The 56,001-nt window shown below is 65.3% G+C and carries 52 protein-coding genes and 1 riboswitch (2 of these 53 cut by a window edge); of the genes, 30 read left to right on the plus strand and 22 right to left on the minus strand.

The annotated features are described in order from the left end of the window. The 7 genes from BMI85_RS10660 to BMI85_RS10690 form a co-directional block, all read left to right on the plus strand. A protein-coding gene (locus tag BMI85_RS10660; protein WP_078601284.1) for a circularly permuted type 2 ATP-grasp protein crosses the window boundary here: on the plus strand, positions 1-229 show its end. 2,207 nt of this gene lie to the left of the window's left edge; the window shows 229 of its 2,436 coding nt (coding positions 2,208-2,436); the start codon falls outside the window, past its left edge; the stop codon is at positions 227-229. 4 nt (positions 230-233) lie between these two features. Next, entirely contained in the window at positions 234-1,112 is an 879-nt protein-coding gene (locus BMI85_RS10665; protein ID WP_078601285.1) for a transglutaminase family protein, read from the plus strand. 222 nt (positions 1,113-1,334) lie between these two features. Then, a complete protein-coding gene (locus BMI85_RS10670) occupies positions 1,335-2,933 on the plus strand; it encodes an ABC transporter substrate-binding protein (RefSeq protein WP_078540627.1) in 1,599 nt (532 codons plus the stop codon). A gap of 160 nt (positions 2,934-3,093) precedes the next feature. Further along, on the plus strand, positions 3,094-4,101 hold the full coding sequence (locus BMI85_RS10675) for an ABC transporter permease subunit (RefSeq protein ID WP_078520874.1): 1,008 nt from the start codon (positions 3,094-3,096) through the stop codon (positions 4,099-4,101). A gap of 5 nt (positions 4,102-4,106) precedes the next feature. After that, complete coding sequence (locus tag BMI85_RS10680) at positions 4,107-5,006, plus strand: ABC transporter permease subunit (RefSeq protein WP_078601286.1); 900 nt, start codon at positions 4,107-4,109, stop codon at positions 5,004-5,006. Positions 5,007-5,010: 4 nt separating this feature from the next. Then, positions 5,011-5,844, plus strand: a complete 834-nt coding sequence (locus BMI85_RS10685) for an ABC transporter ATP-binding protein (RefSeq protein WP_078520872.1) — start codon at positions 5,011-5,013, stop codon at positions 5,842-5,844. Continuing rightward, the gene (locus BMI85_RS10690) at positions 5,841-6,683 is read left to right on the plus strand and encodes a dipeptide ABC transporter ATP-binding protein (protein WP_078520871.1); all 843 of its coding nucleotides are present in this window, start codon (positions 5,841-5,843) and stop codon (positions 6,681-6,683) included. Before BMI85_RS10685 ends, BMI85_RS10690 begins: the two co-directional genes overlap by 4 nt. 366 nt (positions 6,684-7,049) lie before the next feature. Here the strand turns inward: BMI85_RS10690 and BMI85_RS10695 are convergent, their stop codons facing one another. The 5 genes from BMI85_RS10695 to BMI85_RS10715 form a co-directional block, all read right to left on the minus strand. After that, a complete protein-coding gene (locus BMI85_RS10695) occupies positions 7,050-7,817 on the minus strand; it encodes a crotonase/enoyl-CoA hydratase family protein (protein WP_078540629.1) in 768 nt (255 codons plus the stop codon). Next, on the minus strand, positions 7,814-9,514 hold the full coding sequence (locus BMI85_RS10700; RefSeq protein ID WP_078601287.1) for an AMP-binding protein: 1,701 nt from the start codon (positions 9,512-9,514) through the stop codon (positions 7,814-7,816). Before BMI85_RS10700 ends, BMI85_RS10695 begins: the two co-directional genes overlap by 4 nt. 74 nt (positions 9,515-9,588) lie before the next feature. Further along, positions 9,589-10,866 (minus strand): organoarsenical effux MFS transporter ArsJ, encoded by a 1,278-nt coding sequence (gene arsJ / locus BMI85_RS10705; RefSeq protein WP_078601288.1) that lies wholly within the window; start codon positions 10,864-10,866, stop codon positions 9,589-9,591. Beyond that, positions 10,863-11,861 (minus strand): ArsJ-associated glyceraldehyde-3-phosphate dehydrogenase, encoded by a 999-nt coding sequence (locus BMI85_RS10710; RefSeq protein WP_078601289.1) that lies wholly within the window; start codon positions 11,859-11,861, stop codon positions 10,863-10,865. The genes arsJ and BMI85_RS10710 overlap by 4 nt, the downstream gene beginning before the upstream one ends. 10 nt (positions 11,862-11,871) lie before the next feature. Next, positions 11,872-12,711 (minus strand): helix-turn-helix domain-containing protein, encoded by an 840-nt coding sequence (locus BMI85_RS10715; RefSeq protein ID WP_078601290.1) that lies wholly within the window; start codon positions 12,709-12,711, stop codon positions 11,872-11,874. 474 nt (positions 12,712-13,185) lie between these two features. Here BMI85_RS10715 and BMI85_RS10720 point away from each other — a divergent pair, with 474 nt between their 5' ends. From BMI85_RS10720 to BMI85_RS10740, 5 genes are all read left to right on the plus strand, one after another. Further along, positions 13,186-15,126: a dynamin family protein gene (locus tag BMI85_RS10720; protein ID WP_078601291.1), complete on the plus strand. Its 1,941-nt coding sequence runs from the start codon at positions 13,186-13,188 to the stop codon at positions 15,124-15,126. Next, positions 15,123-16,199, plus strand: coding sequence for a dynamin family protein (locus BMI85_RS10725; protein WP_078550079.1), 1,077 nt, complete (start codon positions 15,123-15,125; stop codon positions 16,197-16,199). Before BMI85_RS10720 ends, BMI85_RS10725 begins: the two co-directional genes overlap by 4 nt. Next, the gene (locus BMI85_RS10730; protein ID WP_078601292.1) at positions 16,196-18,337 is read left to right on the plus strand and encodes a dynamin family protein; all 2,142 of its coding nucleotides are present in this window, start codon (positions 16,196-16,198) and stop codon (positions 18,335-18,337) included. The genes BMI85_RS10725 and BMI85_RS10730 overlap by 4 nt, the downstream gene beginning before the upstream one ends. A 13-nt stretch (positions 18,338-18,350) precedes the next feature. Then, positions 18,351-19,775, plus strand: coding sequence for a GTPase (locus BMI85_RS10735; RefSeq protein WP_078601293.1), 1,425 nt, complete (start codon positions 18,351-18,353; stop codon positions 19,773-19,775). A gap of 220 nt (positions 19,776-19,995) precedes the next feature. Continuing rightward, positions 19,996-21,516 (plus strand): bifunctional UDP-sugar hydrolase/5'-nucleotidase, encoded by a 1,521-nt coding sequence (locus BMI85_RS10740; protein ID WP_078601294.1) that lies wholly within the window; start codon positions 19,996-19,998, stop codon positions 21,514-21,516. Positions 21,517-21,714: 198 nt separating this feature from the next. On the opposite strand, the gene BMI85_RS10745 is transcribed toward BMI85_RS10740, so the two are convergent. Next, on the minus strand, positions 21,715-22,182 hold the full coding sequence (locus BMI85_RS10745) for an Lrp/AsnC family transcriptional regulator (protein WP_075774978.1): 468 nt from the start codon (positions 22,180-22,182) through the stop codon (positions 21,715-21,717). Between the two features lie 114 nt (positions 22,183-22,296). On the opposite strand from BMI85_RS10745, the gene putA reads away from it, so the two are divergent. Then, entirely contained in the window at positions 22,297-25,716 is a 3,420-nt protein-coding gene (gene putA / locus BMI85_RS10750) for a bifunctional proline dehydrogenase/L-glutamate gamma-semialdehyde dehydrogenase PutA (protein ID WP_078601295.1), read from the plus strand. Between the two features lie 6 nt (positions 25,717-25,722). Here putA and modC read toward each other — a convergent pair whose 3' ends face one another. From modC to BMI85_RS10785, 7 genes are all read right to left on the minus strand, one after another. Continuing rightward, positions 25,723-26,799 (minus strand): molybdenum ABC transporter ATP-binding protein, encoded by a 1,077-nt coding sequence (gene modC, locus BMI85_RS10755; RefSeq protein WP_143595071.1) that lies wholly within the window; start codon positions 26,797-26,799, stop codon positions 25,723-25,725. Next, positions 26,799-27,494, minus strand: a complete 696-nt coding sequence (gene modB, locus BMI85_RS10760) for a molybdate ABC transporter permease subunit (protein WP_078601296.1) — start codon at positions 27,492-27,494, stop codon at positions 26,799-26,801. Before modB ends, modC begins: the two co-directional genes overlap by 1 nt. Further along, entirely contained in the window at positions 27,491-28,240 is a 750-nt protein-coding gene (gene modA, locus BMI85_RS10765; RefSeq protein ID WP_078601297.1) for a molybdate ABC transporter substrate-binding protein, read from the minus strand. The genes modB and modA overlap by 4 nt, the downstream gene beginning before the upstream one ends. A 140-nt stretch (positions 28,241-28,380) precedes the next feature. Further along, complete coding sequence (locus BMI85_RS10770; RefSeq protein WP_078601298.1) at positions 28,381-29,481, minus strand: c-type cytochrome; 1,101 nt, start codon at positions 29,479-29,481, stop codon at positions 28,381-28,383. Then, complete coding sequence (locus BMI85_RS10775) at positions 29,478-30,758, minus strand: c-type cytochrome (protein WP_168174778.1); 1,281 nt, start codon at positions 30,756-30,758, stop codon at positions 29,478-29,480. Before BMI85_RS10775 ends, BMI85_RS10770 begins: the two co-directional genes overlap by 4 nt. A 16-nt stretch (positions 30,759-30,774) precedes the next feature. Beyond that, a complete protein-coding gene (locus BMI85_RS10780) occupies positions 30,775-31,428 on the minus strand; it encodes a cbb3-type cytochrome c oxidase subunit II (protein WP_078601300.1) in 654 nt (217 codons plus the stop codon). Next, entirely contained in the window at positions 31,425-32,999 is a 1,575-nt protein-coding gene (locus tag BMI85_RS10785; RefSeq protein ID WP_244176647.1) for a cbb3-type cytochrome c oxidase subunit I, read from the minus strand. The genes BMI85_RS10780 and BMI85_RS10785 overlap by 4 nt, the downstream gene beginning before the upstream one ends. Before the next feature lie 630 nt (positions 33,000-33,629). Here BMI85_RS10785 and BMI85_RS10790 point away from each other — a divergent pair. Continuing rightward, complete coding sequence (locus tag BMI85_RS10790) at positions 33,630-33,959, plus strand: DUF202 domain-containing protein (RefSeq protein WP_246832542.1); 330 nt, start codon at positions 33,630-33,632, stop codon at positions 33,957-33,959. 60 nt (positions 33,960-34,019) lie between these two features. Then, a complete protein-coding gene (locus BMI85_RS10795; protein ID WP_078601301.1) occupies positions 34,020-34,865 on the plus strand; it encodes a fumarylacetoacetate hydrolase family protein in 846 nt (281 codons plus the stop codon). A 61-nt stretch (positions 34,866-34,926) separates the two neighbouring features. Here BMI85_RS10795 and kdsA read toward each other — a convergent pair whose 3' ends face one another. Genes kdsA through BMI85_RS10810 form a run of 3 tightly spaced genes read right to left on the minus strand, consistent with a single transcriptional unit; the run spans position 34,927 to position 38,249 of the window. Beyond that, the gene (gene kdsA, locus BMI85_RS10800) at positions 34,927-35,760 is read right to left on the minus strand and encodes a 3-deoxy-8-phosphooctulonate synthase (RefSeq protein ID WP_078601302.1); all 834 of its coding nucleotides are present in this window, start codon (positions 35,758-35,760) and stop codon (positions 34,927-34,929) included. Positions 35,761-35,797: 37 nt separating this feature from the next. Beyond that, a complete protein-coding gene (locus BMI85_RS10805) occupies positions 35,798-37,612 on the minus strand; it encodes a capsule biosynthesis protein (protein WP_078601303.1) in 1,815 nt (604 codons plus the stop codon). Continuing rightward, a complete protein-coding gene (locus tag BMI85_RS10810; RefSeq protein ID WP_078540654.1) occupies positions 37,596-38,249 on the minus strand; it encodes an ATP-binding cassette domain-containing protein in 654 nt (217 codons plus the stop codon). Before BMI85_RS10810 ends, BMI85_RS10805 begins: the two co-directional genes overlap by 17 nt. Positions 38,250-38,404: 155 nt before the next feature. Here BMI85_RS10810 and BMI85_RS10815 point away from each other — a divergent pair, with 155 nt between their 5' ends. After that, positions 38,405-38,986 (plus strand): uracil-DNA glycosylase family protein, encoded by a 582-nt coding sequence (locus BMI85_RS10815; RefSeq protein WP_078601304.1) that lies wholly within the window; start codon positions 38,405-38,407, stop codon positions 38,984-38,986. Further along, positions 38,983-39,783 carry an SseB family protein gene (locus BMI85_RS10820; protein WP_078540658.1) on the plus strand — a complete coding sequence of 267 codons (801 nt, stop codon included), beginning with the start codon at positions 38,983-38,985 and terminating at the stop codon, positions 39,781-39,783. Before BMI85_RS10815 ends, BMI85_RS10820 begins: the two co-directional genes overlap by 4 nt. Positions 39,784-39,804: 21 nt before the next feature. Here the strand turns inward: BMI85_RS10820 and BMI85_RS10825 are convergent, their stop codons facing one another. Next, positions 39,805-40,713 (minus strand): formate/nitrite transporter family protein, encoded by a 909-nt coding sequence (locus BMI85_RS10825; RefSeq protein ID WP_078601305.1) that lies wholly within the window; start codon positions 40,711-40,713, stop codon positions 39,805-39,807. A gap of 51 nt (positions 40,714-40,764) precedes the next feature. After that, positions 40,765-41,739 carry a Gfo/Idh/MocA family oxidoreductase gene (locus BMI85_RS10830; RefSeq protein ID WP_078601306.1) on the minus strand — a complete coding sequence of 325 codons (975 nt, stop codon included), beginning with the start codon at positions 41,737-41,739 and terminating at the stop codon, positions 40,765-40,767. Positions 41,740-41,857: 118 nt separating this feature from the next. Here BMI85_RS10830 and BMI85_RS10835 point away from each other — a divergent pair, with 118 nt between their 5' ends. Next, positions 41,858-42,091, plus strand: a complete 234-nt coding sequence (locus tag BMI85_RS10835; protein WP_078601307.1) for a hypothetical protein — start codon at positions 41,858-41,860, stop codon at positions 42,089-42,091. Between the two features lie 79 nt (positions 42,092-42,170). On the opposite strand, the gene rpoH is transcribed toward BMI85_RS10835, so the two are convergent. The 3 genes from rpoH to BMI85_RS10850 all read right to left on the minus strand — a co-directional run bounded on the left by rpoH (position 42,171) and on the right by BMI85_RS10850 (position 45,740). Continuing rightward, a complete protein-coding gene (gene rpoH / locus BMI85_RS10840) occupies positions 42,171-43,070 on the minus strand; it encodes an RNA polymerase sigma factor RpoH (RefSeq protein ID WP_078601308.1) in 900 nt (299 codons plus the stop codon). A 178-nt stretch (positions 43,071-43,248) separates the two neighbouring features. Beyond that, complete coding sequence (cls, locus tag BMI85_RS10845) at positions 43,249-44,691, minus strand: cardiolipin synthase (protein ID WP_078601309.1); 1,443 nt, start codon at positions 44,689-44,691, stop codon at positions 43,249-43,251. Beyond that, complete coding sequence (locus BMI85_RS10850) at positions 44,688-45,740, minus strand: RluA family pseudouridine synthase (RefSeq protein ID WP_078601310.1); 1,053 nt, start codon at positions 45,738-45,740, stop codon at positions 44,688-44,690. Before BMI85_RS10850 ends, cls begins: the two co-directional genes overlap by 4 nt. Between BMI85_RS10850 and BMI85_RS10855 the strand changes: the two genes are divergently transcribed. The 6 genes from BMI85_RS10855 to queF all read left to right on the plus strand — a co-directional run bounded on the left by BMI85_RS10855 (position 45,739) and on the right by queF (position 51,093). Then, positions 45,739-46,074 (plus strand): DUF6476 family protein, encoded by a 336-nt coding sequence (locus BMI85_RS10855; RefSeq protein ID WP_078550118.1) that lies wholly within the window; start codon positions 45,739-45,741, stop codon positions 46,072-46,074. The two genes, BMI85_RS10850 and BMI85_RS10855, sit on opposite strands and share 2 nt — an antisense overlap. Then, on the plus strand, positions 46,064-46,561 hold the full coding sequence (ybeY, locus tag BMI85_RS10860; RefSeq protein WP_078601311.1) for an rRNA maturation RNase YbeY: 498 nt from the start codon (positions 46,064-46,066) through the stop codon (positions 46,559-46,561). The genes BMI85_RS10855 and ybeY overlap by 11 nt, the downstream gene beginning before the upstream one ends. Before the next feature lie 162 nt (positions 46,562-46,723). Continuing rightward, the gene (locus BMI85_RS10865) at positions 46,724-47,491 is read left to right on the plus strand and encodes a hemolysin family protein (RefSeq protein ID WP_232621786.1); all 768 of its coding nucleotides are present in this window, start codon (positions 46,724-46,726) and stop codon (positions 47,489-47,491) included. Between the two features lie 18 nt (positions 47,492-47,509). After that, entirely contained in the window at positions 47,510-49,075 is a 1,566-nt protein-coding gene (lnt, locus tag BMI85_RS10870) for an apolipoprotein N-acyltransferase (protein ID WP_078601312.1), read from the plus strand. Positions 49,076-49,085: 10 nt separating this feature from the next. Next, a riboswitch (SAM-SAH riboswitch) is annotated at positions 49,086-49,135 on the plus strand. Positions 49,136-49,142: 7 nt separating this feature from the next. After that, the gene (gene metK, locus BMI85_RS10875) at positions 49,143-50,309 is read left to right on the plus strand and encodes a methionine adenosyltransferase (protein ID WP_078601313.1); all 1,167 of its coding nucleotides are present in this window, start codon (positions 49,143-49,145) and stop codon (positions 50,307-50,309) included. Between the two features lie 322 nt (positions 50,310-50,631). Next, positions 50,632-51,093, plus strand: a complete 462-nt coding sequence (queF, locus tag BMI85_RS10880) for a preQ(1) synthase (protein ID WP_078601314.1) — start codon at positions 50,632-50,634, stop codon at positions 51,091-51,093. Between the two features lie 100 nt (positions 51,094-51,193). Here the strand turns inward: queF and BMI85_RS10885 are convergent, their stop codons facing one another. After that, positions 51,194-51,625 carry a DoxX family protein gene (locus tag BMI85_RS10885; RefSeq protein WP_078540679.1) on the minus strand — a complete coding sequence of 144 codons (432 nt, stop codon included), beginning with the start codon at positions 51,623-51,625 and terminating at the stop codon, positions 51,194-51,196. Positions 51,626-51,820: 195 nt separating this feature from the next. Here BMI85_RS10885 and BMI85_RS10890 point away from each other — a divergent pair, with 195 nt between their 5' ends. The 6 genes in view from BMI85_RS10890 to BMI85_RS10915 are tightly spaced (at most 59 nt apart) and all read left to right on the plus strand, a layout consistent with a single transcriptional unit that may run on beyond the window. Continuing rightward, entirely contained in the window at positions 51,821-52,267 is a 447-nt protein-coding gene (locus tag BMI85_RS10890) for a DMT family transporter (RefSeq protein WP_078540681.1), read from the plus strand. A gap of 33 nt (positions 52,268-52,300) precedes the next feature. Next, positions 52,301-53,047: a tRNA (guanine(46)-N(7))-methyltransferase TrmB gene (locus BMI85_RS10895; protein WP_078601315.1), complete on the plus strand. Its 747-nt coding sequence runs from the start codon at positions 52,301-52,303 to the stop codon at positions 53,045-53,047. Between the two features lie 59 nt (positions 53,048-53,106). Continuing rightward, on the plus strand, positions 53,107-54,456 hold the full coding sequence (gene aroA, locus BMI85_RS10900) for a 3-phosphoshikimate 1-carboxyvinyltransferase (RefSeq protein WP_078601316.1): 1,350 nt from the start codon (positions 53,107-53,109) through the stop codon (positions 54,454-54,456). Next, positions 54,453-54,962, plus strand: a complete 510-nt coding sequence (locus tag BMI85_RS10905; RefSeq protein WP_078601317.1) for a hypothetical protein — start codon at positions 54,453-54,455, stop codon at positions 54,960-54,962. The genes aroA and BMI85_RS10905 overlap by 4 nt, the downstream gene beginning before the upstream one ends. Then, a complete protein-coding gene (locus BMI85_RS10910; RefSeq protein WP_078601318.1) occupies positions 54,959-55,567 on the plus strand; it encodes a d(CMP) kinase in 609 nt (202 codons plus the stop codon). Before BMI85_RS10905 ends, BMI85_RS10910 begins: the two co-directional genes overlap by 4 nt. A 9-nt stretch (positions 55,568-55,576) precedes the next feature. Beyond that, a protein-coding gene (locus tag BMI85_RS10915) for a hypothetical protein (protein ID WP_078601319.1) crosses the window boundary here: on the plus strand, positions 55,577-56,001 show its 5' portion. It continues 142 nt past the right edge of the window; only the first 425 of its 567 coding nucleotides appear in the window; it begins with the start codon at positions 55,577-55,579; its stop codon lies off the right edge, out of view.

The following is a 56,001-nucleotide window of genomic DNA, read 5'->3' on the forward strand; positions in this document are numbered from 1 at the left end:
CAACCCGCGCGCAATTCTGTTTCATCTCAATCGGTTGAAGGGGCTTCTTGATGAGCTTCCCGAGGCCGAGGTGGCCGGGCGTCCGGGCGATCTGCTGCGCGCGCTGATGCCTCTGCGCACGCAGCTCTCGGTGATCGAACCCGAGGAGGTCACGCCCCAGATGTTGCAGCAGATCCGGTCGGACCTGTTCCGGCTCTCCGATCTCGTGTCGCAGAAATATCTGAGGTAAGCGAATGCGTTACGAGGTGAAGTTAAAGCTGAGCTACCGGTATAACGCGCCCTCCGATCATGCGCGGACGCTGCTGCGGGTGCTGCCTTCGGACATTGCGGGGATGCAAACGGTCACGTCGCGACTGCTCAGCTTCGATCCGCCGCCCGATGAGCGCCATGACTCGCGCGATTTCTTCGGCAATACGATGACCTCGGCGGTCTGGCACGCGCCGATCGCCGAGATCGGCGTGACCCTCACCGCCAAGATTGACCGGGGGCTCGCGGAGCCGGGGCTGGACCTGTCCTCGCCGCGTGGGGAGTTGGCGCAGGAGATCGCCCAATTCCGCAGCCTCGCGCCCAATGCGCCGCATCATTTTCTCGCGGCCTCGCGCCGTGCGGCGCCGACGAAAGAGATGACGGAGTTCGCTCAGGCGCAGTTGCAGCCGGGCCAGACCGCGCGCGGCGCGATCGAGGCGGTGGGGCGCGCGTTGCACCGCGAGATGCGTTTCGATGCGGGCGCGACCGATGTGAACACGCCCGCAGCCGAGGCCTTCGCGAACCGCCACGGCGTCTGTCAGGATTTCAGCCATATCATGATCTCCTGCCTGCGCGGGGTGGGGATCCCTGCGGGCTATGTCTCGGGCTTCCTGCGCACCTATCCGCCGCCCGGCCAGCCACGGCTGGAAGGCGCGGATGCGATGCATGCCTGGGTGCGGGCCTGGGCGGGCGCCGAGACCGGCTGGGTCGAATTCGACCCGACCAATAATCAATATGCGGGCGAGGATTACATCACCGTCGGCTACGGGCGCGACTATGACGACGTGCCGCCTTTGCGCGGGGCGATGCGCGGCGCAGGCGGTCAGCAAAGCGCGCAGGCGGTGGATGTAATCCCGCTCGATTGAGGCGACGCAACCCCGGCGCGCGACTGTGCGGCGCGCCGCAGGATTCGCACGAAAGCTTCACTGGCTCGTGACCCGCGACGTCGCGGCATTCATTGACCACGTGATCAAAGCACGATTTACTCCTCACCAGTTTGTGTTTGAACCGTCCCACGATGTCGCGCCCGCGCGACCGGAGGGGGCGGCAGCACTCACGAAAAGACCAACCAACAGGAAGGACAGACCATGACCATTCGCTCGATGCTTTTGGCGGGGGCTGCCGCGGTGATGATGACCGCAGGCGGAGCCGGCGCCAAGACGCTCGTTTATTGCTCGGAAGCGTCGCCGGAAGGCTTTGATCCCGCGCCCTATACCTCGGGCACGACGTTCGACGCCTCGTCGCACCCGGTCTACGACCAGCTCGTCGAATTCAAGCCGGGCACGACCGAGATCGAACCGGGCCTCGCAGAAAGCTGGGACGTCTCCGACGACGGCCTGACCTACACGTTCAACCTGCGCAAGGGCGTGAAATTCCACTCGGTCGAGGGCTTTACCCCGAGCCGTGATTTCAACGCCGATGACGTGATTTTCTCGTTCGACCGTCAGGGCAACAAGGACAACCCCTATTACGCTTACGCGCCGGGCGTTTCCTATGAATACTATGCTGGCATGGATATGCCGACGATCATCAAATCGATCGAGAAAGTCGACGATTACACGGTGAAGTTCACCCTGTCCGAGCCGAACGCGCCGTTCCTTGCCGACCTCGCGATGGACTTCGCGTCGATCATGTCGAAGGAATATGCCGACAAGCTCGCCGGTGAAGACCGCAAGGCTGACATCAACAACGTGCCGGTCGGCACCGGTCCGTTCTCCTTCGTGGCTTACCAGAAGGACGCCGTGATCCGCTACAAAGCGAACCCGGACTACTTCAAGGGCAAGACCCCGGTCGACGATCTGATCTTCGCGATCACCCCCGATCCGGCGGTGCGCATGCAGAAGCTGCAGGCGGGCGAATGCCAGATCATGCCGTACCCGTCGCCGGCCGACATTCAGGCGCTCAAGGACGACTCGAACATCAAGGTCGACGAGCAGCCCGGTCTGAACGTGGCTTACCTCGCCTACAACACCACGCAGGCGCCGTTCGACAAGCCGGAAGTCCGCAAGGCGCTGAACATGGCGATCAACAAGGACGCGATCATCGACGCGGTCTTCCAGGGTGCTGGCCAGGTTGCCAAGAACCCGATCCCGCCGACCATGTGGTCCTATAACAAGGACATCAAGGACGACGCCTACGATCCTGAGCAGGCTAAGAAAATGCTCGACGAGGCTGGCGTCAAAGATCTCGAGATGAACATCTGGGCGATGCCCGTGCAGCGGCCCTACATGCCGAACGCACGCCGCACCGCGGAACTGATGCAATCGGATCTCGCCAAGGTCGGCGTCACCGCGAACATCGTCTCCTACGAGTGGGGCGAGTACCTGAAGAAGTCGAAAGATCCGACCCGTGACGGTGCGGTGATCCTCGGCTGGACCGGCGACAACGGCGACCCGGACAACTTCCTCGCGGTTCTGCTGGGCTGCTCGGCGGCTGAAAGCGGTGCGAACCGTGCCTTCTGGTGCGATCAGAAATTCGACGATCTGATCACCAAGGCGCGTCAATCGAGCGATCAGGCCGAGCGCACCAAGCTCTATGAACAGGCTCAGGAAGTCTTCAAGGAGCAGGCGCCGTGGGACACCATCGCCCACTCGACCGTGTTCATGCCGATGTCGACCAAAGTCAGCGGCTACGTGATGAGCCCGCTGGGCGGTCACGACTTCTACGGGGTGGACATCTCGGAGTGATCCTGAGAATACCCGCGTGATTGGGGCGTCCGGGAGACCGGGCGCCTCGCAATACTTTTAGGGGCCAAACATCGGAGACCGATGACCGCTGGCGCAACTGGGTGCGGCGGGCAAGGGCTCCCCACAGGTTCCGAAGAGAACCGCAAACAGGACCGGTGACATGTTACGTTTCATAATCGGCAAGATCCTCTGGCTGATCCCCACGCTGATCGGCATCACGATCGTGGCCTTCGGGTTCGTTCGGGTGCTGCCCGGGGACCCGGTGCTGCTGATGGCAGGCGAGCGCGGGCTGAGCCCCGAACGCCATGCCGAGCTGGCGCATCAGCTCGGCTTCGACCGCCCGCTCTGGCAGCAATATCTCGATTTCATCTGGCAACTCGCCCATGGCAATCTCGGCGACAGCCTCGTGACCCACAAGCCGGTGCTGGGTGAGTTCTTCGCGCTCTTCCCGGCCACGCTGGAGCTGGGCGTCTGCGCGATGTTCCTCGCCGTCGTGATCGGCGTGCCGATCGGCGTGCTGGCCGCGATCAAGCGCGGCTCGTGGTTCGATCAGGCGACGATGGGCACCGCGCTGGTGGGCTATTCGATGCCGATCTTCTGGTGGGGCCTGCTGCTGATCATCCTCTTCTCGGGCATCCTGCAATGGACGCCGGTCTCGGGGCGCATCTCGCTGATGTATTACTTCCCGAACGGGACGGGCTTCATGATCTGGGACGCGCTGATGTCGGGGCAATCCGGCGCGCTGACCTCGGCGCTGAGCCACCTGATCCTGCCTGCGGTCGTGCTCGCCACGATTCCGCTCGCGGTGATCGCACGCCAGACCCGTTCGGCGATGCTCGAAGTGCTGGGCGAGGATTACGTGCGCACCGCGCGCGCCAAGGGGATGCCGCCGCGCCGCGTCGTGGGCGTCCACGCGCTGCGCAATGCGATGATCCCGGTGATCACCACGATCGGTCTGCAGGTCGGTATGCTGATGGCGGGCGCGATCCTGACCGAGACGATCTTCTCCTGGCCGGGCATCGGCAAATGGATGGTCGATTCGATCTCGCGGCGCGACTACCCCTCCGTGCAGGGCGGGCTGTTGATGATCGCGCTGATCGTGATGTTCGTGAACCTGATCGTGGACCTGCTCTACGGTCTGATTAACCCGCGTATCCGGCATAGGTGAGTGACATGTCCGAAGTGACCGAAACCGATATTCCGGCCGGCACGCGCCGCGCGCAATTCGCCGAGTTCTGGTTCTATTTCAAAGAAAACCGTGGGGCCGTGATCGGTCTGGTGGTGTTCGCCCTGATCGCGCTGGCCGCGATCGCGGCACCGCTGATCTCGCCCTTCGATCCCGACACGCAGTTCCGCGACGCGCTTCTGGCGACGCCGCTGACGCATGATGCCAACGGCACCTTCCTGATGGGCACCGATGCGGTCGGGCGCGATATCCTCTCGCGCCTGCTGTTCGGCGCGCGCTTCTCGCTGTTCATCGGCGGGATGGTCGTGCTGCTCGCGCTCTCCGTGGGGGTGATCCTCGGCCTGCTCGCCGGCTGGTTCGGCGGCTGGGTCGATACCGTGATCATGCGGGTGATGGATATCATCCTCGCCTTCCCGTCGCTGCTCTTGGCACTCGTCTTCGTGGCAGTGCTCGGCCCGGGGCTGATCAACGCGATGATCGCCATCGCCATCGTCTATCAGCCGCATTTCGCGCGCCTGACCCGCGCGGCCGTGCTGTCGGAGAAAAACCGCGATTACGTCATGGCCGCACAGGTCGCGGGCGCGGGCCATATGCGCCTCATGTTCCGCACGGTGCTGCCGAACTGCCTCGCGCCGCTGATCGTGCAGGGCACGCTGAGCTTCTCGAACGCGATCCTCGACGTGGCGGCGCTTGGCTTCCTCGGCATGGGCGCGCAGCCGCCGACCCCGGAATGGGGCACGATGCTGTCGGAAGCGCGCGAGTTCATCCTGCGCGCCTGGTGGGTCGTGACCTTCCCGGGTCTCGCGATCCTCGTGACCGTGCTGGCGATCAACCTGATGGGCGACGGCCTTCGCGACGCGCTCGATCCGAAACTGAAGCGGAGCTAAGCCAATGTCCTTGCTGAAAATCCGCAATCTCACCGTCGAATTCGACACCGCTCAGGGCGCGTTCCGCGCCGTGGACGGGATCGATGTCGAGGTCTCGGGCCGCGAAGTGCTCGCCATCGTGGGCGAATCCGGCTCGGGCAAATCGGTCTCGATGCTCGCGGTGATGGGGCTCTTGCCGCCCACCGCGACGATCACCGCCGACGAGATCACCTATGACGGGCGCGACATGCTGAAAATGTCGGGCCGCGAACGTCGCCAGATCATCGGGAAAGAAATCTCGATGATCTTCCAGGAGCCGATCTCCTCGCTCAACCCCTCCTTCACCTGCGGTTATCAGGTCGAGGAAGTGCTGACGCGTCACCTCGGACTGAAGGGCAAGCATGCCCGCAAACGCGCGCTGGAGCTGTTCGAGCAGGTGGGCATCCCCGATCCCGAACGGCGGCTGAACAGCTATCCGCACCAGCTTTCCGGCGGGCAGTGTCAGCGCGTGATGATCGCGATGGCCATCGCCTGCAAGCCGCGCCTGCTGATCGCCGACGAGCCGACCACCGCGCTCGACGTGACGATCCAGAAGCAGATCCTCGATCTGCTGATGAGCCTGCAGGAGGAATACGGCATGGGGCTGATCATGATCACCCATGACATGGGCGTCGTGGCCGAGACCGCCGACCGCGTCTCGGTCCAGTTCAAGGGCCGCAAACTGGAGGAGGCGGACGTGCTCTCACTCTTCGAGAACCCGCAGCATCCCTATACGCGCGCGCTTCTGGCCGCGCTGCCGGAAAACGCGACCGGGGACCGTCTGCTGACCGTCGCCGATGGCTGGGAGGGCGTGCAATGAGTGTGATCCTCGAAGGGCGCGACATCACGCGCGACTACATCGTCTCGGGCGGGTTCCTGCGCGGGGCGAAGACGATCCGGGCGCTGCATGGCATCTCGTTCTCGCTCGAGCAGGGCAAGACGCTGGCCATCGTCGGCGAATCCGGATGTGGCAAGTCCACGCTGGCGCGCATCCTGACGCTGATCGACCCGGCCAATTCGGGCGATCTGTATATTCAGGGCGAGAAGATCGACATCAAGGAAACCAAGGTGACCTCCGCATTGCGGGCCAAGGTTCAGATCGTCTTCCAGAACCCCTATTCGTCGCTCAACCCGCGCCAGAAGGTGGGCGAGGTTCTGACCGAGCCGCTGATCATCAACACCGACATCCCCGCCAAGGAGCGCCGCAAGCGCGCCGAGGAGATGCTGGAGAAGGTCGGGTTGGAGCGGCAGCACTACAACCGCTACCCGCACATGTTTTCGGGAGGTCAGCGCCAGCGGATCGCGATTGCGCGCGCGCTGATGCTGAACCCGCAGATCCTCGTGCTGGACGAGCCGGTCTCGGCGCTCGATCTGTCGGTGCAGGCGCAGGTGCTGAACCTGCTCAAGGATCTGCAGGACGAGTTCGACCTGTCCTATATCTTCGTGAGCCATGACCTCTCGGTCGTGCGCTATTTCGCGGATGAGGTGATGGTGATGAATGCGGGCGAGGTGGTGGAATATGCCTCGCGCGATCAGATCTTCGCCAATCCGCAGCACGAATACACCAAGACGCTGCTGGCCGCGACGCCGATCGCCGATGTCGAGAAGATCCGCGAGCGGGTCGAGCGCCGCAAGGCGTTCTTGGCTGCGGAGAGCTGAGGGCAGGGCGGTGCCTTAGGGCCGCTTGGAGTTAAGACATGGGCCCGGGGCGATGCGCCTCGGGCCTTTTCGTTTTGTGCGGGGTTTGCAGCCCATACCTTGGCCCGGGCGACCAGCCCGGGCCGCGCCCGAGCCTCCCCCGGGAGGGCGCGTTGGCGTTGTCATCGCGGACCCCACCGTCGTCCGGGCTTGAGAGATAAAGCGCCAAGCCACAAGCGCATCAACGCGCCCACCCGAGGCTCGGGCGCGGCCCTTTCCGCGAAACACAGTCGCCCCCTGCGCCGCGACGCGCGGCGCGTTCGCCGCTGAAGCCTTCCACTGGAAGCCTTCCGAGGCGCGGCTCACCCCAAGGCTCGGGCGCGGCCCTTATCTCCCGGACCACTCCGGCGCGCGTTTCTCGAGGAAGGCGCGGGCACCTTCGGCTGCGTCCTCGCTCGCCATCACGGCTTTCAAGGTCCGCGCGTTCTCCTCCCAAAGCGGGTCGACCGCGCGGCGCTCGATCTCGCGCGAAAGGCGCAGGGTCTCGCGCAGGGCCAAGGGTGCGTTCTTCGCGACCTCCTCGGCCAGCGCCAGCGCCGCGTCAAACGCTTGCCCGGCCTCGGCGCGCCGGGCGATCAGGCCCAGATCCCACGCTTCCGCCGTGTCGAACAGCCGCCCCGTCAGGAGCAATTCGCGCGCCCGGGCCGGGGGGATGAGGCTCGCCAACCGCAGCGCGCCGCCCGCGCCCGCCACCAGACCGCGCAGCACCTCTGGCAGGCCGAAGCGGCAGCCCTCTTCGGCGACGATCATGTCGCAGCCCAAGGCCAGTTCGAACCCGCCTGCGAGTGCGGCGCCATGGCAGGCGGCGATGATCGGCTTGCTGCGATGGGACTCGGTCAGGCCGCCGAAACCGCCTTCAGCGAATAGTAACTCCTCGACCTTACCCTCGGTGAAAGCGGCGAGGTCCATCCCTGCGCAGAACACCGCGCCTTCGCCGCGCAGGATGCCGATCTGCAGCGCGTCATCCGCTTCCAGACGGGCCACCGCCTCGGCCAGGGCGTGGCCGGCCTCGGCATTGATCGCGTTGCGCCGCTCGGGGCGGTTGAGGGTGATGATCGCGATATTGCCGCGGGTCTCGAACAGGACGGGGCTCATAGGGCGGGCTCCTTGGGTAGACGGGCGCGTAGCGCGTTGCGGATGATCTTGCCGGTGGTTGTCACGGGCATCTCGTCGATCACGTAGATCGCGCGGGGATATTCGTATTTCGCAAGCCGCGCGCGGACATGGGCGGCAAGGTCGTCGCGCAAGGCTTCGGTGTCGGCATGGCCGGGACACAGCGTGACGAAGGCCGCGACGATCTCGCCACGTAGCGGATCGGGCTGGCCCACGACGCCCGCCATCTGCACCGCCGGATGCGAGATCAGGCAATCCTCGATCTCGGCGGGGCCCACGCGGTAGCCGCCGGTCGAGATGATATCGTCGTCGCGCCCCTTGAAGCGCAGCCTGCCGTCTTGGCCGCTGACGCCCCGGTCGCCGGTCAGCAGCCAGCGCCCGTCGAGGCCGGTGACGAATTTCGCCTCTGTCGCGTCGGGCTGGTTGAAATAGCCAAGAAACATCACCGGATCGGGCGCGCGCACCGCAATCGCGCCTTCGGCACCATCGGGCAGAACCTGACCTGTCTGGCTGTCGACGATCGCGACCTCATGGCCCGGCACCGGCCAGCCCATCGCGCCGGGTTCGGGCGCATCGAGGCTCGCGGCGGAGGACACCACCATGTTGCACTCCGTCTGGCCGTAGAACTCGTTGATCGTGACGCCAAGCGCCTTGCGCCCCCAGTCGAGGAGTTGCACGCCCAGAGGCTCGCCCCCCGAGGCGACCGAGCGCATGTCGAGGCTCCACGATAGGCTCTCGGGATCGGCCTTCATCATCTTCAGCGCGGTGGGCGGCAGGAAGGCGTTGCGCACGCTCAGCCGCCGGATCAGATCGGCCGCGGCTTTGGCAGAGAACTTGCGGAAACGGCAGGCCACGACCGGCACCCCGTGATGCAGCGCCGGAAGCAGCACGTCCAAGAGCCCGCCGATCCACGCCCAATCGGCGGGCGTCCAGATCCGGTCGTCCTCCTGCGGCAGGAAATCATGGCTCATCTCGACGCCGGGCAGGTGGCCCAGCAGCACCCGGTGGGCATGGAGCGCACCTTTCGGATTGCCCGTGGTGCCCGAGGTATAGATCAGCACGCCGGGGGTCTCGGCGCTGGTATCGACGGGGGTGAAGTCGGGCGAGGCCTCGGAGAGGGCCGCGTTAAAATCGGCCACGCCTTCCACGCCTTCCACGCCGGTCCCGCCGTCATCGGTGACGAAGACGGTCTGCAGATCGGGCAATTCGGAGCGGATCGCCGCGATCACCTCGTAGCTCGCCGGGTCCGTCACCAGCACCCGCGCGCCGCTGTCGCGCAGCCGGTGCAGCAGGGCCTCTGGGCCGAACAGGGTGAACAGCGGCAGCGAGACGCAGCCCGCCTTGAAAGCCGCGATATGGGCGATGGCGGTCTCGCGGCGTTGCGGCAACAGGATCGCCACCCGGTCGCCGGTCTCGCGCCCGTCGCCGCCCACGCCCAGCCCGGCCAGCACATTGGCGAAACGGTTCGACGCCTCGCGCAAGGCGCCGAAACTGGTCTCGCGCACCGCGCCGTAGCCATCCTCTTCGACCTCGATCAGCGCGACGCGGTCGGGCTCGCGCGCGGCCCATTTGTCGCAGGTGTCGACGCCGATATTGTAGCGTTCGGGTATGTCCCATCGAAACGCAGCCCGCGTGGCCGCGTAATCCTTGCCGCGTGACAGCACCGGCTTTCCTCCCATTTTTCGAGCGGCGCGGGGGCCGCTCTCCTCCGCGCGCTACCAAAGCGCGCAGAGCCGGGAATGTCCATCTCTGCTCACGGGCTCGTGAGGGGCGCCTCGGGCGCAAGCCGCCCCGCCGCCAACGCGCTCAAGGCGACCATCACCGTCGCGGTGATCATCACGGCGGGCAGCCCGCCCATCTGGTAGCTCAGTCCCGACAGCAGCGTGCCGATCAGCCGCCCGCCCGCATTGGCCATGTAGTAGAAGCCCACATCCATCGTCACCCGCTCGGCCTGCGTGAAGGCGAGGATAAGATAGGAGTGGAGCGAGGAATTCACCGCGAAGATTGCGCCGAAGGCCAGCAGGCCCACGACCAGCACGGTGCTGAGCCACAGCGACGGCGTCGGGTCGATCAGCACGGCGGCGCTGAGGAGCGCAGGTACGGCGAGCAGCGCCAGCGCCCAGTGCCGCGCGGCCCCGATCAGCGCGCCCTCGGGGCGGGATTGGGCCTTCAGGATGCGCGGGGCGGCGGCCTGCACCGCGCCGTAAAGGATGATCCAGAGCGCCATGAAGGTGCCCACGAGGAAGAAGGCCGCGCGGTCGCCTGCATGTGTGCCGTCCGAAAGGACCGCGTAGAAATAGATCGGGATACCGACGACGAACCAGACGTCGCGCGCGCCGAACAGGAAGACCCGCGCCGCGGAGAGCCAGTTCACATTGGCCGATTTCGAGAAGACTTCCGAGAATTTCGCGCCTTTGCGCCCGCGCGGCAGGCCCGGCGGCATCGCCACGACGATCGCGGCGAGGATCAGAGCGAGCACCACCGCCATCGCGACCACCGCGTAATCGAAGCCGAGCGCGGCCAGCAGCGCCGCGCCGAGCAGGAAGCCCACGCCCTTCACTGCGTTCTTCGACCCGGTCAGCACCGCGACCCATTTGAACAGCCCGCCCTTGCCGGTGGGGGCCAGCAGCTTCACCGCCGATTTCGAGGACATCTTGGCAAGGTCTTTCGCAACCCCGCTGAGGCCCTGCACCACCATCACATAGGCGACCGAGGCCCCGATCGCCCAGGACGGGTTCAGCTGCGCCAGCGCGATCAGCGCCACGACCTGCAGCGACAGCCCCGCATAAAGCGTCGAGACCAGCCCGAACCGCGCCGCGATCCAGCCCGCCGAGAGGTTTGTCACCATTCCCGCGACTTCGTAGAGGATGAACAGGTAGGCCAGCTGCACCGGCGAGAAGCCCAGCGTGTGGAAATGCAGCAGCACCAGCATCCTGAGCGCGCCATCGGTGAGCATGAAGGCCCAATAGGCCGCCGTCACCGCGATATAGGCGGAGAAGCCTTCGGGGCGGCTGGCGGGGTTGTCGGTCACAGCGACGCCCCCACCATCAGCGCGACATCGGCCAGTCGGTAGGCATAGCCCATCTCGTTGTCATACCACGCATAGACCTTCACCTGCGTGCCGTTCACCACCATCGTCGAAGGCGCGTCGATGATCGAAGAGCGGATATCGTTGGTGTAATCCGAGGACACGAGCGGGCGCGTCTCGTAGCCGAGAATACCGGTCAGATCGCCCTCCGCGGCGGCCTTGAACAGCGCGTTGACCTCTTCGGCGGTCGTTTCGCGCTCCACCTCGAAGACGCAATCGGTGAGCGATGCGTTGAGCAGCGGCACGCGCACGGCATGGCCGTTCAGCCGCCCCTTCAGTTCGGGATAGATCAGCGTGATCGCGGTGGCCGAGCCGGTCGTGGTCGGGATCAGCGAATTGAGCGCCGAACGCGCCCGGCGCAGGTCTTTTGCGGGGCGGTCCACGATGGTCTGGGTGTTGGTCACGTCATGGATCGTGGTGATCGCGCCGTGTTTGATCCGCAGATTTTCGTGGATGACCTTTACCACCGGGGCGAGGCAGTTCGTGGTGCAGCTCGCCGCTGTCACGATGCTATGCGCAGCCGGATCGTAGGCGTCATTGTTCACGCCATAGACGATATTCGCGGTCGGGCCGTCTTTCACAGGGGCCGAGACAACGACCTTCTTCACGCCAGCGGCGAAATAGGGGGCGAGCGCGGCTTCGGATTTGAAGACGCCAGTGCAGTCGATCACCACGTCGACCCCGTCGAGCGGCAGGTCTTCGATGTTGCGCGTGCCGATGAAGGGCAGGCGGGTGCCGTCGATGGTGACGCTGCTCTCGTCGCTCGAGAACTCCGCGTCCCAGCGGCCATGAACGGAGTCGAATTCCAGCAGATGCGCCTGCATCGCCGCATCGCCCACCGCGTCGTTGATCCATGCGATCTTCGCGCCGCACTCCAGAAGCGGCTTCAGGGCGAGTTTCCCGATGCGGCCGAGGCCATTGAGGGCGTAGGTGGTCATGGTCAGTCCTTCAGTTGCGGCCGATGTCATCGACAGCGGATTGCAGCGCGATGCGGTCGAGCGTTGTGAGCGGCAGGGCGGCGAAGGCCTCTACCCGGCGGAGGAGCGCTCCATAGGCCTGCTGGAAGGCGAGCGCGCGCTCGGCCTCGGTGCCGGTGGCCTTCACCGGGTCCGCCATCCCCCAATGGCCGCTGATCGGCTGGCCGGGCCAGGGCGGGCATTCCTCGTTCGCGGCGAGATCGCAGACGGTGAAGACGAAATCGAGCGGGGGCGCGTCCTCGCCCTGAAACTCCGCAATGGTCTTGGCCCGCAGGGGGGTGACATCATGGCCCTTGTCGCGCAGCACCTGCATCGCGAAAGGGTTCAGCTCGGAATAGGGCTTGGTTCCGGCGGAATAGGCGTTGAAGCGGTCACCGGCCCGCGCCCGCAGGATCGTCTCGGCAAGGATGGAGCGCGCCGAGTTGCCGGTGCAGATGAAAAGCACGTTGAATTTCCGGCCCGCTGCAGATCGCGTCATCGCAGGGTCTCCGCTTGGATCGGGCTGTGCGAGAGGGGAGCAGATATCGGGGCGGCCCTGACAGCAGTCGATCAGCAGCGCGTCGAAGAGGCTGCGCACGGTCTCCATCTCGATCCCGTAGCGCAGCGAGGTGCCCGCCCGCGTCTGCCCGATCAGCCCGACCTCGCTGAGTGCGGCCAGATAGGCCGAGAGCGTCGAGGGTTTCAGCCCCAGCGCCGCGCCGATCTCGCCGGCGGGCAGCCGGTCGGGATACCGGCGCATCAAGAGCCGGAAGATCGCAAGGCGTTGCGCATGGCCCAGCACGGTGAGCCTCTGAGGTGTCATCTGATCCATATTTCGAGGTTTTACGAAATAAGAGAGTCGGATCAAGTGAAGCTTTGATGACAGGGCGCATTACACGCATGAGTTGTAAACAATCCCATCGAAACGCCCGTTATATAAACGCGGCCGGAAACACTCACAAATTCGTGAAGAGTCAAGGAAATAGGGCCGAAACGAGACTTCCTCAGCGTCATGCAACTGCAGAATCCTCAGCAAAGCAAAGAGAACAAACGCAATTTCGCGTCGCGCGCGAAAGGGCAAACGGCACTGAGAACGGCAATTATGGTCGGTCTGCCATAATTTCTGCCGCATTTCGGACATGACTGGGCAAGAGAACTTTAAGCACGAACCGACCCAGCCGGTGCGTCGCCAAGAAGGGGGCGCGCGCCGTCCCTGTAACATTGGTGGTCGCGGTCGGCATGGGCGTGCCGGACCGTGTGTCACCCAAAAATCCGCATCGCCCCTGCGGAAAAGGAGAGCTCCCTCGTGTATGAAGCGAATTCCATCTTTGATTGGCATCGCCGTGGTTTCGAGGCGCTCAATTCTTACTGGGAGACGCTCGACCAGCTTGAACAGGCCGTAAAGGACGTCTCGGACGCCGATCTTGGTTTTGTCGAGGATCAGCTCGACACCGTTCTCGAGATGATCGACGCGTTCGAGCCGACCGTCAGCGTCATCGGCCAGGTCAAAGCGGGAAAAAGCACCCTTCTCAATGCGTTGATCGGCAAGCCGGGAATGCTGCCCTCGGATGTGAACCCGTGGACCTCGGTTATCACGGCGCTGCATCTGAACGCGCGCCACCGCCCGATGGACACGCGCGCGCTGTTTCGCTTCTTCGACCGCCACGAATGGGATCGGCTTGTGGCGACCGGCGGGCGTCTGGGCGAGATGGCCAACCGCGCGGGCTTCGAGACCGAGGCTGAGAGCGTGCGCAAACAGGTCACCGCGATGCGCGATGCGACCGAGGCGCGGCTTGGGGAACAGTTCGAGGACCTTCTGGGCACCAGCCGCGCGTTTCCGACGCTCGATAAGGCGGTGCTGGATCAATATATCTGCTACGGCGATCCCGACGATCTGGCCGAGGGGGCCAGCGAGGGCACCTACGCCGATCTGACGAAATCCGCCGATCTCTATCTCGATCTGCCGCATCTGCCGCGCGGCCTGTGCCTGCGCGACACGCCCGGCGTGAATGACACGTTCATGATGCGCGAGCAGATCACGCTGAACGCCATCGGGGACAGCCGCGCCTGTATCGTCGTGCTCTCGGCCCATCAGGCGCTGACCACGATGGATCTGGCTCTTCTGCGCATCATCTGCGCCATCGATGCGCGCGAAGCGGTGATCTTCGTCAACCGCATCGACGAGCTGGAAGACCCGCGCGGGGCGCAGGCTGCGATCCGCAACTCGATCCGCAAGACGCTGGGCCGGATGGGGCTCGGCGAGGAGATCGAGATCCTGTTCGGCTCGGGCTACTGGGCCAATTGCGCGATGGGCGATGTGAGCGAGATGGCGCCCGCCAGCCTTGCTGCGCTGGAGAAGATGACCGGCACCACGCCCAGCAGCGAGACCGAGCTGCGTCAGCGCGCGATGGAAGCCTCGGGAATCGGTGCGCTGATGCAGGCCGTCGTCACCCGCATCGTCGAGGGGCCGGGGCAGGCCGTGCTGGGCGATGTGCAGGACGAACTGGAGCGCATCATCGAGCGCGCCGAGACCGTCGATAGCGTCGCCCGCGTGGCCGATCCGTCCACCATTCTCAGCGAGTCGAAACTGATGCTGCGCCTCGCCGAGATCGAGGAAGAGGCCGTCTCTGCCTTCAATAACGAGGCGGCGGGGCTGCGCGCAGAGCTGCGCGAGCGGCTCGACCGCGCGCAGGAGCAATTCGTGGCCTCGGCGCTGGAGGCGCTGCAATCGCATATCGACACCTACGGCGAGATCGGCGCGTGGACCCATGACCCGACCGCGCTGCGCATGGCAATGAAGACGGCTTTTGCGTCGAATTGCGCGCGGCTGCGGCGCAAAGGTGAATCGGCGCTCGATATGGTCAGCGACGGGATCGACACTTTCCTCGCCGCCGAGTTCGGCGTGATCCGCGAGGCCGATGTCAGCCGCTTCCCTGAACAGCCGCAACATCGCGCGCCGACCGTGCTGGCGCGGATGATCACGCTGGATATGCAGGGTGCGTGGTGGCGCCGTTATTGGCGCTTCAATCGCAAGGGGGCGGCGCAGGCGCGCTACCGCGAGGTGATCATCGCGGAAACCACGCCGCTGATCGAAGATCTGATGACCGAGTATTTCGACCCCGCCATCGCGCGCAGCCGCGAGATCGTGGAGCGCTTCGCCTTCGATCAGGGGCAGTTCTGCAAAGCGGTGCGCGAGCGCTGCCTGTCGGGCGCGTCCGGTCACGATAAGGAAAGGCTCTCGGCATGAACTCGCTGCGCAAACGTGAACGCCCCGACTTGCCGGACCTGTCGAAAGCGCAGGCTCCGCAGGCCACTCCGAAGCCGCGCAAGCTGCGGGTGCTGGTCGCGGGCGAGTTTTCGGCCGGGAAGACCAGTCTCATCAACGGGTTGCTGGGCGAGAAAGTGCTGCCCTCGCATGTCACCGCGACCGCGCTGCCGCCGATCTGGCTGGTGCGCGGCGGGGACCGGGCGCAACTCTGGATCGACAAGGAAGATGTCGCGCGCCCGCTCTCCGATCTGGCGCAGCTCAATCTGGAGAAGGCGCGCTATTGCGTGATCGCCCATAACGCGCCGATCCTCGACCGGATCGACATCATCGACACGCCCGGTTCGTCGGACCCGAACATGCCGATGGAAAGCTGGCAGCGGATGCTGCGCTATGCCGATCTGGTGATCTGGTGCACCAACGCGACGCAAGCGTGGCGGCAAAGCGAGAAGGCGGTCTGGGACGAGATGCCCGAGGCGCTGCTGGAACAGCCGATGCTGGTCGTGACCCATGGCGACCGTCTGCCCGACGAACGCACCCGCGCGCGGCTGATGCGCCGGGTCGAGCGCGAGGCGGGGGAGGTCTTCCCGACGATCCGTCTGGCCGCGCTGACCGAGCCTTCGGACGTGGCGCAGATCGCGCGCGAGATCGAGCGGCTGGTCGGGCAGATCGATCAGCCGACAGGGGCGGCCAACGAGATCGTCGCGAAATTCGTGGGCGAGCGCGACGTGATCGCTTTCCCGAAACCACGCACGCCGGTGAAGCCGCGCCGTCTGCGCTCAGCGCGTCTGATCAAGGCGGAAGCGGCGGAGCTGCCGGAGGTGACGGATGCCGAGCCGCTGATCCTCGACTCGCCGCTGCCCGACTATCCGCCTGCCGAGTCCGCCCCGATGCCGGGCCCGGCCCGCGCGCTGTGGGAGGAGCTCACGGCGGGCTACGCGTTCACAGATGCCGCGGATGTTCTCGCCCATGTCGAACATCTGCTTGATCGGCTGGATGCCGAAACCCCGACCGAATTCGAGCCAGCCTACGCGAGCAAGAGGACCAAGCCATGAAGATTGCCCCGCAACTGCGTAAGGAACTCGACTTTCTCAACGGCGCGCTCGACCGGATCGAGGCCTCCGTCGAGCGCAGCGCCCGTCCGCGCATCCGCGATCTGCGCTTGCGGCTGCATGACTGGGCGGCGCGCGTGGCGGTGATCGGGCAGGTGAAGGCGGGCAAATCGACCTTCCTCAACGCCTTCCTGCATCAGCACGACTTCCTGCCCTCGGATGTGAATCCGTGGACTTCGGTCGTGACGAATATGCGCATCAACCTGCCCGAAGACCCAGTGACGGGTGCGCGGTTCGAGTTCTTCTCGGAGGCCGATTGGGACGAGATCATCAATGGCGGCACGCGCATCCGCAAGCTGACCGAAGAGCTGCTGCCGGGGTTCGACACCGACATTCTGCGCGAGCAGTCCGAGCAGATGCGCCGCCGCGCCCAGCGACGTCTCGGCAAGCATTACCAGATGCTGCTGGGCCAGCATCACGATTACGACTTCCTCGCCCCCGATCTGCTGCAACGCTATGTCTGCGCCGGCCCCGGCGCGGATGACGGGTTGGAGCGCGAGGCGCTTGGCCGTTATGCGGCGCTCACGAAAAGCGCCAATATTTACATGCGCTTGCCCGAGTTTCAGGTCCCCACGATCATCACCGACACGCCCGGCGTGAACGACCCGTTCCTCGTGCGCGACGAGTTCACGTGTCGCTCGCTCGACCGCTCGGACGTGTTCATCATGGTGCTGTCGGCGCATCAGCCGCTGACCGATGTCGACCTTGCCCTGATCCGCATTCTCGCCAAGCAGGACGACAAGGATGTGCTGATCTTCCTCAACCGGATCGACGAGCTGGACGATTACGCGGTCGAAGTGCCCCGCGTGATCGCCGATGTGTCGCGCCGTCTGCGCGCGGCGATCCCCGATATCGACTTCAAGATCGTCGCGGGCAGCGCCTATCTCGCCGATCTGACGCAGCGCTCCGACGAGGAAGCCGCCTGGGCGCGCGCCGAGATGGATTCGATGGAGCTGGCGCAATACCTGTATTCGCGCTTTGGTCGTGTGCCCGAGGACCCGATCGACCGGCTGCTGCTCGCCTCGGGCGTCGAAGAGGTCAAGCATGTGCTCTCTGCCGTGATCGATGGCGGCGTCGGGCGTCAGCAGCTCGCCCAGCTGCGCGGCGATCTGCGCGCGGAGCTGTCGGGGATGCAATTCGTCGCCCGCCGCGAACGCGACACGCTTCAGATGCAGATCGAGAGCATCCGCTCGGACGTGGCGGAGGCCGCGATCGAGGAAATGAGCAGCGAGATCGTGGCGACGGAAGCGCTGCGCGGCGCGCTCGAAAACCATGTCGAGAGCGCCGAGCATCAGATCGAAGCGGTGCTCAACCGTGGCTGGTCGGCGCTGGAGACACGGCTCAACAAGAGCATCGAGGATTTCGTCCTGAGCCAGCGCGACCGGTTCGAGGATGTCCTGCGCACCAACCGAATCCGCGACGGCCGTCCGCCGCGCAGCTTCGAGACCGATACGACCGCGCTGCAGATCGCGCTCGAACGCGAGGTGACGAAAAGCTACGCCCGGTCGCGTGCGGCGATCGACGTGCTGCTCGACAATGCGATCCATGCCTGCCGCACCACGGTGGCGGACCGGTTCGACGATCCCAGCGAAGAGATCGACCTGTCGGATATGCCGCATGACACGTTCACCTCGACGCTGACGCTGACCCGGCGCGCGCTGCGCATCAACTTCGCGCTGGAGCGGGGCTGGGCCTTCTGGCGCGGTCCGACCGTCAATATCGACAAGACCCTCGACGGGTTGCGGATCGTGGCGGCCGAAGAACTGCGCCCGGCGGTCGAGAAGATCCTGCAGGCCTATGGCGAGGCGCTGGTGGAACGCGCCAGCGCAGGCGGGTCGCGGCTGCGGGTGATGGTGCGGATGATGGAGATGATCGTGCGCGAGCGGACCTTGCAGCTCAAGCAGGAGCGGGCCGAGTTGGAACGGCTGGCCCGTGATCCGCAGATGCAAAGCCGACTGGCGTCCCGGATCCAGAGCAAACTGGAAGTGCTCGAACGGCGTCTGATCAATCTCGGGGCGATCGAGAGCGCCGTCAGCAGCACCATGATGCCGCGGCGCAAACCCGCGACGCGCGCAGCGTGAGGGCGAAAGGGCAATGATTTTCAAGCAAGAGCTCAACCGCGAGGACGCGCCGCCCGATCCACATCGCGCGCCCCTTCGGGTGGCGATTTGCGGCGAGATCAATTCCGGCAAGTCCACCGTGCTCAATGCGATTTTGCGCGCGCGGAGCATTGGCGACAATCTGGGCCGGACCGAGCGTCCGACGGTCGTCGCGCGCTACCGGGCGACGCCGGGCGTGGTGATGCGCGACGCGACGGGGCGCGAGCTCGACGCGGCGGAGGTCGAGGCGGGGCTCGCATCGGCCTCCGAGATTTACGTCTATTCCGCGCAGTCGCATCTGCAGGGGTTCGAGTTCGTCGAAGTGCCGCTGAGCCGGGCCGAAGACCTCAACGAAGAGCAGATCGGGCTGATCGCAACCTGCGACGTGATGATCTGGGTGACGATCGCCTCGCAGGCATGGCGGCTGACCGAAAAGACGCTGATCGAGTGTCTGGGACCGGCGCGCCCGTCCGATTGCCTGCTGGCGATTTCGCGCGGCGACAAGCTGCGCAACGATACCGACCGGGCGAAGTTGAAGGCGCGGGTGCAACGCGAGTCGGCGGCCTATTTCTCGCGGGTCGCTTTCCTGTACGGGTCGCGCGATCTTTTGCGCGAGGCCGAGACCTCGGATGAAGCCTTCCAGCGTAGCGGTGGTGCGGCGCTGATCGCAGCGCTCGGGGCGATGACGGGGCGCGCGGTGGCCGGGCTCGATACGCTCGATCCCGAGACCGAGGCGGATCTGGCGATCGGCACCCATGACGCGCCCTCGCCGCTGCTCTCCGAGCATGGGGGCGCGGTGCTGCCGTTCCGCTCGCGCAGTGTCCGCAAACGGGGTTCGGAGCCAGCAAATTCCGGCGCGCCCGTCGCGCCACCCGGGGCCGAGCCCGAGTTTCGGCCTGACCCGCATCCTGTCGACCGCACGCCCGAAGTGTCGCCGCGACGGGTCACGCGTTCGTCCAAGCCGGGCCGTGACGCCGAACGTGAGCCCGTTCGTGAGCCGGGGCCGAATGTCACCGGGCCCGTCATGCCCGAAACCGAAGCCGAGATAGAAACCAAGCAGGACAGCCCGCTGCTGCTGGCCACCACGCGGCTCAGGCTGGGTATCGAGCTGCCCGAAGGCTTGCAGCTTGCCGGGCGGATCGGCCCCAGAGACCGGATCCTGCGGCCCGTCAAAGGGTCGTCGGACGAGATCGTTGCCTGCGCCAAGGCGCTGGAGAACATGATGGCCGGGTTCGCCGGAAACTACACCACCGTGTTCGGAGGCCAGCTCGACACGATCACGGAGGCGGGTGACGATGTGCGCATCATGTTCGCAAGCGCGCCCGAGACCGGCCTGACCTTCGCGCAATTCACTGTCGACCTGATCGACGAGCCATCGGCGCACGCTTTGTTCGCACGTTTGGCGAGCACATCGATCTGATCGGGGCGGCAGGTCGCCTCCGCGTTCTTCCACCGCCACTCTTCCACCGCCCGCGAAGTGACGCGAAAACAGGCGCTGCCTTTCATTAGAACGCAAGGTCATCCGACTATCGGTTTGCGCCGTGGCGGAGTGCGGCTAATCTTTCTTTCACGCCCCAGCGCGCCGGGAACTGCGGCCGCTCGGGGTCTATGAAAAAAGATTATTCCGCAGGGAGACCGAAATGTCCGATTTCAAGCGCCGTCTGGCTGCCCTCATGCTGGGCGCCGCCTCGACCGGGCTTCTGGCCGCCGGGCCTATTCAGGCCGAGACGGTGAAGCTCACGATCCTCGGGGTCGGCGATATTTACAATTTCGACGGCGATGGCGAGCGTGGCGGTTTCGCGCGGCTCAACGCGGTCGCCAAGAAGGAGCGGGCGGACAATCCGAATACGCTCTATGTCTTCGATGGCGACATGCTCTCGCCCTCGCTTCTGTCGGGGATCGACGAAGGCCAGAACACGATCGACCTGACCAATATCGTGCCTTTCGACATCGCGGTGCCGGGCAACCATGAGTTCGATTTCGGGCCGGAGAATTTCGAGAAGAAGATGGAAGGCTCGAAATACCCCTGGGCCGCGATCAACATCACGCAAGCTGACGGCTCGCCCATTCAGGGGCTTGGCGGCGTAATGATGAAAGAGATCGCAGGGCTCAAGGTCGCGCTGGTGCCGGTGGCCCAAGACACCACGCCCGAGGTCGCCAATTCGGGCGATCTGAAATTCCAGCCCACCGTCGACACGGCAATCGCGGCCGCCAAGAAGGCCCGTGAGGACGGTGCGGATCTGGTGATCGGCGTCGTGCAGACCGACCAGTCGAACGACCGCAAGCTGATCGCGAGCCAGGATTTCGACGTCATCATGTCGGGCGACGACCACCTCAACGCGATGTTCTATGACGGGATCACCGCTTACGTGGAGACCTCGATCGACGCGCGCTATCTGCAGCCGCTCGATCTGACCGTCGACATCTCCGAGAAGGACGGCAAGCGCAAGATCAGCTGGACCCCGAATTTCCGCTGGATCGACACCGCGAATGTCACGCCGGACCCGGAATCGATGGATCTGGTCAACGGGTTCAAGAAGCAGCTCGACGACAATCTCGGCCAGCAGATCGGCACGTCGGAAACCGAGCTGGACTCGCGGCGCAATGTCGTGCGCTCGCAGGAGAGCACGATGGGCGATCTGATCGCCGATGCGCTGCGCGATGCGACGAAGGCCGATGTCACGCTGATCAATGGCGGCGGCATCCGGGGCGATACGACCTATGACGCGGGCCACAAGATCACCCGCAAGGACGTGCTGACCGAGCTGCCCTTCGGCAACAAGACGGTCGTGACCGAGATCCCCGGCTCACAGATCCTGAGCGCGCTGGAGAACGGCTTCAGCCAGGTCGAGAACGGCGCGGGCCGCTTTCCGCAGATCTCGGGCATGAGCGTGGTCTATGATCCGAGCGCGCCGGCCGGGTCGCGCGTGGTCTCGGTCGAGGTGGGCGGTCAGCCTCTCGACAAGGACAAGGTCTATAAGGTCGCGACCAACGATTACATGCTGGGCGGCGGCGATGGGTATGGCGCGCTTGGCGGCGGCAAGGTCATCGTGAACGCGGGCAACGGCAACCTGATGGCCAATGACGTGATGACCTATGTCGAGAACAAGGGCACGGTTGCGCCCAAGCTCGACGGGCGGATTAAGAAACAGGGCGAGTGAGTTCGGCCTGATCGGATCGAGAGGCGGCGGGGAAATCTGCCGCCTTTTCCTATTGCGCTGAGGGCCGCGCCCGAGCCTCGGGCGGGCGCTTGGAGGGCTAAGCGCGCGGGTCGAGGTTATCCGGATTTGGCTGCGATTAAGTGCAGACCACATGGCGAGGAACGCCCGCCCGGCGATCGGGCGCTGCCCTGCGTTGCTTTACTCCAAGGGCGGCGCACTCGCCTCCACAACGGTCTCCATCGCGACATAGCTTGAGGAGGAATGGACATGGGGCAGGGTGGACAGCTCCTCCGACATGATCCGCCGGTAATCGGCCATGTCGCGGGCGCGGATCTTCACCAGATAATCGAAGCCCCCGGCGATCATGTAGCACTCTTCGACCTCGGGGATCGCGCGCACCGCGGCGTTGAACGCCTTCAGCGCCGTCTCGCGCGTATCGCTCAATTTCAGCTCGATATAGGTGACATGGGTCAGGCCCAGCTTGATCGGCGAGATCATCGCCCGGTAGCCCTTGATGAGCCCGGTTTCCTCCATCTGGCGGATGCGCGCGGCTACCGGCGTCTTCGACAAGCCGACCCTGCGCGCTATCTCAGCCACGGGGAGGCGTGCATCGGCGATAAGCTCGTTGAGGATTCGCCTGTCGATAGCATCGATCTCTTCACTCATGGGCTGCGGAGTCTCCAAAAATAAGTCTTAGAGACCATCGCTTAGCAAATCTTTGAGCCAATCGCCTAGGGGAAATCGCATAATATCGGACAATCAGATTTAAGGGAGGATCGCATGGGCGACACGTTCGATCAGTTCACAACGCAGGCGAAATTCGCCGATGAAGCCGCACTTCTGGAGCGCCTGAAGGGCCAGGCCGAACTGAGCGAGAGTGATCGCACGCAGATCTCTGCCCGCGCGGCGAAGCTGGTGCGCCGTATCCGGACCGAAGCCAAACCGACGCTGATGGAGCATTTCCTCGCGGAATATGGCCTGTCCACGCAGGAAGGCGTGGCGCTGATGTGTCTGGCCGAAGCGATGCTGCGCGTGCCAGATGCCGAGACGATCGACGCGCTGATCGAAGACAAGATCGCACCGTCCGACTGGGGCAAGCATATGGGCACGGCGTCGTCCTCGATGGTCAACGCCTCGACCTGGGCGCTGATGCTGACGGGCCGCGTGCTGGAAGACGAAAAGCCCGGCATGGCAGGCGTGTTGCGCGGTGCCGTGCGCCGTCTGGGTGAGCCTGTAATCCGGGCCGCCGTCAGCCGCGCGATGAAGGAGATGGGCCGCCAGTTCGTTCTCGGCGAGACGATCAAGGACGCGCTGAGCCGCGCCAAGAAGCTCGAAGATCGCGGCTATACCTACAGCTACGACATGCTGGGCGAGGCCGCCCGCACCGCGCGCGACGCCAAGCGCTACGCGAAGGATTACGCCGACGCCATCGCCGCCATTGCGAAGGTCTGCAAGGACCGCCCCGTGGCCGAAAATCCCGGCATCTCGGTGAAGCTCTCGGCGCTGCATCCGCGCTACGAGGTCGCCAAGGAAGAGCGCGCCATGGCCGAAATCGTGCCGGTGCTCAAGGATCTGGCGAAGGCCGCGAAGGCCGGGAACATGGGCCTCAATATCGACGCCGAAGAGCAGGACCGTCTGGTGATCTCGCTCAAGATCATCAAGGAGGTTCTGTCGGATCCCGAGCTTGCCGGCTGGGACGGGTTCGGCGTCGTCGTGCAGGCTTACGGCAAGCGCGCGAGCCTCGTGATCGACTGGCTGGGCGCGCTGGCCGAAAAGCTCGACCGCAAGATCATGGTGCGTCTGGTGAAGGGCGCCTATTGGGACACCGAGATGAAGCTCGCGCAGGTCGAAGGCCTGCCGGACTTCCCGCTGTTCACCACGAAGGCTGCGACCGATGTCAGCTACCTTGCCAATGCGCGCAAGCTGTTCAGCTACACCGACCGCATCTATCCGCAATTCGCCACCCATAACGCTCATTCGGTCGCGGCGATCCTCGAGATGGCCGAGGGCCGTCCCTACGAGTTCCAGCGCCTGCATGGCATGGGCGAGCGTCTGCACGAGATCGTCCACCGCGAGGAAGGCACCCGCTGCCGTATCTACGCCCCCGTCGGCGCGCATCGCGATCTGCTGGCCTATCTGGTGCGTCGCCTGCTGGAGAATGGCGCGAACTCTTCCTTCGTGCACCAGATCGTCGATGAGGACGTGGCCCCCGAGACCATCGCGGAAGACCCGTTCGTGCAGCTTGCGAATGCCGAACGCTCGGCGATGCTCAAGCTTCCCTCGGAGGTGTTCGCCGAGTCCCGCGAGAATTCCATGGGCTTCGATCTGACCGACGAGGGCACGCTGGCGCGCATCGACGCCGCCCGCAATGTGGCGATCCCGGATGCGGGCCCGCTGGTGGCGGGCGAGGCGACGGGCGCGGCCGTGGCCGTCATCAACCCCTCGACCGGCGAAGAAGTGGCCCGCGTCACCGAGGCCGACGAGGCCTGTGTCGCGGCCGCCATCGACGCCGCACGTCCTTGGACTGCGCCGGTTTCCGAACGCGCCGCCGTCCTGCGTCGCGTGGCGGAGCTTTACGAGGAGAACTTCGGACCCTTCTTCGCGGTGCTCGCGAAAGAGGCGGGCAAGAGCCAGCTCGATTCCGTGGGCGAATTGCGCGAGGCGGTCGACTTCCTGCATTACTATTCGGCGCAGGCCGAAGAGAGCGACCCGACCGCACGCGGGATCTTCGCGGCGATCAGCCCGTGGAACTTCCCGCTGGCGATCTTCACCGGGCAGATTTCGGCGGCGCTCGCGGCCGGCAATGGCGTGATCGCGAAACCGGCCGAGCAGACGCCGCTCGTTGCCGCCATCGCTGTGCGCCTGATGCATGAGGCGGGTGTGCCGCGCGACGTGCTGCAACTGCTGCCCGGTCAGGGCGAGACGGTGGGCGCGGCGCTGTCGTCCAATCCGAAGATCGCGGGCATCGCCTTCACCGGCTCGACCGAGACGGCGAAGATGATCCGCCGGTCGATGGCCGACAATCTCGATCCGACCGCGCCGCTGATCGCGGAAACCGGTGGTCTGAACGCGATGATCGTGGACTCGACCGCTCTGCCCGAACAGGCCACGCGCGACATCATCGCTTCGGCCTTCCAGTCGGCGGGTCAACGCTGCTCGGCGCTGCGCTGCCTCTATGTGCAGGAAGACGTGGCCGAGGGGCTGATCTCGATGATCAAAGGCGCGATGGACGAGCTGTCGCTGGGCGATCCGTGGTATCTGTCGACCGATGTCGGCCCGGTGATCGACGGCGAGGCGCAGGAAGACATCGCCGCCTATATCGCGACTGCCGAGAAAGAGGGCCGCGTGCTGCACAAGCTCGACGTGCCGTCCAAAGGGCATTTCATCGCGCCGACGCTGGTGAAAGTCTCCGGCATCGAGGCGCTGGAGCGTGAGGTCTTCGGCCCGGTTCTGCATATCGCGACCTATCGCGCCGAGGATATCGAGAAGGTCTTCGCCGCGATCAACGCCACCGGCTACGGGCTGACCGCGGGTCTGCACAGCCGGATCGACAACCGCGTGCAGGAGGTCTCCGACGCGCTGCATGTCGGCAATCTCTACGTCAACCGCAACCAGATCGGCGCGGTCGTGGGCTCGCAGCCCTTCGGCGGCGAGGGACTGTCGGGGACGGGTCCGAAAGCGGGCGGCCCGCTGTATCTCACGCGCTTCGCGATGGCGCCCGAGGCGTCGTCGAAGAACGGCGAATGGGGCCACAAGGCCGATCTCGATGCGCTGCGCAAGAAGCTGGCGAAAGCGGCGGCGAAGGCCGAGGCGAGCGAGCCGCTCGAGGCGCTGGCACTGCCGGGGCCGACGGGCGAGGCGAACACGCTGCGCCGCTATCCGCGCGGGCCGATCCTGTGCCTCGGGCCGGGCGAGGCTGCGCAGGTCGCGCAGATCAAGGCGGTCGAGAAGCTGGGCGGCGTGGCCGTCGGGGCCGATGGCAAGATCGCCCCGGAAGTTCTTGAGACCCTTGAGGATATCGCGGGTGCCATCTGGTGGGGCCACGACACGCGCGCCCTTGTGAAAGCGCTGGCGAAACGCGAAGGGCCGATCCTGACGCTGACCACCGGCGCGGTGCAGAAGGCCGATGTCCTCCACGAGCGGCATCTGTGCGTCGACACCACGGCGGCGGGCGGCAACGCGGCGCTGCTGGCGGGGTAAACCCCGCTAGCCCACATCCTCGGAGGCCACCGACATCGCCTTGATGATCGCGTGGCACGCCATCCCCTCGGTCAGGCGAAGTGCCTCGACCGAGCGGGTGGTGAGCCGGGCCAGCAGATGCTCGTCGCCCATCTTCAGGCGCACGTAGACGCTCGGCGGATCGGCGGGGCGCAGCTCCGCGACCGTGACGGGCAGGATGTTGAGCGCCGAGAGGCCTTCGGGGCGACCCACCGCCAGCGTCACGTCGCCCGCATGGATGCGCAGCCGCAGCGATTGGCCGGGCTGGCCTGCCGGATAGGGCAGCAGAACCGGCCCGCCCGCGGTCTCGATCCGGGCCAGCCCATCGGCCTCCTGCGCCTGAACCCGGCCCGAGATCACCGCGCCTGCTTCGCGCTGCCCGAGCGCGGGGGCAAGTGTCGGGTCAGACAGGATTTCGCGCGCCGGGCCGAAGCCGCGCAGGCGTCCGGTCTCGATCAGCACGATCGAAGTCGCAAGCCGGGCGACCTCGGCGGGGGCGTGGCTGACATAGAGAATTGGAAGTTTAACTTCGTCCCGTAACCGCTCGATATACGGCAGAATTTCCGCCTTACGCGCGGCATCCAGCGCGGCGAGCGGTTCGTCCATCAGCAGCATGCGCGGGTTCGACAGGATCGCGCGTCCCACGGCGACACGGCTCTTCTCGCCGCCCGAAAGTGCGGCCGGACGGCGGTCCAGCAGCGCGCCGAGGCCGAGCATCTCGATGATGCGGTCGAACTCCGGCGCGGTCTTGGACGTGTTGAAACGCTGCCCGTAGAGCAGGTTCGATTTGACGCTCAGATGCGGGAAAAGCCGGGTGTCCTGAAAGACATAGCCGATGCGGCGCTTGTGGGGCGGCAGGCAGATCCCGGCCTCGGTGTCGAGCAGCACCTCGCCATTCACCACGATCCGCCCCCGGTCGGGACGCAGCAGCCCTGCGACCGCGTTCACCACCGTCGTCTTGCCCGCGCCGGACGGGCCGAACAGCGCGGTCACGCCTTCGGGCGCGGTGAAATCGACGTCCAGATCGAGCGCGGGCAGGCGATGGCTGAGCGAGATTTCCAGCATCAGTTCTGCCCCGCGATGCGCGCCGAGATCCGTCGCGCCAGCCATTCCGAGACCAACAGCGCGCCAAGCGCGAGCGTGACCGAGATCACCACCAGCCGCGCGGCATCCGCCTCGCCGCCCGGCACCTGCAATTGCGAATAAATCGCGAGCGGCAGGGTCTGGGTCTGGCCGGGGATATTCGACACGAAGGTGATCGTCGCGCCGAATTCGCCCATCGCCTTGGCGAAGGCGGTAATGCTGCCCGCGAGGATGCCGGGCAGGATCAGGGGCAGGGTGATCGTTGCGAAACTCGCGATGCGCGAAGCCCCGAGGGTTGAGGCCGCCTGTTCCAGCTTTGGGTCGACCGCCTCGATCGCGAGCCGGATCGCGCGCACCATCAGCGGAAAGGCCATGATCCCGGCAGCCAGCGCCGCCCCGCGCCACGAGAAGGCCACCGTGATCCCGATCTTCGCCAGCGCCGCCCCGATTATCCCGTTCGGCGCGAAGCCGATCAGCAGCAGGTAGCCGGTGACGACGGGCGGCAGGATTAGCGGCAGATGCACCAGCCCGTTGACGAGGCTGCGCCCGGGAAAGCGCCAGCGGGCCAGCGCATAGGCCACGAACAGCCCCGGCGGCAGCGACAACAGCGTCGCCCAGCCTGCCACTTTCAGCGACAGGACAACCGCTTGCCAGTCGGAGGGCGACAGCCAGCTCATTTCAGCGTCTCGAAGCCTTGCTCGTGGAAGATTTTCGCGGCTTCATCGGATTTCAGCTCGGCGTAGAAGCTTTTGGCCGCGTCGCTCTCGGTGAGGCGGGCCGCGGGGTAGCGGATCGGCGGGTGGCTGTCCGCAGGGAAGGTCGCCACGACATGCACGCGCGGCTCGGCCACGGCATCGGTCGCGTAGGTGATGCCATAGGGTGCTGCGCCAAGCGCCACCATCGCGAGCGTCGCGCGTACGTTATCGGCCTGCGCGACCTCGGGTTCCACCTTGGTCCAGAGGCCGTAATGCTCCAGCGCCGCCTTGCCGTATTGCCCCGCAGGCACCGCGTTCACCAGCGACATCGCGAGCTTGCCACCCTGCAGGAGCGCTTTGAGGTCCAGATCCGGCGAGATCGTCACCGGCGCGGCCTTCGGGTCATGGGCGATCAGCACGAGGTGGTTGGCCAGCAGATCCTCCTGCGTCTCGATGCGGCCTGTCTTCGCGACCGTCTCCATCCAGCCGGGATTGGCGGAGATGTAGATGTCGGCGGGCGCCCCGGCGGCGATCTGACGGGCCAGCGCGCCCGAGCCCGCGTAGGAGATATGCGCCACATCGCCGGTCTGGGCTTCCCAGCCTTTCGCCACCTGATCGAGCGCGGTCTTCATCGAGGCGGCGGCGAAGATCGTGACGTCTTCGGCGCTGGCGGGCAGCGCGACGCTCGCCGGGATCAGCGCAAGGGCGAGGATGCGGGGCAGGGACATGGGGCCTCCTTCGATATGTTCCGCCATACATATTGCAGCGCGGGCCGCCAAAGGCAAGCGCACGGAGAGCCGATTGGGGCGCAAAAAAATGGGCCGGCGCATCGCTGCGCCGGCCCGTTCGGGTCGTCTAAGGGAAAGGCTTAGCCGCCCGAGTTTTCGTTTTGCGCGGGCACGGAGGCCTGATCGCCCGAAGGGTAGCCCGGCCCCATCAGCTCCCCATCGACTTTCTTGCCGTAGAAGCCCTGGTGCTTGTGGTGCCATTTGTCGAAGGCGTCCTTCACCGTCACGTCGCCGATCTGGCGCGGGTCGTTCGGGCGCGGATGGCTGTCGACGAAGGCGGCCACGTCCCAGGCTTCCTGCACGCTGAGCTTGTTCGGCTCCGACAGCGGCATGTTGTGCTTGATGAAGGCAGCGGCTGCGTCGACCTTGTGCATGCCCGCGCCCCAGTTGAAGCTATGCGGTCCCCAGAGCGGCGGGAAGACGACCTTGCCGTTGATGTCCTTCTGGCCCTGACCGTCGGCGCCGTGGCAGACCGCGCAGTTTTGAGCGAAGACCTCTTCGCCGCGCTGGCGCGAGGGCTCTTGCGCGGGCTTGTCGATCTTGCCGAAGCCTGCGCCTTCCGGTTTCTCGCCCGTGGGCAGCCCCTTGGACATCCAGAAGAAATAGGCCTGCAGGTCGCGATAGACATCCGAGCCATAGGGCGGCGGGCCACCCGAGGGCGAGCCTTGCGCGTTCATCGAATAGGTGAAGCAGCCCTTGATGCGGTCCTCCATGGTATTCACCATTTTGTTCTTGCCGCGATATTTCGGATAGACCGGGTAGGCGGCCCACATCGGCGCGGAATAGGCCTGACGGCCCGCATCGAGGTGGCAGTTCGAACAGGACAGGTCGTTACCCACGAAGTCATGCGCGTTGGTGCCCGTGTCGTTGAAAATCGCCATGCCGCGGCGCACCGATTTGCCGAAATCGTCATCGGGGATGGTGCTTTCCGCAGGCGGCTGGAACAGCGCGGCCTGCTTGCCGTCGCCGCCGCTTTGCGCCGCGGCGGTCTCGGCTTCGCTCTGGTCGCGGGTGGCGCCTGTCAGCCAGCTGGGGGCGAGGCCGAAATCGACGAGGAGCGAGCCCAGCACGACCAGCACGAGGCCGCCGCCCACCGCGAGGATCGCCCGCAGCACGGTTTGCCCGCGGGAGGATTTGGTCTCCCCGCGCGGAGGGATATCGGACGGGTGCTTGTTACTCATTGATCCACTCCTTCACGGACCGGGATGTTGCTCTCCATCGCGGCCAGTTCGGTTTTGTCCATCGCCGGCATCGGGGCGAGCGAGGCGAGGTAATCGGCCACGGCGCGGCGATCGGAGTCGTTCAGGGCCTTGCCGATCCCTGCCATCAGGCCGAGCGGCGAGTTATGGCGCGCGCCGCCTGCCCACATCGCGAGCTGATGCGCGACGTAGCTGGGCTGTTGCGCGGCGATCCCGGGGAAGTTCGGCGCGACGCCGACGCCCGAGGGCCCGTGACAGGTGAAGCAGGCCGGAACGCCGATCGACCAGTCGCCCTGTTTGGCGAGCTGCGCGCCGCGCTTGAGATCGCCCTGCAGCGACGGTTTCGCGCCCGAGGGGCTGCTCATGCTCGCGTAGTAATTGGCCAGCTCGCCGATCTCGCGATCGGTCAGACCCTTGGCGACATAGGCCATGGAGTCGTTGAACCGGGTGCCTCTCTGGAAGTCATGCAGCTGCTTGGCCAGATAGGGCGCCGGAAGACCCGCCAGACGCGGCACGGTCTCGATGCCTTCACCCTTGTCGCCGTGGCAGCTTGCGCAGGCCCAGACGGTATCGGTGCCTTTGCCCACAAGCTGCGCGACACGCTCGGAATCGGCGCCCTGATCGGCCGCTTCGGAGTTCGGCTGCGCGGGCAGGTCGTTGATCAGCCCGGCAAGCCCGGCTCCGCCATCGAACGGGTCCTTGTCGCCTGCGACCTTGCGGATATCGGCCACCTCGGGGGCGCTGATGGTCTTGGCGTCGTCATTGAGCCCGGTCGCGACATAGGACGCGATTTCGGAAATCTCGGTGTCGCTGAGAACCGAGCCGAAGGCGGGCATCTGGCCCTCATAGCCATCGCCATTGACGTTGAGCTTGCCGCCGATGCCGCGCATCACGATATGGGTCACGGCTTTCGCGCCGCCCAGCTTCACGACATCCGAGCCGTGCAGCGGAGGGAAGGCGCCGGCTACGCCTTCGCCCGCATCGCCGTGGCAGGTGGCGCAATTGTCGGCAAACAGCGTCTTGCCCGCGTCGAGATCGGGGGCCGCGGCCTGAGCGAGTTTGGTGCTATCCTCCTTGGCCACCTCTTCTTGCGTCTTGTCGGCAACCTGAACGGCGGTGCTGGTCTGGACCAGCATGATCACCCCCCAGATCGCGAGCGCGATCGCGATCGAATAGACGGGCCACGGGATGCGGCGGGTTTCCTCGAACGGCTCGAAGGTTTCGTCGGGACGCCGGGGATCGGGTTTCTTATCGGTCATTCTTGTCTCCCTGGTCTCAGTTCGAGGCCGTGGTGGCATCGGTCGCGTCGCGTTGCTTTTCGGCGATCAGCGCGTAGCCGTTGTCGCGCAGACCGTCCTTCGGCGGGGCGTATTGGCGCTTCATGCCCTGCAGATAGGTCACGAGGTCGAGCGCATCCTGCTTGGCCACGATCACACCGGATTTGGGCGCGTATTTCGCGGGCAGCTTGACCACCACATCGTCGGGCTCGGCCTTGTCCTTATGCTCGAAGAGGTAGGGATAGGCGGGCATGATCGACCAGCTCGCGATGGTGCGGGGCTGGTAGAGGTGGGTCAGCTGCCAGGCCTGCGAGGGCAGGCGGTCGCCGATATCCATCAGGTCCGGCCCGGTGCGCATCGTGCCCAGCTGATGGGGGTCGTCATAGGCATAGTCGCCCGCGACCGAGGCGCGGCCCCAGCCACGTTCGGCATCGGGGGCCTGCGCCAGCGAGCGCGGCTGCTGCGAGTGGCAGTAGAGGCAGCCCATCGAGACATAGACGGCACGTCCGCGCGCCTCGGCCTCGGTGTAGGGTTTGAGCCCCTGCGACGGGCCTTGCGCGCTGATCTGCATGCCCGGCGCGATCACCAGGAACAGGGTCGCGAGCGCAAGGATCGCCAGCGCCGTGATTGCGAGAGGAAGATAGCGGTTCATTCTGCAGCCACCATGTTTTCGGTTTCGGTCTCACGGGTCTTCTTGGCGAAGCCGATCGCGATGAGGTTGATCGCCAGCAGCACGTGGCCCAGCGTCATCAGCCCGCCGCCGAGCGAACGGCCTTCGAGATAGGGCTTGAGCAGGATCACGCTGTCGGCGAAGGGCTTGGTCGCATCGAGCTGGGCGAGGCCCTGCAGGATGCCGCCGATGGTCAGCGAGAAGAAGTAGACGGCAAAGCCGATCACGTTCAGCCAGAAGTGCCATGCGATCATGCGCGGGAAGGGCCAGTATTTGCCCGTTGCGCGCGGCACGATCTGGTAGATCGCGCCCATCAGCACCAGCGACACGAAGGCATAGGCGCCTAGGTGTGCGTGCGCCACCGTGTAATGGGTGAAGTGGGTGATCGTGTTGACCGAGCGCAGCGCCTCGATCGAGCCCTGGAACGAGGCCAGCGTGTACATCACCGCCCCGAAGGAGATGAAGCGCAGCGGCATCGACTCCTTGAGCGCCCAGAGGTTGCTCGCCACCGTGACGTGCTGGTTGATCGCCACCGCGATGACGGGGACGAACATCATCACCGAATGCACGACCGAGAGCGTCACCAGCCAGGTGGGGACGGGGCCGCCGATCAGGTGGTGGATGCCGACCTGGCTGTAGAACAGCGCCAGCGCCCAGAAGCCCACCAGCGACAGCGCGTAGGAATAGACCGGTTTACCGATGATTTTCGGGATGAAGTAATAGGCCGTGCCCACGCCCAGCGGCGTCAGCCACAGGCCCAGCACGTTGTGGGCATACCACCAGTTCATCGTGGCCTGCTCGACGCCGTGATGGACGCCGGGGATGTTGGCGACGATGAACAGCACCGGGAACCACAGCACGCCTGCGAGGAAGTACCAGCCCGAGACATAGATGTGATGGACGTTGCGGTTCTTCGCGGTCGCGATCAGCGGGGCCACGAAGCACGCCGCGCCGGCGGCGAGGATGATGTCGATCTGCCACGGGATCTCGAGCCATTCGAGACCGTCGGTCCAGCCGTTCGCGATGGCCAGAACGCCAGCCGCCAGACCAATGTTCCACAGCACGATCCCGACCTTCAGAAGGCCCGTCATGCGCAGGTTGGTGCGGAAGATGCGCGGGATGATCCAGCACACGGCGGCAAGCCCGCCCTGGCTCGCCCAGCCATAGGCGACCGAGTTCAGGTGCACCGTGCGCATCCGCCCGAAGGTCATCTGCGCGGTGCCTGACATCAGGTCGGGCAGGTGGAGTTCCAGCGAGGCGGCCAGCCCGTGCAGCGAGCCGTAGATCAGCCAGAACACCGCCGCCGCGATGAGCCACATCACGACGCTGGAAGAGTTCGCATCGATGCCGCTGCGGGCGGTGTCGAAATGGTGGGGCTTGTCGGGATAGTCGATATCCGCGCCCTCGCCGGGCTCGAAAATGGTCCGCGCGTCATCGGCGTCTGGCGTGTGGACCTGCTTGTTCGCGATCGCCCAGATCAGGATCGTCAACGCCAGAAGCGAGATGACGAAGCTGAGCGCGAGCAGCAGGCCGAGCGTTTCGGTGATTTGCATAGGCTGGCTCCGGTGTCAGACTTGACCCGGGCCGAGCCGGTGCGACGCGTGGATGCTCGTCACTGTTCCATTCTCCCTTTAGCCCGGTTGGTCGGTTTGTTTTCATGTCTCTTTCACGAACAATGCACGGCAGCGTGATCAGTTCCAAACATGCATATGTTTGCAGATGTCGGGCGCGCCGACGCCCGCGCAGGGACGATCACGACCATGTGGCGCGGGGCCGTATGTTCGCGAACGCTAAGGATGATGCAGTCACGGGGGCGCGACCACCTCACCTCACGCGATGATGAATTTGGTTGAACGGACCCTGCGGCATGCTTTCCTGCGCGGAAAGCGCACGCGTCCGGGTGTGTCATATTTTTAACGCGGAAATCCGTCTTTGGGGCACTCGCAATGTGCTCCCGCGGTGCTGATCGGGGCAACGAATGCGTGATCCGTGCCTCACGTTTGCCGTGAGACGGGTTGAAGCGTGGGCCGAAGTTCCAAGGGCAAGGGCTGCGCGCCGATTTTCGGGACGCGGGAACCGACCGGGGCCTCGGGGCGATTCCGATGCACGAGCGGCGCGAAGGGCGGCCATTCAGGCACGCCCGCGACACGCCGCGACAGGTGCGATGGAAAGGCAGGATCACAGTGTCTTCGCAGGAGAATTTCAAAGACCACGCCGCGAATGAGCGGACCTTCCTGGCCTGGCTGCGCACGGCCATCGCGATCGTCGGCGTCGGGCTGACCGCCGCAAAGCTGACCCGGGCGGATATTCCCGGCTGGTCCGATCTTGCGATGGTGCTGAGCGGCGGGGTGGTTGTGATCCTCGCCTTCGTGCGGATGCGGATGCTGCGCTCCCTGATCGACGCCGAGGAAGCGCCGGACGAAAAAGGTACCAACTGGCCCGATCTTCTGCTCTTCGCGCTGGTGATCGCGCTCATGGTTCTACTCGGGATTTTCATCCTGCATGTCCGCTGACGCCCTTGCATCTTCGCCGCTGCGCGGGCTTGATGCCGCCAAAATGAAGGAGGACATCACATGAAACTTCTGCGTCATGGGCTGATCGGGGCCGAGAAACCGGGGCTGATGGACGATCAGGGCGTGATCCGCGACCTGTCGGGGCAGGTTGCCGATATCGGGGGCGCGGTGCTCTCGGATGACGGACTGGCCGCGATCGGCTCGCTCGATGCGTCGGAGCTGCCTGTCGTGCCCGAGGGCACGCGTCTGGGCGCGCCGGTGGCCGGGATCGGCAAGATGATCTGCATCGGGCTGAACTATGCCGATCACGCCGCGGAATCCGGTGCGCAGGTGCCGCCCGAGCCGCTGATCTTCATGAAGGCCACCTCCGCGATCCAAGGGCCGAACGATCCCATCGTGCTGCCGCGCGGCTCCGAGCAGACCGACTGGGAGGTCGAGCTGGGCATCGTGATCGGCAAGCCCGCGAAATACGTCTCGGAAGAAGATGCGATGGATTACGTCGCGGGTTTCGTGCTCGCCAATGACGTCTCCGAGCGCAGCTATCAAAAGGATCGCGCGGGCCAGTGGACCAAGGGCAAGAGCTGCGACAGCTTCGGCCCGCTCGGTCCGTATCTGGTGACCCGCGACTCCGTGGCCGATCCGCAGAAGCTGGCGATGAAGCTGAGCGTGAATGGCGAGGTGATGCAGAACGGCTCGACCGAGACGATGGTCTTCGGCGTGAAGACGCTGGTGAGCTACCTCAGCCAGTTCATGACGCTGCATCCGGGCGACGTGATCTCGACCGGCACCCCTCCGGGCGTCGCGATGGGCATGGAGACGCCGCGCTTCCTGCGTCCGGGCGACGTGGTGGAACTGGAGATCGAAGGTCTGGGCAAGCAGCGCGCCGAGGTCGTGGCCGACGCCTGATCCGATCGCAAAGAACAGGGCAGGGCGCGCGGGTTTCTCGCGCGCCCTTTTCTATGGGCGATTACAACCGGATCGGGTCGTCCTTGGCGATCCGGTCGAACTCCATCAGGGTCTGCACCAGCTTCGGCATCTGGTTCAGCGGGATCATGTTCGGCCCGTCCGAGGGCGCGGTATCGGGCGCTTCATGCGTCTCGATGAACACCCCCGCAATCCCGAGACTGACGGCGGCGCGCGCCATCACCGGCGCGAATTCGCGCTGGCCGCCCGAGGAACCGCCCTGACCGCCGGGCTGCTGCACCGAATGGGTCGCATCCATGATCACCGGGTAGCCGGTCTTGGCCATCTCGGGCAGGCCGCGCATATCGGCGACCAGCGTGTTGTAGCCAAACGACGTGCCGCGCTCGGTCAGCAGGATCTTCTCGTTGCCCTTCGAGGCGACCTTGTCGGCCACGTTCGGCATGTCCCACGGCGCGAGGAACTGGCCCTTCTTGATGTTCACCACGCATCCGGTCTCGCCCGCCGCCAAGAGCAGATCGGTCTGGCGGCACAGGAAGGCCGGGATCTGGATCACGTCGACCACGGCGCCGGCGATCCGGGCCTGCTCGGCGTCATGGATGTCGGTCAGCACCGGGCAACCGATCTCGGCGCGCACCTCTTCGAGGATCTTCAGACCCGCGTCGATGCCAAGGCCGCGCTTGCCTTTGAGGCTGGTGCGGTTGGCCTTGTCGTAGCTCGCCTTGAAGATGAACTGCGCGCCCGCCTGATCGCAGGCACGGGCCATTTCCTTCGCGATCATCATCGCGTGCTCGCGGCTTTCCAGCTGGCAGGGCCCGGCGATCACCGTCAGCGGGCGGTCGTTCGAGACGGTCAGCCCGCCGATTTTCACGTCTTTCATATCTCTCTCCGCAGCCTCGTGACGGGCCGCTCAGGGGTCAGCTCGAGACCTGCTCGCGCAGGACCGAAGCTGTGAGCGACAGCATCAGATAGATGCCCGAGAAGATCAGGAAAGCCAACAGCGTGTTCTCGAAAGCGCGCGGATAGGTGGGCTCGTCCGGGGCGACGGGGCGCACGCCCATCTCCAGATAGCGCACCTGCTTGTTCGCCTCGATGCGGGCGGTTTCCATCTGCTGGGCCGCCGCCGACAGCAGCATCTGCCGGGTCTGCAACTCGCCCTGAGCGATCTGCAGTTGGCCGGTGACGGCGGCGAGCGACTCGCCCCCCGTGGATTGCCGTGCGGTCGTCAGCTGGCTGCGCGTGGTGTCGAGAAGCGCCTGAATGCGCTTGATGTCGCCCTGCACGCCCGCGACCCGCGCCTGATTGGGCCGCGGATTGTCGAGCAGCTGCCCCAGTTCGAGACGCTTCTGCTGCAACTGGTTTTCCAGATTGGCGACCTGACCCATCACCATCGAATTTTCGCTGACGGGATCGAGCACGCCGACCTTTTCCTGCAGCTGCTGCACCTTGGATTGCGCCGCGAAGACCTTGGCCTCGGCATCCTCATAGCTTTCGCGCGCGCCCTTCATCTGGTCGTCGCGCAGCCGCGAAGTCAACTGGTCCACCTGCTGTTCGGCATAGGAGATCAGCGACTCGGAGAATTTCTGCGATTTCGCCGGATCGGGGGCGACCACTTCCATCTTCACGATGCCCTCGGAGGGGTCGTAGCCGATCTGCACCATCTTGGAATAGAGCCGGTAGGCCTGCTCGTCGGTCGCGTTTTCCGGCAGCCGCTGCAACGGGTCGATGCTCTGGTCCTCGAAGATCTTCTTGAACCCCTGATCGCGGTCGAGCCGCTTCATCGCATCGCGCGATTGCAGATAGGACTGCACCGTCACCGAGTCCTGATTGGTGGCGAGCTGCGTGCCCGAGAACAGCGAGCCCAGCCCGGAATTGCCCATCCCTTCGGCTTTCTGGATCACGAAGGCCGATTTCGTCGCATACATCGGCGTGGCCATCGCGAAGTAGTAATAGGCGGCCATCAGCGTCGGCAGTACCACGAAGAAGCCCAGCCGCGCGCCCAGCAGCATCAGCTTGCGGCGGCGGCGTTTGGCGATGTCGCGCTGGATGCGCAGGATCTCGGCGGCGCGGCGGTCCGCGTTCATCACCTCGGTGGAAGGGACCTGACCCTGCTTGATCGTCTGCGGCAGGTTCACGCGGGTATCGGCGCCCGGCCCGTCGGTGCGCGCCAGCGCCCGCGAGGTCGCCTCCGCCTCGCCGGGTTTCACCAGCGCCACGATATTCGAGCGGTCGAACGGGTCGATCCCGCGGCGGCGCAGGAGCAGCACGGCCTCGAAATCGGAACTGGCCTGAACGCCGTGTTTCTGGGCCATGCGGCGCGCGAGCCGCAACTGGCGGCCGGTCAGCCCTTCGGCGCGGATCGCGTCGATTTCTTCCTCGGGGGTGCGCTGGCCCGCGTCGATCACCTCGGAGTCGGTCTGGCCTGCGGTCGGGAATTTCTGATCGCGGAACCCGTCATCCTGCGGCTCGAACAAGTTGGACGGATCGTCCGGCTGGCGCTGCGGTTGCGGCTTGCGCTGTCGTTGCGGCTGCGGCGCCTCCGCGGAGGGCGCGCTTTGCGCAGCGGAGGCGGCGGAGGCATTGGAAGCGCGCGGCGTGGCAGGTTCGGAGGTCGCGTAGCCCGCGCCCGATTGCAGCGGCATAGCGCCCAGTTGCAGCGAGCCATCGCTCCCCGTGATCACCGGACCATCGCGGCGGATACGGAATTTCGGGGCCTTAGGACTGGTAGTCATACAACCGCTTCGCTTCTTCCAGAGTGTCGAACTGATAAAGTTGGCCGTCGCGCAGCACCGCCGCGCGATTGCAGAATTTCTCGATCGTGGCGGGCTGGTGCGAGACTACGACCACGGTGGAATCGCGCAGCCGGTCGCGCAGGATCGAACCTGCCTTTCGGTTGAACTCCACATCGGTGGTCGAGGGCATCCCCTCGTCGATCAGGTAAATGTCGAATTCCAGCGCCAGAAGCAGGGAAAACGTGAACCGCGCGCGCATCCCCGAACTGTAAGTGCCCACGGGCTGGTCGAAATATTCCGCGATGCCGGTCAGCCAGCGCGAGAAGGCTTCGACGTAATCGGGGTCGAGCCCGTAGAGCCGCGCGATGAAGCGGGCGTTTTCGCGGGCCGAGTGTTTCGAGACGACGCCGCCCATGAAGCCCAGCGGGAACGAGACGCGGCTGGTGCGGCGAATGTCGCCCTCGTCGGGCTTTTCGAGCCCTGCCATCATGTTGATGATCGTGGTTTTTCCGGTGCCGTTGGGCGCGAGAATGCCGAGGCTATGGCCCAATTCCACACGGAAGCTGGCGCGTTCGAGGATCACCTTGCGCTGCTTACCGGTCCAGAAGGATTTGGAGACGTTCTCGAATACGATCATAAGCTCTCGGTCCGGGTCTCCAATTATACGCGTCTCGCCACTAAATCACGGGGGGCGCAGGCTGAGAACCCACCTAACCTTGGATTTGGGCAGGATTATGTTCACTTGGAGGAGGGTTATGCAACGAGGAACACATTGACACCAGAGAGGAAACTATGACCCGACCCGTGCAAGAGGAGATCCGGGCCTGTCGCATCTGCGCGGCGCGGTTCCGCGCGACGGCCACGGGGCATTCTCCGCGACCCGTTGCGTGGTTCGGGGCGGGGGCGCGCGTGCTGATCGTGGGGCAGGCGCCGGGGCTTCGGGTGCATGAGACGGGTGTGCCGTTCAATGACCGCTCGGGGGACCGTCTGCGCGACTGGATGGGCGTGGACCGCGAGACCTTCTACGACACGGCCAGCATCGCGATCGCGCCGATGGCATTCTGCTTTCCGGGCTATGACGCGAAGGGCTCGGATCTGCCGCCGCCTTTGATCTGCGCCGAGACGTGGCGCGAGCGCGTGATGGCCGAGATTGGCCCGGTCGATCTGACGCTTCTGGTGGGCGGTGCCGCGCAGCGCTGGCATCTGGGCACGCGCAACGTGACGCAGACCGTGATGGGGTGGCGAGACCACGCGCCGCGCCTCTTCCCCTTGCCTCATCCGTCCTGGCGCAATACGGGATGGCTGAAGAAAAACCCGTGGTTCGAGGCCGACCTGCTGCCGGTCCTGCGCGCGCGGGTGAAGGAGCTGACATGACCCCCTATGACCGCGCCCATGCCGCGATGGAAGCCGAACCCGATAACGAGGCCAAGCGCCTCGCCGTGTTCGACCGTCTCGCCGATGCCGAGTTGTTCCTGCTGCTCGAGGAAGAACCCGAGGACGAAAACATCAAGCCGCAGGTGTTCTCCACCGAAGAGGGCGACTTCGTCCTCGTCTTCGACACCGAGGATCGTCTGGGCGAATTCGCCGACGGCCCGCAGCCCTATGCGGCGCTGCCGGGCCGCGTGATCGCGCAGCATCTGGTGGGCGAGAATATCGGGTTGGGCGTCAATCTCGCGGTGGCGGACTCGGCGATGCTTCTGCCGCCCGAGGCGCTCGACTGGCTGACCGAGACGCTCGCGCATACGCCGTCCGAGGCGCAGGGCCGTCCGGTGGAATTCACCGCTCCGGGCCTGTCTCCCGCGGTGATCGCGCTGCTGCTACCCGCCTTCGAGGCGAAGCTGCATCAGCTCGCTGGCATCGCGCAGGCCGCGGTGCTGGGCGGCGTGACCTATGAGGACGGCCATCGGGGCCATGTGCTCGCGGTGATCGGCGCGCATGAGCATTTCCGCGCCGGGATCGCCAAGGCGATGGGCGAGGCGCTGACCTTCTCCGGGCTGGATGCGGGCGAGCTGGACGTGACCTTCCTCGAGCCCGAGGAAAAGGCCGCGCAGCTTCTGCTGGACAAAGGCCTCGTGCTGCATGTGCCCGAGCCGGAAGAGGAAGAGGTGCAGGAGATCGTTCCCGGTTCGGCCCCCGGCATGGACCCGAACAAGCCCCCGAAGCTGCGCTGAGGCGCGCCCGGCGGCGCTCGCTTATCGGTCGGACGCCGGGGCAGCCCCGTCCTGTTCGCCCGTCACCTCGTTCTTCACCTGACCCCATGTGAGCAGCGTGAAGACCGCCGTGCCGCCCGCGACATTGCCCGCCAGCACGGGCAGGAAGAACCGGCTGAACGCTTCGGCAAGGCTCATTTGCCCGGCCCAGACCAGCAGCCCTGCCTCGACCGAGCCTGCGATGACGTGGGCCGAGCCCGAGGCGGCGAGTAGCCATGTCATCGCGAGGATCACGAGGAAAGAGCTGCCCTGCGCGGCGGGCATGATCCACACCACGGCCGCGATGATGATCCCAGCAGGCATCGCGCGGTAGAAATTCTGCCCCATATCCCCATCGGTCGCGTGACGGGCCACCGCAAGCAGGCTGTCGGTCATCTCGTCGGGGATGACATGCGGGATGCTCAGGAAGCCCGAGGCGATCGCGCAGCCAAGCACGTTGGACGCGAGCACAATCGCCCAGAGCCGCAGCATCTTCAGCAGGCAGGTCAGCGAGCGGTCCGCCACCACGGGCAGCACGGTCGTGATCGTGTTCTCGGTAAACAGCTGCATCCGCCCGAAGATCACCACCATGAACCCGGCCGAATAGCCAAGCGACTCGACCAGTATCCGCCAATCCTCGTCAGGCAGACGGGCATGCAGGCTCGCCTGCGCGATGACCGAGAGGCTGATGAGGATGCCAGCGGCGAGACCCGACCACACGAGCGAGATCAGCGGGCGGTTCAGCTCCTCGTCGCCGTCATGGCGGATCACGGCATAGATCAGCCGCGCCGAGAGGCGCGACGCCTGCATCACCGAGCGCTTTTCGTGTCTTTCGCGCACGGCGTTGGAGGCTTTCGCGCCCTCGTCGTCGGACTGGTTCTGATCGTTACTTTGGGAACTATGTGATTTCATTCATCCTGAACACCGTCAGGCGTGCTTTGTTCCCAAGGCGCGTTTGTCTCGTCACGACGCGCTGGCGAACACCTTGTCGATCATCGCCTGCGTGCCGCGCGCGTCCTCGAGCGTCCACATATAGGGGGCGCCCTCGGTGACGTGGCGCACGAAGGCTTCCACCTGAATCACGTATTGATTCACGCCCGGATAGCGGATCACCTCGTCCGGTTTGCCCTTGCGGATCAGGGTGACTTCGGCCTGATCGAAGACATTCGCGTTGAACGGGCAGGTGAGGCGGATCACACCCTCGGAGCCCTGAAACACCGCTTCCTGACGCGGATGCAGCCGGGTCGAGGTCATCGCGCCATAGGTGAAGCGGCCCTTGTCGGAGATCATCTCACCGGTGACCTGTGCGAAGGTGTCGACATCGTTCTCGCGCTGGATGACGGCGCGCAGCTCGCGCGGCTCGGCCCGGGCTGCGAAACGCACGCAGGAATAGGCATAAACGCCGATATCGGGGATCGAGCCGCCGCCCATCTCCGGCTTGTTGCGGATATTGGTGGGGTCGGGGTTGTTGAAGGTGAAGGCCACATCGGCGTGACGCAGCTCGCCGATCGCGCCCGCGTCGAGCCAGTCGCGCACCTGCTGCCATTGCGGGTGATGCACGATCATATAGGCTTCGGTCGCGAATTTACCGGCGGCGTCGCGCGCGTCTATCAGCCCGTCGATCTCCTCGGCCTTCATCGCGATCGGCTTTTCGGTCAGCACATGCTTGCCCGCCGCCAGCGCCTTCTTCGTCCATTCGACATGGAGCGTGTTGGGCAGCGGGATATAGACCACGTCGATCTCGGGGTCGGCGAGCAGCGCGTCATAGCTGTCATGGACTTTAAGATCGGGCGCGAAGGCCTTGAACGGATCGGCTTTTTCAGGGCTCGACGTCGCGAGCGCCGCCAGCCGCGCGCCCTCAGCGGCGTGGATCGCCCGGCCCATATGCTCGCGCGCGAATTTCGCAGCCCCCAGAATGCCCCAGTTCAAAACGGTCATGTGATAGCCTCCCTTTCTCGCCGCGATGGTAGCGCAATCAGGACCGGGTGCAACGGGGGTGCGTTGACCGAGTGCCAAGCATCGCTAGGCTGGGTCGAAACGGAAGGGGGCGCCGGAGATGCGCGCGATCGGGATGCTTTTCAGCCTCGGGCTGACGCTTGCCTTCGGCTATGCCTATTACGCGCAATATTTTCGCTGGCGGGGCTGCTTCAACGAAATGGGGCGCTGCTTCGATCCGGCGGAGGGCGTGGTCTATCATGCGCAATCCGGCGCGATCTGGCTGGCGCTCACCTGCGTGGCCTTCGCCGTTTTCCTTTACCAATTTTGGCAAATGACGCGGGCGCGGCGATAGCTGCAGGCGCGGCACAAAGAAAATCGCCGCCCCCAGAAGGGAACGGCGAGATACTTCGACACTCGTTACAAATCGCGCGTCAGCCGGGCACGTTCATACCTTTTTCGCGTGCCAATTCGGTCATGCGCTTTTGCAGCTTCTCGAAGGCGCGGACCTCGATCTGGCGGATACGCTCGCGCGAGACGTCATAGACGCCCGAAAGCTCCTCCAGCGTGACCGGGTCGTCGCGCAGGCGGCGCTGCATCAGGATGTCCTTCTCGCGATCGTTGAGGACGTCCATCGCGTCCATCAGCATCTCGCGGCGGGCTTCCATCTCTTCGGTCTCGGCGTAAGCCTCGGCCTGATCGGCATCCTCGTCTTCGAGCCAATCCTGCCACTGCGCGGCCCCGCCTTCGTCACCGGCGCCGATCTGCGCGTTCAGCGAAGCGTCCGAGCCCGACATGCGCCGGTTCATCGAGATCACTTCTTCCTCGGTCACGTTCAGATCGGTCGCGATCTGCTTGACGTTCTCGGGGCGCATATCGCCGTCTTCATAAGCGCCGATCTTGGATTTCGCCTTGCGAAGGTTGAAGAACAGCTTCTTCTGCGCCGAGGTGGTGCCCAGTTTCACGAGGCTCCACGAGCGCAGGATGTATTCCTGAATCGCGGCGCGGATCCACCACATCGCGTAGGTCGCGAGGCGGAAACCCTTCTCGGGATCGAAGCGCTTCACGGCCTGCATCAGGCCGACATTGGCCTCCGAGATCACCTCGGCCTGCGGCAGGCCATAGCCGCGATAGCCCATCGCGATCTTCGCGGCGAGACGCAGGTGCGAGGTCACCATCTGGTGCGCGGCCTCGGTATCCTGATGATCGGCCCAACGCTTGGCCAGCATGTATTCTTGTTCCGGCTCCAGAAGCGGGAACTTCCGGATTTCCTGAAGATAGCGGTTCAGCCCCTGCTCAGGACTCGGGGCCGGAAGGTTTGTATAGCTCGTCATCGTCTCCCATGTCTCCCTTTTGGCGGCTGCTCAATATGGGGATATCTCCCCGTTCTTTCAAGAAACGCAGGGCAGTGGCGATTGGTTCACCGAAAGCCGCCCTGACGCAGTCGCATAGAAAGATCAACGTATCGTAACGGGATTTCCGTCGCGCATGTGTAAAAAAACATCTGACGCCTCACAAGATCGGGGCGAGGACCGACATCAGATTGTTGATGATTTTCCAGTGAAGGGGCCATTCCGCGATGCGTTCCGGGCCGATCCGGCGGGCCTGCGCGATCCAGTGACGCTGGCGTTCGCCAAGCGCGAGCCCCAGTTCGTTATCCTCGATCAGCACGCAGTTCTCGTAATTCAGCTCGAAGCTCCGCCGGTCGAGATTGGCCGAGCCGAGGATCGCGACGCGGCCATCGGCCAGCAGCGTCTTGGCGTGCAACAGGCCGGGCCCGTGCTCCCAGATCTCGACGCCCGCCTCGGCCAGCACCGGATAGAAGCTGCGCGCGGCATGGGCGACGAAGCGCGAGTCGTTGCGCCTTGGCACGATCACCTGCACCCGCACGCCCCGGCGCTTGGCGGCGCGCAGGGCGGAGGCGATCTCCTCGCCCGGCACGAAATAGGGGGTCGAGAGCGTCAGCGTCTCGCGCGCGGCTCCGATCACCGCAAGGAACACATCCGGCACCCCGCGCGTGTCCAGCATCGGCCCCGTCGCGAAGGCGACCGCTGTTCCGGGCCGCGCGGTCGGCGCGGCGGGGGTCGGGATCACGAGGTCCGAGATTTCCTCGTGGCTATGGGTCACCCAGTCGGTCGCGAAGATATGCTGATGCTGGGCGGCGAGCGGCCCCTCGATCCGCAGCATCACATCCGTCCAGGGGGCGAAGCGCGCCTTGATGCGGAATTCCGGGTCGGCAATGTTGCGCGAGCCGGCATAGGCCACATGCCCGTCGATCACGGCGAGCTTGCGGTGATTGCGCAGATCGATCCGCATCGTCGCCAGCTTGAAGAGCGGCCAGCGGAAGGAAAAGGCGATGGCGGTCTTCACGCCGGCCTTCTTCATTGCCTTCCAGTGCCGCGACTTGATGAAGGCGCGCGCGCCCAGCCCGTCGACGAGGACGCGCACTTGCACCCCGCGTTCCGCCGCACGGGTCAGCGCCTCGGCCATCGCGATGCCGGTCAGATCGCTCAGCCAGATATAGGTGATCAGGTGCACGCTCTGGGTGGCGGCGTCGATATCGGCAATCAGCGGTTCCAGCTGATCGGCCGGGTCGGGCAGGAAGGTGATCGCATCGCCGGTGCTGGGCGCATAGCCGTTGATGGCGGCGGCCCGCGCGAAGGCTGCGCGATATTCCGGCGTGACGGGCGCGAGGTCGTCGGGCTCGACCGGATCGGGGGCGGGCAGGGCGTCCACCGTCGCCTGCAGCTTGCGCGCGATGCGCTGGTTGAGCCGCGTCTCGCCGATCAGGATATAGAGGATGACGCCCAGAAACGGCACCGACAGGATCAGCACGGTCCAGCTTGCGCGCACCGCAGGCGGTTTGTCGGGTCGGGTGAGCACCCGCAACAGCGCGAGCACCTGAGAGCCGAAGTGAATCAGCAGCGTCAGAAGCTCGGCCCACCAGACGTTCACGGGCCCGTGCCGCCGGTTGGAGGCGCGGAGGCGGCGCGCAACGCGTCGATCAGCGCGGTCATGTCCTCGGGCAAGGGCGCCTCGAAGGACAGTTCCTCTTCGGTGACCGGATGGATGAAGCCCAAAGTCGCCGCATGGAGCGCCTGACGCGGGAAGGCGCGCACGACCTCTGCCGCCGCAGCTCCGACCGCTTTTTCGGAGATCTTGCGTTTGCCGCCATAGGTCTGATCGCCGATCAGCCCGTGGCCCGCATAGGCCATGTGGACGCGGATTTGGTGCGTGCGCCCGGTCTCCAGCCAGCAATCGATCAGCGCCGCCGTGCCGTTGAAATCCTCGATCGTGCGGGCGCGGGTGACAGCGTGACGGCCGCCATTGGCGACCACCGCTTGCTTCTGCCGGTCGGTCTTGTGGCGCGCAAGTTGGGTGACGATCTTCAGCACGCCGCCTTGCTCGAAGCTGACCCCGTTGAGCCCGCGCAGGCGCGGATCGGAGGCCTGCGGCACGCCATGGCAGAGCGCGCGGTAATGGCGATGCACCGTATGCGCCTCGAATTGCGCCGCCAGCCCGTGATGCGCCCGGTCCGATTTCGCGACGACCAGCAGCCCCGACGTATCCTTGTCGATGCGGTGCACGATGCCGGGGCGCGCCTCGCCGCCGATACCCGAGAGATTGCCGCCGAAATGGTGCAGCAGCGCGTTCACGAGCGTGCCTTCGGGCGTGCCGGGCGCGGGGTGGGTGACCATGCCCGCGGGCTTGTTCACCACGATGAGGTCGTCATCTTCCCACAGCACTTCGAGCGGAATGTCCTGCGCGACCGTCTCAACCTCTTTCGGAGGCTCCAGCGCGATCTGATAGACCTCGCCCTCGGCGACCTTGGTTTTCTGATCGGTCACGGCCACGCCCTCGCGGCTGACCGAGCCCTCCGCGATCAGTTTCGCCAGACGCGAGCGCGAGAGCGCCGCTTCCTCTGGCACAGCCGCCGCCAAGGCCTTATCAAGGCGGGGACCCATGCCGGGGCCGATCTCGATGCTGAGGATTTCCTTATTCATGTCCGACCTGCCTGACGAAGAGCCTGCCACCACGCTGCCACCCGATCTTCGCTTTCTCAAGATACTGGTGACCACGCTTGCGGCTGTGATGATCGTCGGGCTTGTAGCGATCGTGGCGCTGCTTGTCATCCGCTTGCAGCAACCCAATCCGCTGCCGCAACTGCCCGCCGCGATCACGCTGCCGGAGGGCGCTCAGGCCGAGGCCGTGACCTTCGCGCGCAACTATACCGTGGTGGTGACCGATGGGGGGCAAGTGCTGGTCTATGACAAGGCCGGGCAGCAGGTCGGCGATCTGACGCTTGGGGCTGAGGGCGGAATGACCGATGGAAATTGATCTCGAGATCGAAGACGCCCGCTGGGAGACTGTGGGGCTGGAAGACCTGATCACCCGCGCCGCAACGCTGGTGCTGGAGGATCGCGGGGTCGAAGCCGAGCTCTGCCGCCTATCGGTTCTCGCCTGTGACGACGCCCGCATCGCAGAACTGAACGGCGAATATCGCGACAAGGCGAAGCCGACGAACGTACTCAGCTGGCCCGCCGAGGAGCGCGGCGCGGATGAGCCGGGCACCCATCCCGAACCGCCCGCGCCCGATGTCTTCGGCGAGATCGAGCTCGGCGACCTCGCGATCGCCTATGAAACCTGCGCCCGAGAGGCTGAAGAACAAGGCAAATCCGTCGAAGATCACACGCTGCATTTGCTCATCCATGCGGTGCTGCATCTGTTGGGTTATGACCATATTCGCGACGAAGATGCGCAAGTTATGGAACAAATCGAAATCCGCCTTCTTGAAAGCGTAGGAATTCGTAACCCATATGTGTAAGACTAGACGCAACGCCGCGTCATCTTTCGGAAAGGAACAATGGGACAGGTCGCCGACGGAGTTACCTCCGCCAATACCGGTAGTTCGGAAAACGCAGAACCCGGTCAGTCTTCGGAGCCCGCTTCGCGCGGGTTGCTCAGCCGCTTTTTCGGGCAACGCCCCATGGAAGAAGAGGCCCCACAGGTAGAAATGCCGCCCAAACCCGCGCCAGCGCCGCTGGGGCTCGGGAACCTGCGCAAGATGCGGGTGGGCGATGTTGCCATTCCCAAAGTCGAGATCGAGGCCGTTCCGGTCTCCATCACCCGCGACGAGCTGGTGGAGAAGTTCCGTCAGCACGGCTATTCGCGTCTGCCGGTCTTCAAGGAAACGCTCGATACGCCGCTGGGCCTCGTTCACCTGAAGGACCTGGCGCTGGAATACGGCTTCGGCTCGGGCAATGGCCGGTTCTCGCTGCGCAAGCTGATCCGTCCGCTTCTCTATGTGCCGCCGTCGATGCCGATCGGTGTGCTTCTGCAGAAGATGCAGGTGCAGCGGACCCATATGGCGCTGGTGATCGACGAATATGGCGGGGTCGACGGTCTGCTCACCCTCGAGGATCTGATCGAACAGGTGATCGGCGAGATCGAGGATGAGCACGACGAGGCCGACGACGCTTATTGGCGCGAGGAAAAGCCCGGCCAATGGGTCGTGCAGGCCCGCGCGCCGGTCAACGAGTTCGAAGCGCAGATCGGGATGCGGCTGTCTGACGAGGAAGCCGATGACGAGATCGATTCGATGGGCGGTCTGGTCTTCATGCAGCTTGGCCGTGTGCCCGCCCGTGGCGAGGTCGTGGTGACCGAGAACGGCGTCGAATACGAGGTGGTCGATGCCGATCCGCGCCGGATCAAACGTCTGCGCGTGCGTCTGCCGGGAGTGGCGCCCGCCGAGTGAGCGGGCTATGACGCGCCCATGATCGCGACCCTCCGAGACGGCTTCCGTGCACCGTTGCGCCCGCGCTGGCAGAGCTTGGCTCTGGCAGCGCTTTTCGGTGTGTTGTTCGCCGCCGGGCAAGCGCCCTTGGGGCTTTGGTGGATCGCGTTGCCTGCTTTGGCGGCCTCGATCTGGTTCGCATCGGCCGAACGCTGGCGCGCCTCCACGATCTGGATCGGGTTCGCCACCGGCTTCGGCTATGCGCTGGCCGCGATGTTCTGGATCGTCGAGCCTTTCATGGTCGAGGCCGATGTCTATGGCTGGATGGCGCCGTTTGCGCTGGTCCTGATGGCTGCGGGCATGGGCGCGTTCTGGGCGATCGGCTACGGGCTCGGGGCCTATGCGGGGCAGGGGCCGCGCTCGCGTGCGCTCGGGATCGCGCTTGGCATGGCGGCCTCGGATGCGCTGCGCTCCTACGTTTTCACCGGGTTTCCGTGGGTGCTGGTCGGCCATATCTGGATCGGCACGCCGATCGCGCAGGCGGCGGCCTTTGTCGGGCCGCTGGGGCTGAGCCTGATCACGATGCTGGTCGCAAGCGCACCCGCGATGACGCGCGGGATGCGGATGCGCGCGGCGCTCGGGATCGTGGGCGCGGCGCTGGTGGTGTTGGTCGGGCTGTGGCTCGGCGGGGTGGCGCGGCTCAATGCGCCGGTGGCGCCGAGGCCCGAGCCGATCACCCTCCGTCTGGTGCAGCCCAACGCGCCGCAGAACCTGAAATGGCTGCCGGAATACCGGATGAAGTTCTTCCAGCGGCTGCTGGACCTGACGAAGGCCGATCCTGCGCCCGGCCAGCCGAAACCCGACCTGATCGTCTGGCCCGAGACGGCGGTGCCTTTCCTGCTCGACCGTCCGATGGGCGGGCTGGAGATGTCGACCGAGGCGGCAGGGGGCATTCCGCTCGCGATGGGGGTGCAGCGCAGTGAAGGTAGCCGCTATTTCAACTCGCTCGCCGTCATTACGCCCGATGACCAAATCGAGGCGCTTTACGACAAATCCCATCTGGTGCCGTTCGGCGAATACATGCCCTTCGGCGATACGCTGGCGAAGATCGGGATCACCGCCTTCGCGGCGCAGGTCGGCAATGGCTATTCGGCGGGGCCGGGGGAGAAGCTGCTGAACTTGGGCAAGCTCGGCCATGTTGCGCCGCTCATTTGCTACGAGGCGATCTTCCCGCAGGACCTGCGCGGCTTTTCGCAGCGCCCCGACTGGATCTTGCAGGTGACGAATGACGCGTGGTTCGGCACGCTTAGCGGTCCCTATCAGCATTTCGCGCAGGCGCGGCTGCGCGCGATCGAACAGGGCCTGCCGCTTGCGCGCGATGCCAATACCGGCGTCACCGCGATGGTCGACGCGAAGGGGCGGATCACGGCGAGTCTCGGGTTGGACAAAATGGGCAAGCTGGACGTCGAATTGCCGCCGAGCTTGCCGCCGACGCTCTATTCCAAGCTGGGTGACGCACCGTTCATAGCGCTGATTGTTGCAGCCTTAGCGCTTCTTTCAATCTTTGCGCGTATTTCGATTGACCCGACCGGCAGGCGCTCCTAGCTAGAAAGCCGAACCACCCCAACGGCTTCCTGACGGGGTGGGGATATTAACAACGGAGCACCCTTCAATGGCACGCGCGAATTACGTCTTCACCTCCGAATCCGTTTCGGAGGGGCATCCCGATAAGGTCTGTGACCGCATTTCGGATGCCGTTCTCGATACTTTTCTGGCCGCAGAGCCCAACGCGCGGGTCGCTTGCGAAACCTTCGCGACGACCAATCAGGTCGTGGTCGGCGGCGAGGTCGGTCTGGCCGACAAAACGAAACTTGCCGAATATCTCGAAGGCATCGACAAGATCGTGCGCGAATGCGTCAAGGATATCGGCTACGAGCAGGACGAGTTTCACTGGGCGACGCTGAAAGTCGCGAATTTCCTGCACCCGCAATCGGCCCATATCTCGCAGGGCGTCGATAAGGACGGGGCTGGCGATCAGGGGATCATGTTCGGCTTCGCCTCGGACGAGACGCCCGAACTGATGCCCGCACCGATCCATTACTCGCACGCGATCCTGCGCCGTCTCGCCGAGGCACGTAAATCCGGCGCCGAGCCCGAGCTGCGCCCCGACGCGAAATCGCAGCTGTCTGTGCGCTACGAGAATGGCCGCCCCGTCGGCGTGAGCCAGATCGTGCTCTCGACCCAGCACGCGCATGAGCATCAGACCTCGGACGATATCCGCGCCATCGTCGAACCTTACATCCGCGAGACCCTGCCCGAAGGCTGGATCACGCCGGAGACCGAATGGTGGGTGAACCCGACCGGCACCTTCGTGATCGGCGGTCCGGATGGCGATGCGGGCCTCACCGGGCGCAAGATCATCGTGGACACCTATGGCGGCTCGGCCCCGCATGGCGGCGGTGCGTTCTCGGGCAAGGACCCGACCAAGGTGGACCGCTCCGCCGCCTATGCGGCACGCTATCTGGCGAAGAACGTGGTCGCTGCCGGCATGGCGCGCAAATGCGTGATCCAGGTGTCCTACGCGATCGGCGTGGCGAAACCGCTGTCGATCTATGTCGACACGTTCGGCACCGGCGAAGTGCCTGACGAGGTGATCGAAAAGGCCGTGGCGCAGGTGATGGACCTGACGCCGAAAGGCATCCGCGACACGCTCGATCTGTGCAAGCCGATCTACGAGCGCACCGCGGCTTACGGCCATTTCGGTCGCGCGCCCGAGGCCGATGGCGGCTTCTCGTGGGAGAAGACCGATCTGATCGAGGCGCTGAAGAAGTCCGTGTAAGGCGTGCTTTTCTGGAATGTGCGACGGGCAGGGGGAAACCTCTGCCCGTTTGCATTTTGCCGCGTTCGATAATGAGGGGCGCGTCCGACCCTTGGGTGGGCGCTTCCCTCCGCTTTGGCTTGTCGATTTATCTCAGCAGCCCCGAACGACGTGCGAGCCCGCGATGTTCTCGCCAATGCGCCCTCCCATGGGGAGGGTCGGGCGCGGCCCGGGCTAGCCGCCCGGGCCATTCGTTCGATACGGGGCCGCAAGGTTTGATTTGACCTCGGGGCCTGCGTGGCCTTAGTGCCGCGCGAACGCTTCTCGACGGAAAGACCATCCCATGAGCACCGATACCTCCGGCCTGACCCAGCTGGGCCAATCGACCGACCTGCCGCAAACGCCCGACGAGGCCGTGCTGGAGCGCGTGCCGCAGCCGCGCGCGGGCGAGCGCTATCTCGTGCGGTTCACAGCCCCCGAATTCACCTCGCTCTGCCCGCTCACCGGCCAGCCCGATTTCGCGCATATCATGATCGATTACGTCCCGCGCGACTGGCTGGTGGAGAGCAAATCTCTGAAGCTGTTCCTCGGCGCGTTCCGCAATCACGGGGCGTTCCACGAGGATTGCTCGGTGATGATCGGCCAGCGTCTGCGCGATCTGCTGGAGCCCGAATGGCTGCGCATCGGCGCCTATTGGTACCCGCGCGGCGGCATCCCGATCGACGTCTTCTGGCAGAGCGCGCCGAAGCCCGAGGATATGTGGATCCCCGATCAGGGCGTGCCGCCCTATCGCGGCCGCGGCTGAGCTGATCTTGCAATGAAAAAGGCCCCGCATTGGCGGGGCCTTTCGCGTTTTCAGGGAAGGTCGGGCGCTGCCCTTGGCTGGTCGCCTCGGGCGTTGTCGCTTACGCAGTGACCCGGCCGCTGTGCTGGGTGTTTTCGCGGGCATCGAGCGACCATTTGCCCGCGCCCTGCGCCACGATCATCAACATGCCGCCCGCGATCGAGATGTTCTTCATGAAGTTGATCATCTGGCCCTGCGCTTCCATGCCGGTCATGCCGAGGCTCGGGACGTAGTGGAACAGGAAGCCCGAGATGAGGCTGAAGCCCGCGAGCAGGAAAGCCACGATCCGCGTCTTCCAGCCAAGCAGCAATGCGATGCCGCCGCCCAGTTCGGTCAGGATCACGAGCGGCAGAAGCGCGCCGGGCACGCCCATCGCTTCCATGTAGCCTTGGGTCCCGGCATAGCCGGTGATTTTTTGAAAGCCCGCGATGATGAAGATCTGGGCGAGGAGGAGGCGGCCGAGCGGGGCCGCGAGGTCGGTGAGTTTCGTCATGGAATCTATCCTTTGTGTCGTCGTCTGATGGGCCCGAAGGCGATGGCGACAGGATCTACATTGTGCGAAAAAATTTGGAACACTGATAAAATTACAGAATATGCGCAAAAACGAACAGAAATAGCGCTTTGCGATCCACCTTGCGCCCCCAGCCCTTCCGCGCCACTCTCCGCCGAAAACCGGAGGAGAAAGACCATGCCCGACGCCCTGCGCTATGCCGCGATCATGCTTGCTGCCGGGATCGGAATTCCGGTGCTCGCCGCGCTCAACGCCCAGCTCGGCAGCCGCATCGGCTCGCCCGCGGTGGCGGCGGTGGTGCTGTTCTCCGTGGCGCTTCTGGGCGCGGTGCTGGCCGTCGCGGTCACAACGGGGCCTTCGGGCTTCGCGCGCATCCCCGATCAGCCGAAATACCTGTTTCTGGCTGGCGTGCTGATCGCCTTCTACGTGCTCTCGATCACCTTCATCGCGCCGCGTTTCGGGGTCGGCAATGCGGTGTTCTTCGTGCTGCTGGGACAGATGATCTCGGCCGCCGCGATCGACCAGTTCGGCCTGTTCGGGGCACTCGTGCGGCCCATCACCCTGCTGCGCGGGGCGGGGATCGGCTTCATGTGCCTCGGGCTGTTCCTCATTCAGAAGGCTTGAACCTTTCGAGCGACGCGGCTAGAGGCCCCTCCCATGAGCGAGAATGACACCCCCGAACAGCCCTGGCGCAACTTCTACGGTCGCCGCCACGGCAAGACGCTGAACAAGGCGCAGAAGGAATATCTGCGCGAGGACCTTCCGGGCCGTCTGCCCGGTCCCGTCGGTTGGGACGTGAACCCCGACCGCGAGCCGCTCGACATGGAGACGCGGTTCAAGGGCAAGCCGGTCTGGCTCGAAGTGGGCTTCGGCGGGGGCGAGCATCTGGCGCATATGGCGCAGACTTACCCGGATGTGGAGTTCATCGGCTGCGAGCCTTTCGTGAACGGCGTCGCGATGCTGCTGGGCAAGCTGCGCCGCGAGAAAATCCCGAATGTCGCGGTGCATCCCGGCGATGCGCGCGACCTGATGGATGTGCTGCCCGCGGGCTCGATCTCGAAGGCGTTTCTCCTCTATCCCGACCCGTGGCCGAAATCGAAACACCACCGCCGGCGCTTCGTCACGCAGGAGCATCTCGAGCCGCTGCACCGTGCGCTGAAACCGGGATCGGAATTCCGTGTGGCGACCGACATCCCCGATTACGTCCGCCAGACCGTCGAGGAAGTCCCGCAGGCCGGATTCGAGCCTCTGTTCGAGGTGCCCGCCGCTTTCGATTTCGACGATCCGCAGCCCGTTTCGGGCGATTGGGATACGCCGTGGGCGGACTGGCTCTCGACGCGCTACGAGCAGAAAGCGCTGCGCGAAGGCCGCAAGCCGCATTACCTGACCTATCGGCGGATCTGAGCCCTTCCGCCTCCCGCCAGATCGCGCTAACAGGGGCGCGTTGAAATAAGGGAGGCACTATGTCCGGCCACGGCACTCCGATCAAAATGACCTCGCGCAAATGCGGGCCCCTCAAGGGCACGGCGGAGGTTCCCGGCGACAAGTCGATCAGCCACCGTGCGCTGATCCTTGGCGCGCTCTCAGTGGGCGAGACGAAGATCACCGGCCTGCTCGAAGGCGAAGACGTGCTCGACACGGCCAAGGCGATGCGCGCCTTCGGCGCCGAGGTCACGCAGCACGGTCCCGGCAGTTGGTCGGTTCTTGGCGTGGGCGTGGGCGGCTTCGCCGAGCCCGAAGACGTCATCGATTGCGGCAATTCCGGTACTGGCGTGCGCCTGATCATGGGCGCGATGGCGACCTCGCCGATCGTGGCGACCTTCACTGGCGACGGGAGCTTGCGCAAACGCCCTATGGGCCGCGTCACTGATCCGATCCGGCTGTTCGGGGCGCAGGCTTTCGGGCGTCATGGCGGGCGTCTGCCGATGACCATCCTCGGCGCGCCGAGCCCCGCACCTGTGCGCTACGCAACGCCGATGGCCTCGGCGCAGGTGAAATCGGCGGTGCTGCTGGCGGGTCTGAACGCGCCGGGCCAGACCGTCGTGATCGAGAAGACTCCGACCCGCGATCATACCGAACGGATGCTGCGCGGCTTCGGCGCCGAGATCACCACCGAGGTGACCGAGCAGGGCCATGTCATCACGCTGCAGGGCCAGCCCGAACTGAAGGCCCAGGAGGTCGCCGTGCCGCGCGATCCCAGCTCCGCCGCTTTCCCGGTCTGTGCTGCGCTGATCGTGCCGGGCTCCGAGATCGTGGTGCCGGGCGTCAGCCAGAACCCTACCCGCAACGGGATCTTCATCACGCTGCGCGAGATGGGCGCCGATCTGACCTTCGAGAACGAGCGCGAAGAGGGCGGCGAGCCGGTGGCCGATCTGCGCGTGCGCTATTCCAAGCTGCACGGGATCGACGTGCCCGCCGAGCGCGCCTCGGCGCAGATCGACGAATATCCGGTGCTCTCGGTCGTCGCAGCCTTTGCCGAAGGCGTGACCCGGATGCCCGGCGTGCATGAGCTGCGCGTGAAGGAAAGCGACCGGATCGACGCGATGGCGCGCGGGCTGGAAGCCAATGGCATCAAGATCGAGGAAGACGAGGACACGCTGATCGTGCATGGCTGCGGCCCCGAGGGCGTGCCCGGCGGTGGCACGGCCGTGACCCATCTCGACCACCGGATCGCGATGAGCTTCATGGTGCTGGGCATGGCCGCGCAACAGCCGGTCTCCGTCGATGACGGCTCGCCCATTGCCACATCTTTCCCGATCTTCGAGGACCTGATGGCCGGGCTTGGCGCGGAGATCGTCCGGGCGGACCGGTGAGCCGGGCGCAGGTCGCCTTTGTCCTGCTCGCGGCCCTGACGGGGGCGGTCTATCTTGCGATGACGCTCGTTACCTTGCCGCATCTTCGGGATGCGGCGGGCGGTCTGGCGCCGTTCGATTTGCGTCCAGGTGGCTACAGTGCTGCGCAGGCCCGGGCGCTCCTCGATGCGCTCGATGCTCCGGCGCGACAGTATTACCTCTCGGTTCAGCAGCGGCTCGATCTTGTCTTTCCGGCCTTGGAGGCGGTGACGCTGATTGTCGCGTTTCGTGCCCTTGCAAAGGGCTGGCTTGCCGTGGTGTTGTCGATCCTAGCGGCTCTTGGTGCTGTGTTTGACTATCTCGAAAATCATGCCGTTGCCGCATTGTTGCGGTCCGGCACGGTAACGGATGACATGATCGCCTTTGCGAGCAGATGGACGCTTCTGAAGAGCGTCGCAGTCACTTTGAGCCTGACGGCCCTGACGCTATTGATCCTGCGGGCAGTTTATTTGCGGATGAAACGATGAAATTCACAGTCGCCATCGATGGCCCCGCCGCTGCGGGCAAAGGGACGATCAGTCGGGCCGTGGCCGAGCGGTTCGGGCTGGCGCATCTCGATACCGGCGCGCTCTATCGCGCGGTCGGCATGAAATCCGAGACCGAGGGGCTGGAGCCCATCGCGGCGGCCAAGGCGCTTTGTCCCGAAGATCTGGAGCGCGACGATCTGCGCACGATGGAAGCGGGGCAGGCGGCCTCGATCGTGGCCGCGATCCCCGAGGTGCGCGCGGCGCTAGTGGCGTTTCAGCGCGATTTCGCGGCGCGCGAGGGCGGTGCGGTGCTAGATGGCCGCGATATCGGCACGGTGATCTGCCCGCAGGCGGAGGTGAAGCTGTTCGTGACCGCCTCGCCGGAGGTGCGCGCGCATCGGCGCTGGCTGGAACTGGGCGGGGACGAGGCCGATGTGCTGGAACAGGTGCGCGAGCGCGACGCCCGCGACATGGGCCGCGCCGACAGCCCGCTGCGCCCGGCGGTGGATGCGCTGGTGATCGACACCTCCGAGCTGAGCATCGACGAGGCGGTCGCCCGCGCCGCCGATCAGATCGAGGCCCGCCGCGCGGGCGATCTGGACTAGGGGGCGGGGATGCTGCGCTGGGTTCTCCTCTCGCTGGTTCTTGCCTCGCAGGCCACAGCCGAGGGGCGCCCGCAGGGGCTGTTGTGGAGCGAGACCGACCTGCCGCGCACCTTGCCGCTGCAGATCAAATCTGCCCCTGATCGCGATCTCTATATCGTGCTGCGTGATGCCAAGACCGGGCAGGACGTGATGGGCGCCTATGCGCAGGGCGGTGAATTCTTTCGCCTGCTGGTGCCGCCGGGACGGTTCGAAGTGCAGGTGGCGCTCGGGCCTGCGGAGGACTGGCAGGGCGGCGCTGCGCTGTTCGGCCCCGACACTGAACGGCTACGCCTCGACCCGCCGCTCGATTTCGGGGTCACGGGCTACGCGCGGAAGGGCGGGCATCTGATCGATCTGCGCGATCTCGGCGATATCGGGCAGAAAAGCCTCGGAAT

The sequence above is a fragment of the Thioclava sp. DLFJ4-1 genome (genome assembly GCF_002020145.1).
Taxonomy (GTDB): domain Bacteria; phylum Pseudomonadota; class Alphaproteobacteria; order Rhodobacterales; family Rhodobacteraceae; genus Thioclava; species Thioclava sediminum.

What these genes read in the sequence shown, in the direction of transcription:
- BMI85_RS10665 (WP_078601285.1), top strand. Translation starts at nt 234, where the DNA reads ATGCGTTACGAGGTGAAGTTAAAGCTGAGCTACCGGTATAACGCGCCC.
- BMI85_RS10670 (WP_078540627.1), top strand. Translation starts at nt 1,335, where the DNA reads ATGACCATTCGCTCGATGCTTTTGGCGGGGGCTGCCGCGGTGATGATG.
- BMI85_RS10675 (WP_078520874.1), top strand. Translation starts at nt 3,094, where the DNA reads ATGTTACGTTTCATAATCGGCAAGATCCTCTGGCTGATCCCCACGCTG.
- BMI85_RS10680 (WP_078601286.1), top strand. Translation starts at nt 4,107, where the DNA reads ATGTCCGAAGTGACCGAAACCGATATTCCGGCCGGCACGCGCCGCGCG.
- BMI85_RS10685 (WP_078520872.1), top strand. Translation starts at nt 5,011, where the DNA reads ATGTCCTTGCTGAAAATCCGCAATCTCACCGTCGAATTCGACACCGCT.
- BMI85_RS10690 (WP_078520871.1), top strand. Translation starts at nt 5,841, where the DNA reads ATGAGTGTGATCCTCGAAGGGCGCGACATCACGCGCGACTACATCGTC.
- BMI85_RS10695 (WP_078540629.1), bottom strand. Translation starts at nt 7,817, where the DNA reads ATGAGCCCCGTCCTGTTCGAGACCCGCGGCAATATCGCGATCATCACC.
- BMI85_RS10700 (WP_078601287.1), bottom strand. Translation starts at nt 9,514, where the DNA reads ATGGGAGGAAAGCCGGTGCTGTCACGCGGCAAGGATTACGCGGCCACG.
- BMI85_RS10710 (WP_078601289.1), bottom strand. Translation starts at nt 11,861, where the DNA reads ATGACCACCTACGCCCTCAATGGCCTCGGCCGCATCGGGAAACTCGCC.
- BMI85_RS10715 (WP_078601290.1), bottom strand. Translation starts at nt 12,711, where the DNA reads ATGGATCAGATGACACCTCAGAGGCTCACCGTGCTGGGCCATGCGCAA.
- BMI85_RS10725 (WP_078550079.1), top strand. Translation starts at nt 15,123, where the DNA reads ATGAACTCGCTGCGCAAACGTGAACGCCCCGACTTGCCGGACCTGTCG.
- BMI85_RS10730 (WP_078601292.1), top strand. Translation starts at nt 16,196, where the DNA reads ATGAAGATTGCCCCGCAACTGCGTAAGGAACTCGACTTTCTCAACGGC.
- BMI85_RS10735 (WP_078601293.1), top strand. Translation starts at nt 18,351, where the DNA reads ATGATTTTCAAGCAAGAGCTCAACCGCGAGGACGCGCCGCCCGATCCA.
- BMI85_RS10740 (WP_078601294.1), top strand. Translation starts at nt 19,996, where the DNA reads ATGTCCGATTTCAAGCGCCGTCTGGCTGCCCTCATGCTGGGCGCCGCC.
- BMI85_RS10745 (WP_075774978.1), bottom strand. Translation starts at nt 22,182, where the DNA reads ATGAGTGAAGAGATCGATGCTATCGACAGGCGAATCCTCAACGAGCTT.
- putA (WP_078601295.1), top strand. Translation starts at nt 22,297, where the DNA reads ATGGGCGACACGTTCGATCAGTTCACAACGCAGGCGAAATTCGCCGAT.
- modC (WP_143595071.1), bottom strand. Translation starts at nt 26,799, where the DNA reads ATGCTGGAAATCTCGCTCAGCCATCGCCTGCCCGCGCTCGATCTGGAC.
- modB (WP_078601296.1), bottom strand. Translation starts at nt 27,494, where the DNA reads ATGAGCTGGCTGTCGCCCTCCGACTGGCAAGCGGTTGTCCTGTCGCTG.
- modA (WP_078601297.1), bottom strand. Translation starts at nt 28,240, where the DNA reads ATGTCCCTGCCCCGCATCCTCGCCCTTGCGCTGATCCCGGCGAGCGTC.
- BMI85_RS10770 (WP_078601298.1), bottom strand. Translation starts at nt 29,481, where the DNA reads ATGAGTAACAAGCACCCGTCCGATATCCCTCCGCGCGGGGAGACCAAA.
- BMI85_RS10775 (WP_168174778.1), bottom strand. Translation starts at nt 30,758, where the DNA reads ATGACCGATAAGAAACCCGATCCCCGGCGTCCCGACGAAACCTTCGAG.
- BMI85_RS10780 (WP_078601300.1), bottom strand. Translation starts at nt 31,428, where the DNA reads ATGAACCGCTATCTTCCTCTCGCAATCACGGCGCTGGCGATCCTTGCG.
- BMI85_RS10785 (WP_244176647.1), bottom strand. Translation starts at nt 32,999, where the DNA reads ATGCAAATCACCGAAACGCTCGGCCTGCTGCTCGCGCTCAGCTTCGTC.
- BMI85_RS10795 (WP_078601301.1), top strand. Translation starts at nt 34,020, where the DNA reads ATGAAACTTCTGCGTCATGGGCTGATCGGGGCCGAGAAACCGGGGCTG.
- kdsA (WP_078601302.1), bottom strand. Translation starts at nt 35,760, where the DNA reads ATGAAAGACGTGAAAATCGGCGGGCTGACCGTCTCGAACGACCGCCCG.
- BMI85_RS10805 (WP_078601303.1), bottom strand. Translation starts at nt 37,612, where the DNA reads ATGACTACCAGTCCTAAGGCCCCGAAATTCCGTATCCGCCGCGATGGT.
- BMI85_RS10810 (WP_078540654.1), bottom strand. Translation starts at nt 38,249, where the DNA reads ATGATCGTATTCGAGAACGTCTCCAAATCCTTCTGGACCGGTAAGCAG.
- BMI85_RS10815 (WP_078601304.1), top strand. Translation starts at nt 38,405, where the DNA reads ATGACCCGACCCGTGCAAGAGGAGATCCGGGCCTGTCGCATCTGCGCG.
- BMI85_RS10820 (WP_078540658.1), top strand. Translation starts at nt 38,983, where the DNA reads ATGACCCCCTATGACCGCGCCCATGCCGCGATGGAAGCCGAACCCGAT.
- BMI85_RS10825 (WP_078601305.1), bottom strand. Translation starts at nt 40,713, where the DNA reads ATGAAATCACATAGTTCCCAAAGTAACGATCAGAACCAGTCCGACGAC.
- BMI85_RS10830 (WP_078601306.1), bottom strand. Translation starts at nt 41,739, where the DNA reads ATGACCGTTTTGAACTGGGGCATTCTGGGGGCTGCGAAATTCGCGCGC.
- BMI85_RS10835 (WP_078601307.1), top strand. Translation starts at nt 41,858, where the DNA reads ATGCGCGCGATCGGGATGCTTTTCAGCCTCGGGCTGACGCTTGCCTTC.
- rpoH (WP_078601308.1), bottom strand. Translation starts at nt 43,070, where the DNA reads ATGACGAGCTATACAAACCTTCCGGCCCCGAGTCCTGAGCAGGGGCTG.
- BMI85_RS10855 (WP_078550118.1), top strand. Translation starts at nt 45,739, where the DNA reads ATGTCCGACCTGCCTGACGAAGAGCCTGCCACCACGCTGCCACCCGAT.
- BMI85_RS10850 (WP_078601310.1), bottom strand. Translation starts at nt 45,740, where the DNA reads ATGAATAAGGAAATCCTCAGCATCGAGATCGGCCCCGGCATGGGTCCC.
- ybeY (WP_078601311.1), top strand. Translation starts at nt 46,064, where the DNA reads ATGGAAATTGATCTCGAGATCGAAGACGCCCGCTGGGAGACTGTGGGG.
- BMI85_RS10865 (WP_232621786.1), top strand. Translation starts at nt 46,724, where the DNA reads ATGGAAGAAGAGGCCCCACAGGTAGAAATGCCGCCCAAACCCGCGCCA.
- lnt (WP_078601312.1), top strand. Translation starts at nt 47,510, where the DNA reads ATGATCGCGACCCTCCGAGACGGCTTCCGTGCACCGTTGCGCCCGCGC.
- metK (WP_078601313.1), top strand. Translation starts at nt 49,143, where the DNA reads ATGGCACGCGCGAATTACGTCTTCACCTCCGAATCCGTTTCGGAGGGG.
- queF (WP_078601314.1), top strand. Translation starts at nt 50,632, where the DNA reads ATGAGCACCGATACCTCCGGCCTGACCCAGCTGGGCCAATCGACCGAC.
- BMI85_RS10885 (WP_078540679.1), bottom strand. Translation starts at nt 51,625, where the DNA reads ATGACGAAACTCACCGACCTCGCGGCCCCGCTCGGCCGCCTCCTCCTC.
- BMI85_RS10890 (WP_078540681.1), top strand. Translation starts at nt 51,821, where the DNA reads ATGCCCGACGCCCTGCGCTATGCCGCGATCATGCTTGCTGCCGGGATC.
- BMI85_RS10895 (WP_078601315.1), top strand. Translation starts at nt 52,301, where the DNA reads ATGAGCGAGAATGACACCCCCGAACAGCCCTGGCGCAACTTCTACGGT.
- aroA (WP_078601316.1), top strand. Translation starts at nt 53,107, where the DNA reads ATGTCCGGCCACGGCACTCCGATCAAAATGACCTCGCGCAAATGCGGG.
- BMI85_RS10910 (WP_078601318.1), top strand. Translation starts at nt 54,959, where the DNA reads ATGAAATTCACAGTCGCCATCGATGGCCCCGCCGCTGCGGGCAAAGGG.